The 56211-nt window shown below is 65.8% G+C and carries 49 protein-coding genes and 1 pseudogene (1 of these 50 only partly in view); 27 read left to right on the forward strand and 23 right to left on the reverse strand.

Features of this window, described 5'->3' with window-relative positions; genetic code table 11:
- The first annotated feature begins 231 nt into the window (after positions 1-231).
- Both RIL96_RS10370 and RIL96_RS10375 read left to right on the forward strand, forming a co-directional pair.
- Positions 232-834: a hypothetical protein gene (locus RIL96_RS10370; RefSeq protein ID WP_310548950.1), complete on the forward strand. Its 603-nt coding sequence runs from the start codon at positions 232-234 to the stop codon at positions 832-834.
- Between the two features lie 240 nt (positions 835-1074).
- A complete protein-coding gene (locus RIL96_RS10375) occupies positions 1075-1491 on the forward strand; it encodes a DUF4190 domain-containing protein (RefSeq protein ID WP_310548951.1) in 417 nt (138 codons plus the stop codon).
- A gap of 5 nt (positions 1492-1496) precedes the next feature.
- Here RIL96_RS10375 and RIL96_RS10380 read toward each other — a convergent pair whose 3' ends face one another.
- Together RIL96_RS10380 and RIL96_RS10385 are read right to left on the reverse strand one after the other, a co-directional pair.
- Positions 1497-2288 (reverse strand): maleylpyruvate isomerase family mycothiol-dependent enzyme, encoded by a 792-nt coding sequence (locus RIL96_RS10380; RefSeq protein WP_310548952.1) that lies wholly within the window; start codon positions 2286-2288, stop codon positions 1497-1499.
- Positions 2289-2295: 7 nt separating this feature from the next.
- Positions 2296-3717 carry a galactokinase gene (locus RIL96_RS10385; protein WP_310548953.1) on the reverse strand — a complete coding sequence of 474 codons (1422 nt, stop codon included), beginning with the start codon at positions 3715-3717 and terminating at the stop codon, positions 2296-2298.
- A 151-nt stretch (positions 3718-3868) separates the two neighbouring features.
- Between RIL96_RS10385 and RIL96_RS10390 the strand changes: the two genes are divergently transcribed.
- From RIL96_RS10390 to RIL96_RS10400, 3 genes are all read left to right on the forward strand, one after another.
- On the forward strand, positions 3869-5470 hold the full coding sequence (locus RIL96_RS10390; RefSeq protein WP_310548954.1) for an AbgT family transporter: 1602 nt from the start codon (positions 3869-3871) through the stop codon (positions 5468-5470).
- An 89-nt stretch (positions 5471-5559) separates the two neighbouring features.
- Positions 5560-6984 carry an amidohydrolase gene (locus RIL96_RS10395; protein WP_310548955.1) on the forward strand — a complete coding sequence of 475 codons (1425 nt, stop codon included), beginning with the start codon at positions 5560-5562 and terminating at the stop codon, positions 6982-6984.
- 193 nt (positions 6985-7177) lie between these two features.
- Positions 7178-7597 (forward strand): organic hydroperoxide resistance protein, encoded by a 420-nt coding sequence (locus RIL96_RS10400; RefSeq protein WP_310548956.1) that lies wholly within the window; start codon positions 7178-7180, stop codon positions 7595-7597.
- A gap of 42 nt (positions 7598-7639) precedes the next feature.
- Here the strand turns inward: RIL96_RS10400 and RIL96_RS10405 are convergent, their stop codons facing one another.
- Positions 7640-7882: a hypothetical protein gene (locus RIL96_RS10405; RefSeq protein ID WP_310548957.1), complete on the reverse strand. Its 243-nt coding sequence runs from the start codon at positions 7880-7882 to the stop codon at positions 7640-7642.
- Between the two features lie 167 nt (positions 7883-8049).
- Between RIL96_RS10405 and RIL96_RS10410 the strand changes: the two genes are divergently transcribed.
- The gene (locus RIL96_RS10410) at positions 8050-8589 is read left to right on the forward strand and encodes an NADPH-dependent FMN reductase (protein WP_310548958.1); all 540 of its coding nucleotides are present in this window, start codon (positions 8050-8052) and stop codon (positions 8587-8589) included.
- A 33-nt stretch (positions 8590-8622) separates the two neighbouring features.
- Here the strand turns inward: RIL96_RS10410 and RIL96_RS10415 are convergent, their stop codons facing one another.
- The 6 genes from RIL96_RS10415 to RIL96_RS10440 all read right to left on the reverse strand — a co-directional run bounded on the left by RIL96_RS10415 (position 8623) and on the right by RIL96_RS10440 (position 15055).
- Positions 8623-9456: an SDR family NAD(P)-dependent oxidoreductase gene (locus RIL96_RS10415; RefSeq protein WP_310548959.1), complete on the reverse strand. Its 834-nt coding sequence runs from the start codon at positions 9454-9456 to the stop codon at positions 8623-8625.
- Between the two features lie 48 nt (positions 9457-9504).
- Positions 9505-10656, reverse strand: a complete 1152-nt coding sequence (locus tag RIL96_RS10420) for a glycerate kinase (protein WP_310548960.1) — start codon at positions 10654-10656, stop codon at positions 9505-9507.
- Positions 10657-10748: 92 nt separating this feature from the next.
- The gene (locus RIL96_RS10425) at positions 10749-11876 is read right to left on the reverse strand and encodes an L-talarate/galactarate dehydratase (RefSeq protein WP_310548961.1); all 1128 of its coding nucleotides are present in this window, start codon (positions 11874-11876) and stop codon (positions 10749-10751) included.
- A gap of 85 nt (positions 11877-11961) precedes the next feature.
- Positions 11962-13482 (reverse strand): tripartite tricarboxylate transporter permease, encoded by a 1521-nt coding sequence (locus RIL96_RS10430; RefSeq protein ID WP_310548962.1) that lies wholly within the window; start codon positions 13480-13482, stop codon positions 11962-11964.
- 38 nt (positions 13483-13520) lie between these two features.
- Positions 13521-14048 carry a tripartite tricarboxylate transporter TctB family protein gene (locus RIL96_RS10435; protein ID WP_310548963.1) on the reverse strand — a complete coding sequence of 176 codons (528 nt, stop codon included), beginning with the start codon at positions 14046-14048 and terminating at the stop codon, positions 13521-13523.
- A complete protein-coding gene (locus RIL96_RS10440) occupies positions 14045-15055 on the reverse strand; it encodes a Bug family tripartite tricarboxylate transporter substrate binding protein (RefSeq protein WP_310548964.1) in 1011 nt (336 codons plus the stop codon). Before RIL96_RS10440 ends, RIL96_RS10435 begins: the two co-directional genes overlap by 4 nt.
- A gap of 166 nt (positions 15056-15221) precedes the next feature.
- Here RIL96_RS10440 and RIL96_RS10445 point away from each other — a divergent pair, with 166 nt between their 5' ends.
- From RIL96_RS10445 to RIL96_RS10460, 4 genes are all read left to right on the forward strand, one after another.
- Complete coding sequence (locus RIL96_RS10445; protein ID WP_310548965.1) at positions 15222-16112, forward strand: LysR family transcriptional regulator; 891 nt, start codon at positions 15222-15224, stop codon at positions 16110-16112.
- 123 nt (positions 16113-16235) lie between these two features.
- Positions 16236-17174 (forward strand): 5-dehydro-4-deoxyglucarate dehydratase, encoded by a 939-nt coding sequence (kdgD, locus tag RIL96_RS10450; protein WP_310548966.1) that lies wholly within the window; start codon positions 16236-16238, stop codon positions 17172-17174.
- Between the two features lie 92 nt (positions 17175-17266).
- Positions 17267-18886, forward strand: a complete 1620-nt coding sequence (locus tag RIL96_RS10455) for an aldehyde dehydrogenase (NADP(+)) (protein WP_310548967.1) — start codon at positions 17267-17269, stop codon at positions 18884-18886.
- The gene (locus RIL96_RS10460) at positions 18883-20205 is read left to right on the forward strand and encodes an enolase C-terminal domain-like protein (protein ID WP_310548968.1); all 1323 of its coding nucleotides are present in this window, start codon (positions 18883-18885) and stop codon (positions 20203-20205) included. The genes RIL96_RS10455 and RIL96_RS10460 overlap by 4 nt, the downstream gene beginning before the upstream one ends.
- A gap of 90 nt (positions 20206-20295) precedes the next feature.
- On the opposite strand, the gene RIL96_RS10465 is transcribed toward RIL96_RS10460, so the two are convergent.
- Positions 20296-21261, reverse strand: coding sequence for a C-terminal binding protein (locus RIL96_RS10465; protein WP_310548969.1), 966 nt, complete (start codon positions 21259-21261; stop codon positions 20296-20298).
- 161 nt (positions 21262-21422) lie between these two features.
- Between RIL96_RS10465 and RIL96_RS10470 the strand changes: the two genes are divergently transcribed.
- The 3 genes from RIL96_RS10470 to RIL96_RS10480 are packed head-to-tail and all read left to right on the forward strand — an operon-like array spanning position 21423 to position 24538.
- Complete coding sequence (locus RIL96_RS10470) at positions 21423-23090, forward strand: flavin monoamine oxidase family protein (protein WP_310548970.1); 1668 nt, start codon at positions 21423-21425, stop codon at positions 23088-23090.
- Positions 23091-23102: 12 nt separating this feature from the next.
- A complete protein-coding gene (locus RIL96_RS10475) occupies positions 23103-23975 on the forward strand; it encodes a carbon-nitrogen hydrolase family protein (RefSeq protein ID WP_310548971.1) in 873 nt (290 codons plus the stop codon).
- 17 nt (positions 23976-23992) lie between these two features.
- Positions 23993-24538, forward strand: a complete 546-nt coding sequence (locus tag RIL96_RS10480; RefSeq protein ID WP_310548972.1) for a type 1 glutamine amidotransferase domain-containing protein — start codon at positions 23993-23995, stop codon at positions 24536-24538.
- A gap of 96 nt (positions 24539-24634) precedes the next feature.
- On the opposite strand, the gene RIL96_RS10485 is transcribed toward RIL96_RS10480, so the two are convergent.
- Together RIL96_RS10485 and RIL96_RS10490 are read right to left on the reverse strand one after the other, a co-directional pair.
- Positions 24635-25879 carry a Gfo/Idh/MocA family protein gene (locus RIL96_RS10485; protein ID WP_310548973.1) on the reverse strand — a complete coding sequence of 415 codons (1245 nt, stop codon included), beginning with the start codon at positions 25877-25879 and terminating at the stop codon, positions 24635-24637.
- A gap of 69 nt (positions 25880-25948) precedes the next feature.
- Positions 25949-27388 carry a sugar porter family MFS transporter gene (locus RIL96_RS10490; protein WP_310548974.1) on the reverse strand — a complete coding sequence of 480 codons (1440 nt, stop codon included), beginning with the start codon at positions 27386-27388 and terminating at the stop codon, positions 25949-25951.
- 217 nt (positions 27389-27605) lie between these two features.
- Here RIL96_RS10490 and RIL96_RS10495 point away from each other — a divergent pair, with 217 nt between their 5' ends.
- Positions 27606-28532: an AEC family transporter gene (locus tag RIL96_RS10495; protein WP_310548975.1), complete on the forward strand. Its 927-nt coding sequence runs from the start codon at positions 27606-27608 to the stop codon at positions 28530-28532.
- 155 nt (positions 28533-28687) lie between these two features.
- Entirely contained in the window at positions 28688-29785 is a 1098-nt protein-coding gene (locus RIL96_RS10500) for a hypothetical protein (RefSeq protein ID WP_310548976.1), read from the forward strand.
- Between the two features lie 55 nt (positions 29786-29840).
- Here RIL96_RS10500 and RIL96_RS10505 read toward each other — a convergent pair whose 3' ends face one another.
- From RIL96_RS10505 to RIL96_RS10515, 3 genes are all read right to left on the reverse strand, one after another.
- Positions 29841-30824: an electron transfer flavoprotein subunit alpha/FixB family protein gene (locus RIL96_RS10505; RefSeq protein WP_310548977.1), complete on the reverse strand. Its 984-nt coding sequence runs from the start codon at positions 30822-30824 to the stop codon at positions 29841-29843.
- On the reverse strand, positions 30821-31654 hold the full coding sequence (locus tag RIL96_RS10510) for an electron transfer flavoprotein subunit beta/FixA family protein (protein ID WP_310548978.1): 834 nt from the start codon (positions 31652-31654) through the stop codon (positions 30821-30823). The genes RIL96_RS10505 and RIL96_RS10510 overlap by 4 nt, the downstream gene beginning before the upstream one ends.
- 224 nt (positions 31655-31878) lie before the next feature.
- Entirely contained in the window at positions 31879-32916 is a 1038-nt protein-coding gene (locus RIL96_RS10515; protein WP_310548979.1) for a baeRF2 domain-containing protein, read from the reverse strand.
- Between the two features lie 334 nt (positions 32917-33250).
- On the opposite strand from RIL96_RS10515, the gene RIL96_RS10520 reads away from it, so the two are divergent.
- The 9 genes and pseudogenes from RIL96_RS10520 to RIL96_RS10560 all read left to right on the forward strand — a co-directional run bounded on the left by RIL96_RS10520 (position 33251) and on the right by RIL96_RS10560 (position 44446).
- Complete coding sequence (locus RIL96_RS10520) at positions 33251-34207, forward strand: sugar phosphate isomerase/epimerase family protein (RefSeq protein WP_310549002.1); 957 nt, start codon at positions 33251-33253, stop codon at positions 34205-34207.
- A 10-nt stretch (positions 34208-34217) separates the two neighbouring features.
- Positions 34218-35204: a 5-dehydro-2-deoxygluconokinase gene (gene iolC / locus RIL96_RS10525; RefSeq protein WP_310548980.1), complete on the forward strand. Its 987-nt coding sequence runs from the start codon at positions 34218-34220 to the stop codon at positions 35202-35204.
- The gene (locus RIL96_RS10530; protein ID WP_310548981.1) at positions 35201-36181 is read left to right on the forward strand and encodes a Cgl0159 family (beta/alpha)8-fold protein; all 981 of its coding nucleotides are present in this window, start codon (positions 35201-35203) and stop codon (positions 36179-36181) included. The genes iolC and RIL96_RS10530 overlap by 4 nt, the downstream gene beginning before the upstream one ends.
- The gene (iolD, locus tag RIL96_RS10535) at positions 36178-38184 is read left to right on the forward strand and encodes a 3D-(3,5/4)-trihydroxycyclohexane-1,2-dione acylhydrolase (decyclizing) (RefSeq protein ID WP_310548982.1); all 2007 of its coding nucleotides are present in this window, start codon (positions 36178-36180) and stop codon (positions 38182-38184) included. The genes RIL96_RS10530 and iolD overlap by 4 nt, the downstream gene beginning before the upstream one ends.
- A complete protein-coding gene (locus tag RIL96_RS10540) occupies positions 38184-39686 on the forward strand; it encodes a CoA-acylating methylmalonate-semialdehyde dehydrogenase (RefSeq protein WP_310548983.1) in 1503 nt (500 codons plus the stop codon). Before iolD ends, RIL96_RS10540 begins: the two co-directional genes overlap by 1 nt.
- 157 nt (positions 39687-39843) lie before the next feature.
- Positions 39844-40869, forward strand: coding sequence for a Gfo/Idh/MocA family oxidoreductase (locus RIL96_RS10545; RefSeq protein WP_310548984.1), 1026 nt, complete (start codon positions 39844-39846; stop codon positions 40867-40869).
- Between the two features lie 78 nt (positions 40870-40947).
- Positions 40948-41823, forward strand: a complete 876-nt coding sequence (locus RIL96_RS10550; RefSeq protein ID WP_310548985.1) for a sugar phosphate isomerase/epimerase family protein — start codon at positions 40948-40950, stop codon at positions 41821-41823.
- Positions 41824-41897: 74 nt separating this feature from the next.
- Positions 41898-43379, forward strand: coding sequence for a sugar porter family MFS transporter (locus tag RIL96_RS10555; RefSeq protein WP_310548986.1), 1482 nt, complete (start codon positions 41898-41900; stop codon positions 43377-43379).
- Positions 43380-43470: 91 nt separating this feature from the next.
- Positions 43471-44446: pseudogene (locus tag RIL96_RS10560) on the forward strand (sugar phosphate isomerase/epimerase family protein).
- A gap of 130 nt (positions 44447-44576) precedes the next feature.
- Here RIL96_RS10560 and iolB read toward each other — a convergent pair.
- The 3 genes from iolB to RIL96_RS10575 form a co-directional block, all read right to left on the reverse strand.
- Positions 44577-45500 carry a 5-deoxy-glucuronate isomerase gene (gene iolB, locus RIL96_RS10565; protein WP_310548987.1) on the reverse strand — a complete coding sequence of 308 codons (924 nt, stop codon included), beginning with the start codon at positions 45498-45500 and terminating at the stop codon, positions 44577-44579.
- Positions 45501-45547: 47 nt separating this feature from the next.
- Positions 45548-46282 carry a GntR family transcriptional regulator gene (locus RIL96_RS10570; RefSeq protein WP_310548988.1) on the reverse strand — a complete coding sequence of 245 codons (735 nt, stop codon included), beginning with the start codon at positions 46280-46282 and terminating at the stop codon, positions 45548-45550.
- A 384-nt stretch (positions 46283-46666) separates the two neighbouring features.
- Positions 46667-47665: an Abi family protein gene (locus tag RIL96_RS10575; protein WP_138171089.1), complete on the reverse strand. Its 999-nt coding sequence runs from the start codon at positions 47663-47665 to the stop codon at positions 46667-46669.
- A 526-nt stretch (positions 47666-48191) separates the two neighbouring features.
- Between RIL96_RS10575 and RIL96_RS10580 the strand changes: the two genes are divergently transcribed.
- Positions 48192-48923, forward strand: a complete 732-nt coding sequence (locus tag RIL96_RS10580) for an MFS transporter (RefSeq protein ID WP_374761882.1) — start codon at positions 48192-48194, stop codon at positions 48921-48923.
- On the forward strand, positions 48907-49707 hold the full coding sequence (locus RIL96_RS10585; protein WP_310548990.1) for a TspO-related membrane protein: 801 nt from the start codon (positions 48907-48909) through the stop codon (positions 49705-49707). The genes RIL96_RS10580 and RIL96_RS10585 overlap by 17 nt, the downstream gene beginning before the upstream one ends.
- 119 nt (positions 49708-49826) lie before the next feature.
- On the opposite strand, the gene RIL96_RS10590 is transcribed toward RIL96_RS10585, so the two are convergent.
- Genes RIL96_RS10590 through RIL96_RS10610 form a run of 5 tightly spaced genes read right to left on the reverse strand, consistent with a single transcriptional unit; the run spans position 49827 to position 55250 of the window.
- Positions 49827-51041 carry an MFS transporter gene (locus RIL96_RS10590; protein WP_310548991.1) on the reverse strand — a complete coding sequence of 405 codons (1215 nt, stop codon included), beginning with the start codon at positions 51039-51041 and terminating at the stop codon, positions 49827-49829.
- Positions 51042-51080: 39 nt separating this feature from the next.
- Complete coding sequence (locus RIL96_RS10595; protein WP_310549003.1) at positions 51081-52772, reverse strand: acetolactate synthase large subunit; 1692 nt, start codon at positions 52770-52772, stop codon at positions 51081-51083.
- A 31-nt stretch (positions 52773-52803) separates the two neighbouring features.
- A complete protein-coding gene (locus RIL96_RS10600) occupies positions 52804-53394 on the reverse strand; it encodes a CueP family metal-binding protein (protein WP_310548992.1) in 591 nt (196 codons plus the stop codon).
- A 6-nt stretch (positions 53395-53400) separates the two neighbouring features.
- A complete protein-coding gene (locus RIL96_RS10605) occupies positions 53401-54591 on the reverse strand; it encodes an FAD-dependent oxidoreductase (protein WP_310548993.1) in 1191 nt (396 codons plus the stop codon).
- Complete coding sequence (locus RIL96_RS10610) at positions 54588-55250, reverse strand: TetR/AcrR family transcriptional regulator (RefSeq protein WP_310548994.1); 663 nt, start codon at positions 55248-55250, stop codon at positions 54588-54590. Before RIL96_RS10610 ends, RIL96_RS10605 begins: the two co-directional genes overlap by 4 nt.
- Positions 55251-55422: 172 nt before the next feature.
- Between RIL96_RS10610 and RIL96_RS10615 the strand changes: the two genes are divergently transcribed.
- Positions 55423-56211, forward strand: partial view of an MFS transporter gene (locus RIL96_RS10615; RefSeq protein WP_310548995.1) — the 5' portion only. 768 nt of this gene lie beyond the right edge of the window; only the first 789 of its 1557 coding nucleotides appear in the window; its start codon is at positions 55423-55425; its stop codon lies beyond the right edge, outside the window.

The raw sequence follows: 56211 nt of genomic DNA on the forward strand, positions 1-56211 counted from the left end.
CAGGTTGGTGCCGGGTTCCTCAGGCGGTGGCCGGTGTCCACTTTATCAGTATTGCCCTGGAGCGCCCGATAATTGTGATAGCTGCTGAACGGATCGCATGGGGCATTGGGTGAGGGTGAGTTGTTGTGAGTGCGGTTCAAGGCCGGGCGAAGTCCCTGGGCCTGTGGGGCGTCAGGGACATGGGAAGCAGGACAGACCTCGGGGTAGAGGGCTCGGCCACCGGGGAGGTACTTGGAGACTTCACGCGGCAGTGAAGTGGTTCTGTTCTCTTCCGAATGTCGTGATGCAGTTATGGTGACTTACGCGATGAAGGGTGTTCGAGGCTTCGCTGGTTTTCTGTTGGTCATCATGCTCACCGGGTGTATGGGGACGCCGGAGGGGGAGATCGATGTGGGGGCTTCGGATGATTATGACAGTCAGCTCGCTGAGCTGGATCTTGTCGCCACCACGTTCTCTGAAGCCTTCGGTAAAGAGTTCTTCATGGATAACGGTGAAACGTGGAGCACTGAAGAATATAGGAACGAGTTTGGTCCTCGTCCATGTTATTCGCAGACGATGTTCAATACCGCAGTGCATGTCACCGCATCCCATGAAGGTCTCACTGTGGAGGATTTTGAGCGTACGACCCGAGAATCCGCTGAACAGTTAGGCTTCGATAACGTCGGGGAATTGGGTGAGGTGAGATTCTCTGAGAATTTGGTTTCTCTCAGTGGTTCGCTGGAAGGCGGACGAGGTTTGACGGTGTACCGCAGTGATGACTCCGTCCGGCTGGTATACACCACGCCCTGTTCCGCAGAGGAAACACTTCGTGAGGCATACGAGGCAATGGATTAGACGCCTGATACGTGACGAACCCAACGAGTGGATTGAGAACCGTCCCCGGTTCTTTGCCGCTCCTGCCGCATCATGAGCATCTTCGTCATCGTGGTCGAGCGACGGCCGCTCGGATCAGCGGATCAGTAGGTCATGATGAGCTCGTGAGTCCTGATGGGCGCGTCAATGGGTGCAGGGGCACCGCTCGGGGAGATAGAGTCACACGCGCGTCACCCCTACATACACGTCAGGAGACGAACCATGTCAGAGAGTCCCCACCCCGAACGGCAGCACGGCGGAAACCAGCCGCAGTACGGCCAGCCACAACACGGCTACGACGCCGCACCGCCCGTCTACCCGGGTGATGCGCAGCCACCCCGCAAGTCCCAGGGCCTGGGCGTCGCGGCGATGGTATGCGGGATCGCCGGGATCGTACTGTTCTTCATCCCCTTCATCAGCCTGCTGAGCTTCATCTTGGCGCCTCTGGCGCTCATCCTCGGGATCATCGCGGTCAAGAAGCGTCAGGGCCGCGGTATGGGTATCGCCGGGATCATTACCGGTGCGGTCGGGCTTGTCCTGGTGGCGATCACGGTCATCGGTGTCGCGCTCTTCGGCGACGAGATCATGAATGAGCTCGAGCAGATCGAGCAGGAGTCCGGTGTCGTCGTGATCGACTGACTGGTTTATAGCCAGTGCGGGGCCGGGTGCTCGGCACCCTCGCTCAGCCCCTGACCACCACGACCGGCAGCCCAGGTCACCACGGCCCACAGCGGCCCGCGGATCTCCACGGTCTCCGCGCCCGAGCTGCCGGTCGTGGTGTCCCAATCCGGCTGGCCGTCGACGCTGATCCGATAGCTGAGATCTGCGTCCCGGTCACCCAGCGAACCCAGGACATCGACGGCGAGCCGCTCGAGAACAGGCTCCGGCAGGTCCGCGATGCCGAACCCGGCATCGAGGTCCACGGCATGAACCCAGAGCTCACGACTGCGCATCCACAGCGTGCTGAAGAGCGTGATCACCACCCCCTGCCGGGTCTTGACCTCCGCGGCCCACTTCTCCGCTGGCATCTCATCCCAGTCGGCCTCCAGCGCCTCCGCCGTCTGCCGGTCGAGGCGGCGCAACTGGTCACCATCTAGGCGGGCACCGGCCTCAATCTCCTCATCGCGGGCCCGGTGAGAGGCGTACATAGGATTCTCGACGCCGGTCCGCGCCCAGTCCGCCAGCCTGCTCAGCGCCTGCGCGTTGAACGCCATATGCGCGATCACATGCCGGCGGGTCCACATGGCCGCACGGCTCGGCGCATCGAGAGCTGCCTCGTCTAAGGAATCCACCAGCTCGCGCCAGCGGGCAGTGGCGTCCCGGACCAGGGCGCGGTCCGCCCTGATGCCCTCCGTAGTTACCTCAGTCTTCTGCCCGGTGCCCCGAGGGGTGCCCTGAGTGGTGGTCTGTGATGTGTGTTCTGCGGAGTCTCCCATACGGCCATCATCGGACGGCCACGCTCGGCAGCGCCACCGTTCGCGCCCCCGCCGACGGCGCAACCTCCAGGAACCGGGGCCGTCGATGCCCGGCCTCGGCACAGGCGCGCGCCACCGCCGCCTCCAGCGCGGCCACGTCATCGCGGCGGGAGAGCAGCAGCACGGAGCCGCCGAAGCCCCCGCCGATCAGCCGACCACCAGGTGCCCCGTGACGCACGGCGGCCTCGACGATCGTGTTGGCGGCGGGGAAGGAGACCTCCGCCAGATCCCGCATCGAGGCGTGACCGTCGTACATGATCTGCCCGATCATCCCGGCCACATCCTCGGCGGCGACGTGGGCGTCCGAGGCCTTGTCCGCGAGGATCTCCGCGAGCTCCTCGGAGCGCACCATCTCAGTCAGTGCATGGCGCAGTCGACGCCGCACCGCGGCCCGCGGCCGTCCGGCCACCTGCGGCAAACCGGCGGTCCGTCCATCGAAAAGTGCCAACACTCTCGGCACATCTGCTGCACACGCCTGGGCGGAGAGCGCATACCGCAGCTGTTCCACACCGAGCACGTCGGCGGCGGCCTCCGAATCGGCGCGGCGGTCGTCGAACTGGCCGTCGCCGAGCCAATGCGCCTGCCGCGTATCCACCGCGAGGAACACGAAATCCTCCAACAGCCGCTGAGCAGGCAGCCAGTCCACGGAGAAGTCCCGGCAGTCCAAGGACAGCACATCCCCGGCAAGCCCGCGCAGGCTCACCGTCTGATCCAACCCACCGGTCCCGGCGCCGACGATCTCCACTTCAGCGCGCATACAAGCCGATGCCACCTTCGCCCGCAGCTCATCGGTCAGCGCGGCGTCCAAGGTGGCACCGCCGTGCTGCGCACCCAGCGGTGTACCCAGCGCGATGACGGCCAGAGCGGTGGCGCACTCCAGAGCCGCCGAGGAGGACAGCCCACCGCCGATCGGCAGAGTGGAGACGATCAGCAGATCCGCGCCGAACCCCTCCGCCGGGGCCAGTTCCGGATGCTCCCGCCCGAGTGCTGCCAGCGCCCAGGCGGTGCCGGCGACGTACCGGGTCCAGCTCGGGGCGGCCTCGAGCGTGCAGGATCCGCCGTCTGTGACTCTGTTCGGGGCGCCCTCAGGGGCCACATCGCAGAGCCGGATGGTGTGGACGCCGTCGTCGAGCGCGGGGTCCAGGGTCCGCAGGCGCAGGATGCCGTCGTCGCGGGCTGCCGCGGCGGCATAGGTGCCGTGGCTCAGCGCCATCGGCAGACAGCGCCCGGAGTGGAAATCGATGTGTTCTCCGTTGATGTTCGCCCGCCCGGGCGCGAACCAGACCCCGTCGGCCTCCCGGCCGAAGACCTCAAGGAACCGGGCATACAGATCCGCGGCGATCTGCTGGGGATCGCCGGGGGAGAGCCGGTCGACGTCGGAGAACTGCATAATGTCCCAATTCTGCCCCTTTCGGGGACTACAGCGGAATCCGGAAGTGCCCGTGCTGTGTCGTGGTCAGGTCTACGGACCATCGTCGGCCATGATGGAGCCACGCACCGGCGGCCCGGCACGCGGCCGCAGGCAACTGTAGGGGGCTGCTGTGGCGAAGAAGCGCGCAGACAAAGCAACACCTGGGGCGACGTCCCACGAGACAAGCCAGAAGACAACCCAGAAGACCTCCGAGAAGGCATCCCAGAAGACGCAGACCTCGCGGGTCTTCGACATGATCGAGCGGCTGGGGAACAAGCTCCCAGATCCGTTCGTCCTGTTCGTCGTCCTTGCCCTGATCGTCATCGGGCTCTCCGCGGTGGCAAACGCCCTGGGCGCCAGTGCGGAGCACCCGCAGACCGGCGATGATGAGGCGGTCCGCAGCCTGCTCTCCGGCGAGGGCATCCAGTTCATGCTCACCTCGATGCTGGAGAACTTCACCGGCTTCGCCCCCCTGGGCCTGGTGCTGGGGATCATGCTGGGCATCGGGCTGGTGGAGCAGGTCGGCTACCTGGATTACGCCATCCGCAAGAGCGTCAGCCGGGTGCCCGGATACCTGCTGCCGTATATGGCGGTCTTCGTCGGAATCATGGGCAACATCGCCTCCGATGCCGCCATGGTGCTCATCCCGCCGCTGATGGCGATGGCGTTCTATAAGATCGGCCGCCACCCGATCGCCGGGCTCGTCGCCGGTTTCGCCGGGGCCGGGGCGGGATTCACGGCGAACCTCATGGTGGCCGGCACTGATGCTCTGTTAGCCGGTATCACCACCGAGGCGGCGCGCATCGTCGATGACTCGGTCACGGTCAGCCCAGTGGCGAACTGGTACTTCAACATCGTCTGCGTGTTCGTCCTGACGCTCGTCGGCGGGCTGATCACTACGCGGATCACCGAGCGCCGCCTGGGCACCTACGACGGCGACGCCGTCGAGCTGGAGGATGACCGCGCCCCCACTCGGCGTGAGCACAAAGGGTTCCTGCTGGCCACCGGTGCCGGGCTGCTCTACGTGGCGCTGATCGCCGTGGCGGTGCTGATCCCCGGCAGTCCGCTGCAGGGCGAGGACGGCGCCGTCATCGAGTCACCGTTCATGGACGGCATCGTCCCGCTGATCCTCATCTTCTTCATCGTGATCGGTGTGACATACGGGATCATCGTGGGCAAGATCAAGAACACCGGTGACGTCTCGAAGCATATGGCCGCAGCGATGGCGACGATGGGCACCTATATCGTGATGGTGTTTGCCATCGCCCAGTTCATCGAGTACTTCAACTGGTCCAATCTCGGGCTGTGGGTGGCCGTCTCCGGTGCGGAGTTCTTGGAGCGGGTCGGGTTCACCGGGGTGCTGCTGATCCTCACCTACAGCCTGTTCACGGTGCTGCTGAACCTACTGATCACCTCCGGGTCCGCGCAGTGGGCCCTGCAGGCACCGATCTTCGTCCCGATGCTGATGCAGTTGGGCTACCACCCCGGTTTCATCCAGGCGGCCTACCGGATCGGGGATTCCTCGACGAACATCGTCACTCCGCTGTTCCCGTTCATGCCGGTGATCCTGGCCTATATGCAGAAGTACGACAAGAAGGCCGGCATCGGCACATATATTTCGCTGATGCTGCCCTATGCGGTGGGATTCTTCATCGCGTTCAACATCGTGCTCTATGTGTTCTTCTTCCTCGGCATCCCCTTCGGCCCCGGAGTGCCGGTGTATCTGGAGTAGCGCGACGCGGGCCCGGACTGATGAGCCGGACTGATGAGCCGGAATGATGAGACACGATCACCAGTCAGCGATGAGAACGAAGGATGGATATGAGCACAGTGCGCCGAGACTACGAGAACTTCACCGAACCGTCTGACTTCTACCTCACGCAGCTGGACCGGGACACCCACGCCCGGGCACAGGCGGCCCGGGCGGAGCGGGGAGCGATGGGCCGTGAGGCGGGGCAGCGCTCGGCACAGCACTCACCGCGGCACTCGGCGCAACCCGGGAACCACGCCGACGAGCAGATCCACGGGCGGTTAGAGGACATCGTCGATTCACTGCGCGAGGAGCTCACAGCGCTGCTGCACAGCCTGCATCAGCACCCGGAGATCGCCTTCGAGGAGCACCGTTCCGCGGCCGCCGTCGCCGAGCTGCTGCGCCGGCACGGGATCGACGCCGACGTCGGCGCCTTCGGCCTGGAGACCGCGGTGCACGCGGAGATCACCAGCGCCGATTACGACCCGCAGAGGCATCGGACGATCGCCGTGCTCGCCGAATATGACGCCCTGGTCGACCTGGGCCACGGGTGCGGGCATAACGTCATCGCCGCCACCGGGGCCGGCGCCGCCGTCGCACTGGCGGTGTTGCTGAGCGAAGCCCCGTCCGCCTTCCAGGGCCGTGTGGTGTTCTTGGGCACTCCGGCGGAGGAGGGCCGCACGGGTAAGGAGTACATGGCCCGTGCCGGGGCCTTCGACGGCGCCGATGCCGCCATCATGCTCCACCCTTACGGATATGACCTGGCGGATCAGGTGTGGTTGGGGCGCCGTGTGCTCACCGCGGAGTTCTCCGGACGTTCCGCCCATGCCTCCGCCCAGCCGTTCCAGGGCCGCAATGCACTGGATGCCGCCTCCCTGGCGTATCAGGGCATCGGACTGCTGCGGCAGCAGATGCTCCCGGTGGATCGTATCCACGCGGTGATCACCGAGGGTGGCCAGCGGGCCTCGATCATCCCGGACCACGCCGCGATGGACCTCTACGTGCGCTCGAAGTATCCGGAGAGCCTGCGCGAACTGTCCCAGCGGGTGGAGGACATCCTGCAGGGGGCGTCATTGATGACGGGCACGGATCTGAGCCTGACCTGGGACGAGGACCCGCCCAGCCTGCCGGTGCGCACGAATACCGCGTTGACTGACCGGTGGGTTGCCGCACAGTCCCGCCGCGGGCGGGCGCCGCTGCCGGCCGGTGTGGTGCCGGAGACAGTGGCGGCGTCCACCGATTTCGGCAATGTCAGCTACCGGGTGCCGGGGATCCATCCGCTGCTGAAGATCGCTGATTCCGATGTCGCCCTGCACACTGAGGCCTTCCGAGCGGCGGCGGGCTCCCAGGCAGCCGAGCAGGCCGCCGTCGATGGTGCCTATGGGCTGGCAGCCGCCGCGGTGGACTTCCTCATCGATGACGCGCTGGCCGCGCGGGTGCGGGAGGAGTTCGAGCAGGCTGGGGGAGTAGTGGACGTGCCCGGGTTCTTCGGCTGAGGGGATATTCGCGGGATGAGGTTTCCCGCGGGATGGTGCCGTCATCGAAGGATTCAGCTCAGGGCGTGGCGATCTGCTGCTGACGCCTCTGGCCAAGCCCTCGGTGATGTGTTGAGCTGGTGAGGCTGGGGTATTCCGATCCGTGGATCCCTGGAATCGTCACGGCCCGGAAGCGGGCCCGAAGGAGGACAGTATGGAGACCCTGTACACCGCAGAAGCCATCGCCAGCGGCTCCGGCCGCGACGGCCACGTGCGCACTGACGACGCCCGCATCGACCTCGACCTCGCCGCCCCGCAGTCCATGGGCGGCAGCGGCCAGGGCTCCAACCCGGAGCAGCTCTTCGCCTCCGGCTACGCCGCCTGCTTCCACGGTGCCCTGCAGCTGGTGGCCCGTGAGGACGGCAAGGACGTCGGGGACTCCTCCGTGGGTGCGAAGGTCAGCATCGGCAAGGGTGAGGACGGCCTCGGGCTGGCGGTCACCCTCGAGGTGGTCGTGCCGAACCTACCGCAGGACCAGGCACAGGAGCTGGCGGACAAGGCCCACCAGGTGTGCCCCTACTCGAAGGCCACCCGGGGCAACATCGACGTCGAGGTCGTCGTCACTGACGACTGAGGCCCGGTGAAGCCTCGCATCCTCTAGTGAGGGGTCTCGCCTTCAGGGGTGCTGCGGGGCCGGGTTCGGTGCGGCCGGTCTGCGGGGAGAATCGTTCCCGCCGGGCCGGCCGCCGTCGTCGGATGTCGAGTTCTCTGGCTCCTGGATGGTGTCCTCGGAGCCATCATGCAGGGGCGCGGGTTCTGTGGCGGCCCGGTAGGCCCAGATGCCCAGCACGAGGGCGCCGACCACGAGGGCCAGCACCATCACCACAGCTACTCCACGACGCAGCATAGGGTCCAGCATGTCCTGTGCGGATGAGAATCTGATGAGAGCTTGCTGGTGCTCCACCTCATCTGGTGCGGCCGAGCGGCTAGTCTGGGCGCGGGCACTGGTCAGGTGCTGGGCGGACACAGAGGGGTCCTGAGGCACCTGAAGGCATTGAGGGAAGAGACATTGAGGGAAGGACAGGTATGACGACGATCGGCTACATCGTGGGCAGCTGGGCTGAGGGCTCGGTGAACCAGAAGCTGGCCCGTACCCTGGTGGCGCAGGCACCGGAGGACACACAGATGGTGGATCTGGACATCCGTGAGCTGCCGCTCTACGGCCGTCATCTGGATGAGGACTTCCCGCAGGTTATGCAGGATTTCAAGGATCGTGCCTCGGCGGTGGACGGCCTGCTCATCGTCACCCCGGAGCACAACCAGTCCTTCCCCGCCGCGGTGAAGAACGCCGTCGACATCCTCACCCGCCCCGGCGGCACCTCCGTTCTGGGCGGGATGCCGGTGACGATCGCGGGTACTTCACCGGGCCGGTTCGGCACCATCAGCAGTCAGTCTCAGCTGCGTCAGTTCCTGCCGATGCTCGGTGTGCGGTTCATGGGTTCGCCGAACCTCGCCGTCGGCGGGGCGGGGGATGTCTTCGCCGAGGACGGCACCGCCGATGCGCAGACCACTGAGCGGGCACGGAAGTTCATCGCCGCATTCGTCGACTTCGTCCGCGCGGGCTGAGCCGAGCTCAGCAGCACCCCCTCCGCGAATCCCTCAGACGAGTTCCTTCATCTTCTCAGCGATCACCCGGATGGCCCGCTTCGGGGTGACGGTGCTCAGCGCCCGGAAGGCCTTGGCGTCCTTGCCGATGTGCAGACGGAAGGAACCCTTCTCCACCGCATCGACGATCAGCCGCCCTGCCTCCTGCGGTGACGTGGTCGAGGTCTCCGGACGGTCTGCCCCGGCACCGATGTCAGGAGCCTCCTGGCCCGCGGTGCGGTCGACCCCGGAATTGTCACTGATGTTCGTGGCGATCGCCCCCGGGAAGACGGTGGTCACCCGAACCGGGCTGCCCTGCAGCTCCGCGTAGAGTCCCTCGGTGAAGAGGTTGACCGCCGCCTTCGAAGCGCCGTAGAAGGCCTGCCCCGGCACCGGCAGGATCGAGCCCATCGATGAGACGTTCACCAGCGCGGACACCGGGCGGCGCTTGAGCTCCGGCAGGAACGCCTTGACCGTATTCACCGTGCCCCAGAAGTTCACGGCGAAGACCCGCTCCATGTCGGTGAAGTCCAGATCAGAGACGTGGACGAAGGGCTGGATGATCCCTGCCACATTGATCAGGCCGTCAATACCGCCGTGCTGCTGGCGGATCTGCTCGGGCAGAGCGAGCACTGAGGCGCGGTCGGTGATGTCGATGGGGTGTGCGGTGAACAGCGCCCCGAAATCGGGGTTCTCCGTGCTCGCCAGATGCTGAGTCTCCTCCAGCCCCTCCGAGCGGAGGTCGATGCCGGCGACCCGACCCCCACGGCGGAGGACCTCCAAGGCCGTGTGCTGCCCGATTCCGGCTCCTGCACCGGTGATGACGAATGTGCGTCCTGAGATGTCCATCGGATGCTCCCTCTCGTGCCCCGGCCGCCGTACCCCCGGCGGTGCCCCTCATCGGGCGAGCAGCGCGCAGGCGTGGGCGGCGGCGTCTTCGAACAGCTGTGCGGCGCGCTGGAGGAGTTCCCCCAGCTCAGCCGGACCCGGTGCGAGGGACAGGGCAGCGGTCAGGCCTGCGTCCCGGCACTCGCGCGGGCTCAGTCTCACGGTACCTGCGATCACCACGACGGCGGCACCCTGCGGTGCCTGCTCCTTCACGGCGGCGACGACTTTGCCGTCCAGGGATTGCGAGTCCAGGCTGCCCTCACCGGTGAGGACGATATCGGTGCCGGCCAGAGCCTCACGCAGTCCGACGGCATCAGCCACCATGCGGGCACCGGGCACCACCTCAGCGCCGAGAAGTGTTACCAGAGTGACGGGGATGCCCCCGGCTGCGCCGAAGCCGACGCGGCTGCGGAGTGCGTCCCCGGAATCTTCTGTATGTGCGGCAAGCACCTCGGCCAGATGCCAGAGCCCAGCGTCCAGAGCGGCGACGTCGGCATCGTCGGCACCCTTCTGCGGCCCGAAGACGGCGGCTGCGCCCTGAGGTCCGGTGAGTGGATTCTCCACATCGACGGCCAGCCGCCAGCGCACCTGGTGGGCTGCCGGGAGCAGCCCGGTGAGATCGACCCTGGAGATCGCGGCCAGCCCGGCCCCGCCGGGGGTGACCGGTGCGCCGGCGTCGTCGAGGAAACGGGCCCCCAGAGCGTTCAGGATGCCGGTACCCCCGTCCGTGGTGGCCGAGCCGCCCAGGCACACCAGGATCTCGGCCGGGGGCGTGGGCCTCTCCAGCAGGTGACGGGCGATCAGGCCGACCCCGTAGGTGTCCGCGCGCTGCGGCTGCGGTGCGAGGTCGGAGACCTGGGGCAGCCCGTTGGCCTGCGCGGCCTCGATCACCGCGGTGCGCCCGTCAGGGGAGCGGCCGCACCGTGCGAGGGCGGGCCGTGCCAGCGCATCCACGGTCTCGATAGTTTCGGCCCGTGTGCCCCACACGGCGAGCAGTGCATCGAGGGTGCCCTCGCCGCCGTCGGCGAACGGGAGCTCGAGGACCGCCGCCTGGGGAAGGGCCTGCCGCGCCCCACGAGCCAGCGCGGCCGCGGCCTCCGGCGCAGAGACAGAACCTTTGAACGAGTCCGGACAGCAGACGATGCGCGGTGAGAGGGTCATAGCCGCATCCTAGAGGCGGAGCCCGGTGCCGCGGAACGTTTCAGTGGTATTCGCGTGGCCTATGGGTGCCGGTGGGGCGGCTGAGTGAGTACTCACCGGGTCCCAAGCGTCACCGACTCCGTCGTCCACTGCCGGGCCTGCTCGCTCAGGGTGATGCCCAGCCCCGGGCGTTCGGGGATCAGCATCCGGCCGTCACGGGTCTCCAGGCGCTGTTCGAACAGAGGATTCAGCCAGTCGAAGTGCTCCACCCACGGTTCGCGCGGGTAGCAGGCCGCCAGGTGCAGGTGGATCTCCATGGCGAAGTGCGGAGCCAGGTCCAATCCCTTCTGATCGGCGAAAGTCATCAGCCGCAGGAACTGGGTGATCCCGCCGACGCGCGGCGCATCGGGTTGGATGATGTCACAGGCGTCTCCGGCGATCAGCCGCTCGTGCTCGGCCACAGAGGCCAGCATCTCTCCTGTGGCGATGGGAGTGTCCAGCGTCCGGGTCAGACGGGCATGACCCTCGACGTCGTAGGCGTCCAGCGGTTCCTCGATCCAGGTGAGATCGAACTCCTCAAGACGTCGGCCCATCCGCAGCGCAGTGCTGCGGTCCCACTGCTGGTTCGCGTCCACCATCAGGGGCATATCGTCGCCGATGGTTTCGCGGACTCCCGCCACACGCCGGACGTCCTCGGCGCCGTCGGGCAGCCCCACCTTCACCTTGATCCCGCCGATGCCCTCGGCCACGGACTGTGAGGCCCGCTCCTGGACCTCCTCCAGAGAGGCGTTGAGAAACCCTCCCGAGGTGTTGTAGGTGCGCACCGAATCCCGGTGGGCGCCCAGCAGCTTCGCCAAGGGCAGACCGGCGCGCTTGGCCTTGAGATCGTAGAGTGCGACGTCGATCGCCGCCAGCGCCTGGGTGGCCAGCCCGCTGCGGCCGACGGAGGCACCGGCCCACTGGAGCTTGACCAGGAGCCGAGCAATATCATTCGGGTCCTCTCCGATGAGCCCGTCGGCGACTTCCTGCGCGTGCCGATACTGGGCCGGCCCACCGGCCCGCTTCGAGTAGGTGAAGCCGATTCCCTCGAACCCCTGTTCGGTGGTGATCTCGGCGAAGAGGAAGACCACCTCGGTCATCGGACGCTGCCGACCGGTGAAGACCTTCGCGTCGGAGATGGGCACCTCCAGCGGCAGGGTGATCGAGGACAGCTTCACGGATCGGATGGCATCACGGGACATGGGGCTCCTCAGGTATCGGATGTCAGGTGTGGGGTGAGCGGAGATGATCGGTGTTGCTCAGGGGGAATCGGTCAGTCGAGGCTTGTCAGTTGGGCCCGATGCCGATGAGATCCTCGGTGCGGGTGCCGCGGCGTGCGGCGACGATCTTCAGCACGACGGGGACAATGATCACCAGTACGAAGAGGATCAGGATGCTCAGAGCGATGGGACGCTCAGTCACCATCGAGAGGTCCCCCTGGAACATCATCAGGCTGCGCCGGAAGTTGTCCTCCAGAAGCGAGCCGAGCACGAAGGCGAGCACCAGCGGTGCCGGGTCGAAGCCGAACTTCTTCATCAGGTAGCCGAGGATGCCGAACACGATGACGACCATGACCTCGAAGAAACGGTTGGCAACGGTGAAGGCGCCCATGCAGACGATGAGGATGGTGATCGGGGCGAGGATCGTCGACCGTACGTAGAGGATCCGCACGAAGATGCCGATCAGCGGGATGCTGAGGACCAGGAGCACAACGTTGCCCAGGTACATCGAGTTGATGACGCCCCAGAACAGTTCAGGGCTGTTCACCACCAGCTGGGGTCCGGGTGCGATGCCCTGGATCATCAGGGCACCGAACATGACAGCCATCGTGGCGTTGGCCGGGATGCCGAGGGAGAGCAGGGGGATGAACGATGACGTCGCTGCTGCGTTGTTTGCCGTCTCTGGACCGGCGATGCCCTCGATGGCACCCTTGCCGAACCGGGAGGGATCTTTGGCGACACGCTTCTCTACGCCGTAGGAGACCATGGAGGAGACGGTGGCGCCACCGCCGGGAAGGATTCCGAGGACGAACCCCAGAACTCCGCCCCGAGCCATGGGGGCAGCTGACTGTTTGAGGTCTGAACCCGTTGGGAGGACCTTATCCACCTTGATCGGTTTGGGCTGACCGAGATGACGACGCTCAAGAGCGTAGAGAATCTCAGCGAGGCCGAAGACACCCATCGCGATCGGCACGAACTGCAAGCCGTCGGCAAGATCCATGTTTCCACCGGTGTATCGCAGTTCACCGGTGAAAGCATCCCGGCCGACGACGGCGAACATGAGCCCCAATGTGGCAGCGACCAGGGACTTCAACATGGTGCCGTTGCTGATCGTGGCCACCAGCAGGATACCCAGCAGCGCCAGTGCGGCGTATTCAGGTGGGCCGAAACGCAGCGCCCACTGGCCAACGATCGGGGCGACGAATGTCAGTGCGACGATCGCCAGGGTGCCTCCCAGGAAAGACGCGATGGCGCCGATTCCGATCGCCTTGCCGCCCTCTCCCTTCTGGCCCATCGGGTAGCCCTCGATGACGGTGATCGCTGAGCTCGTCTCACCGGGCAGTTTGAGCAGCACCGCGGTGACGGTGCCTCCATAGATCGCGCCGTAGAAGATACCGGCGAGCATGATGATGGCGGTGACCGGTTCCATGCCGTAGGTCAGCGGCAGCAGGATTGCGATAGTCGCGGCGGGACCAAGACCCGGCAAAACCCCGATAACCATGCCGACGAGAACACCGACGAAGCAGAAGACGAGGTTCTGCGGTTGGAGGACGACCTCAAATCCCTCAATGATTGGTGCGAAATCCATGGTGTCTGCCTTTCAGGAGAGCGACAGGTTGCTGGCGCTCAGAACAGTCGAGGAAGTGGGACGCTCAGCCCAGTGACGAAGATGAGATATGTGGCGAGGACAGCGGCCAGGCCTACAGGGATGGAGATTCTGTATTTCTCGCCCCCGAGGACGCTCATCCAGAAGACCATGAGTAGAAACGCTGGAATCTCGAAGCCGATGAGGGGCATCAACTGTGTCGACACGAGGAGAGCAACCGCTCCGACGGCGACTCCGATCGCTTTGCTGGTGATCTTCTCGGCATCGTGGAAGTGCCTGGCGCGCAGGGCGATCGCCAGTCCCAGTGCCATAAGTAACACTGACAGGACTGCTGGCCAGGTTCCTGACCGTGGTGCACCTAACGATCCAAGGCCTAACCGCCAAGCCTCCACCGCGACGAAGATCCCGCCGACGGTGATGAACACTCCGCAGACCAGATTGGTCACGGCTCCGGCAGCTGGAGGTACATAGTTCGCTGGGTCGGTTGACTCCTCATGGTCACGGTTGGTGCTGGTGTCATCGCCTTCGATGGTTTCCAGCTTGCTCATGAGTCGTTCCCACCGAGATCGATGTCGTTCTCTTCCATCAGCTGCTCATACTGATCCTTCATCGATGTCCACTCTTCGACGACTTCCTCACCGGAAAGTTCCGCGGGCGTGAGGTAGTTGTCTTCATTGAACTGCTGGTAGGCCTCACTGGCCTGGATCTCGTCGACTCCGTCCTCCAGTGTCTGAAGCACATCGTCCGAGGCTCCTGCTGGCATTGCGAGCGCCCGGTACTGAGATACCTGGACGTCGTAGCCCTCTTCGGTCGCGGTCGGGGTGTCCGGAAGGTACTCAATGCGCTCGTCGGCGAAAATGGCGATGGGGCGGACTGTGCCGGACTCGATCTGCGGCATAGCCTCGCCGACCTGAACGGTAGCTACTTCGACCTGGTCACCCATCACCGCGGTGAGGGCCGGGGCGCCGCTGTCGAATGAGACCTCGTTTCCGTCGATCTCTGCTTCATTCATAAGGAGCACCTGCGCGAGCTGGCTTGCTGTTCCCACACCGGCTGTGCCGTAGGTGATTGTGCGGTCTGCCTCGACCATGTCGGCAATCGTCTCGATGTCACTGTCCGCGTTGGCAATGAGGACGTAGTCATCCTGGGAAAGGCCCTTGACCACGTCGAGGTCTTCAAAGTCGACAGCCTCGTCTTCTGAGACGACCAGCGACGTGATGCTCATGAGCGAAGCATTGAGCAGCACGAGGTTGTATCCGTCGGGGTCCTGAGAGGCGACATCCTGAGTGGCGAGTGCGCCGTTCGCGCCGGGCTGGTTCTCGACGGTCATGGAGACACCGAGTGCATCTTGTGATCCATCTGCGACGGCACGAGCGATGAGGTCGGTGCTTCCACCAGCCTCCTGTCCGACTGTCAGCGTGATGTTCTCGTTCGGGAAGTCAGAATCGTCGGCACTGCCATCTGTGACGCCCCCGCAGGCTGACAAGGTCAGTGCCGCAGTGGCGACCATGGCAAGCGGTAATGACTTGCGGTGAGTTGCGTGGGGACGGGGCATGACTCCTCCTTGAGTGCGGAATGACAGCTCGACTGTGAACGGAATCACAGCGTGAGTGGTGGTAGTGAGCCTAGAGAAGTCTTGCGATACCTGTCTAAGCCTCAAAGTGTATGAAGCGATACTCTTGGGGTATGAACCTGCAGTTGGTGTCAACGGAAGGTGCGTAATGTTCACACTGGATCAGGCGCGGGCGTTCGTAGCGGTAGCGGAGGAGCTTCACTTCGGGCGTGCCGCGGAGCGACTGCATATGACGCAACCGCCGCTGAGCCGCCAGGTGCAGAAGCTGGAGAAGGCTCTTGACGTGGGGCTGCTCATCAGAGGCTCGCGAGGCGTGACCTTGACCGCCGCCGGAACTGCATTTCTGGATGAGTGCCGACAGCTGCTCGATCGGGCCGATCGAGCACCGCAGAGAGCACGCCTCATTGACGCAGGCCAAGAAGGGTTGCTGCGGCTCGGGTACACGGCCGCCTCATCGTTCAGCATCCTGGGTGGCCTGCTCTCGGCCCTGAAGGAGCGTGCTCCAGGTGTGAGTATTGAGCTCCGTGAGATGGTGACTGCTCAGCAAATGGAAGCTCTGCGCACCGGAGCAATCGATATGGGCCTGGCACGTCCGCCGTTTCCTGACGATGACGCGGTGTCCTCGCCCCTGCTTCAGGAGGCTCTCGTGGTCGCGCTTCACCACGAGCATCCGTTGGCTCGCCGCGGTCAACCGGTCACTGCAGCTGAGGTGCGTCGTGAGCCATTGATTATGCACTCCACTGAGCATGCCCGGTATTTCCGTGATCTTGTGGTCGGTCTACTGGACGTTCGGGAAGACCAAGTGACTCATACCGTCAGTCAGGTTCTGACAATGATGACTCTCGTGGCAGCTGGGCATGGTTGTGCTCTTGTGCCGGATTCGGCGGCGCGATTGGGCCTTCCGAAGGTGACTTTGTTGCCTCTCGTCGAGTCCCCGTCGGATGTGGTGCAACTTCATGCGATGTGGTCTAGGGGTTCGACCAATCCGGCTCTCAAGGTGGTGTTGCCCATCGTGAAGCTGATGCGACCGAATAGGTGATGCATGAAAGGTATCGATTCATGTGAATAGAGGCTTGGACAGGCATCGTTGACGGTCTATAGCGTCGGTCACATCGTGAACCAGCGCCGCCGGCGCGATGCACTGCGACCCTGAGAGGCCGATATGACGACATACACCCCCAGCGAGCTCGCCGACACTCTGCGCGACGGCCTGCTCTCCTTCCCGGTCACCCCCTTCGACGCCGCTCTCGAGGTTGATGAGTCGGCGCTGCGCACCCACCTGGAATGGCAGTCCAGCCACGACGTCGCGGGGCTCTTCGTCGCCGGCGGCACCGGCGAAGGATTCTCCTTGGCTCCGGAGGAAGCTGCCCGCGTCACCCAGATCGCGGTGGAGACTGTCCGCAAGGGCGTCCCCGTGCTCGGCTCCGCCACAGGAAACACCGCCCAGGCACGGGCCGGTGCGCGTGCCGCCCAGGAGGCCGGCGCCGACGGTCTGCTGCTGATGCCTCCCTACCTGACCGAGACCACTCAGGAGGGCCTCTACGCCCATGTCGCCTCGGTGTTGGAGGCCACTGATCTCAGCGTGATCCTCTACAACCGCGCCAACGCCGTCTACAGTGCAGAGACGGTGGCCTGTCTTGCCGAGCGCTACCCGCACCTGATCGGCTTCAAGGACGGCATCGGCGACTTTGAACACCTGGCCCGGGTCACCAGCCTCAACGGTGATCGGCTGTTCTACCTCGGGGGACTGCCGACGGCCGAGACCTACGCCCTCTCCCTGCTGAAGATGGGCATGAGCACCTACTCATCGGCCATGTTCAACTTCGTGCCAGAGTTCGCCCTCGAGTTCTACCGGGCGGTGCGCGCCGAGGACGAGGCCGCCGTGGCGGAGAAGCTCAGCAGCTTCGTCCTGCCCTACCTGGATATCCGTGACCGCGGCGCCGGCTACGGCGTATCCATCGTCAAGGCTGGCCTGCGTGCCGTCGGGCGCGATGCCGGCCCCGTCCGTCCGCCGCTGAAGGACCTGACCGACGAGGAGCAGGCCCAGCTGAACACTCTGGTCAGCACTGTGGCCCCGGCCAGCAGCCCCGTGGCGGTCTGACCGGCCCAGCCGGCCTGCCCTCGATCCCCTGAACATCCGCTTCACCTGAGACGTCCGAGGCGAGACCCCGATTCCTCAAGGAGGACCCACCGATGACCGCCCTGCATGAGACGACGTACCATTCCCTGATCGCCGGAGAGCCTGTGACGGGCACCGGCGGTGCCGTTCGCGCCATCGACCCCGCCGCCGGAGTGGAGACCGGGCCTGAGTTCACTCTTCTGGGCGAGGGTCAGCTCCAGGAGGCGACCGCTCAGGCCGCCGAGGCCTTCGCCTCCTACCGTGCGCTGACCCCGCAGCAGCGTGCAGAGTTCCTCACCACCGCCGCTGAGCGGATCGAGGCCCGCGGTGCTGAGATCGTCGCCGTGGCCATGACCGAGACCGGCCTGCCGGAGGCACGCTTGCAGGGTGAGCTGGCCCGCACGGTGAATCAGCTGCGTCTCTTCGCGAAGGTCTCCGCCGCAGGCGACCACCACGGGGTGCGCCTTGAGCCGGCGCTGCCGGACCGCACTCCGCTGCCGCGCCCGGACCTGCGTCAGCGGAGGATCCCGTTGGGCCCGGTTGGAGTGTTCGGCGCCTCGAACTTCCCGCTGGCCTTCTCCGTGGCCGGCGGTGACACTGCCTCCGCGCTGGCAGCCGGCTGCCCCGTGGTATTCAAGGCGCATAACGCGCACCCGGGCACCGGGCAGCTGGTGGGCCAGGCGGTGAGCGAGGCCGTGCGCGCGCATGATCTGCACCCGGGAGTGTTCTCCCTGGTCTACGGGCGTGGCCGTGAGGTCGGCCAGCAGCTGGTCGCCGATCCGCACATCCGCGCCGTCGGATTCACCGGGTCGCGCAGCGGCGGCACCTCACTGATGGCCACTGCGGCAGCACGGCCTGAGCCGATCCCGGTGTATGCGGAGATGAGCTCGGTGAACCCGATCTTCGTGCTGGACTCTGCTGTGACTGAGGACCGCATCGAGGCACTCGCCGAGGGTTTCGTGACCTCTCTGAACGGTTCGGCCGGTCAGCTCTGCACCGCTCCGGGGCTGCTCTTCGTTCCCCGCGGTGAAGCGGCAGATGCCTTCGTCGCTCGTGTGGCGGAGAAGGTCCAGGCCGCTGTGGGTGTCACGATGCTGACCCCCAGCATCTGCGCTTCCCGCCATGAGGGGGAGCAGCGTCTGACCGGTCTCACCGCCGTGGAGCCGGTCGGCCGCGGACAGGACGGCGGCACGGAGAACGCTCCGGCCCCGGCGGTCTACACGACAGACGTCACCAGCTATCTGGCTGAGCCGGAGCTCTCCGAGGAGATCTTCGGTGCGGTCTGCCTGGTGGTGCGCTACGACTCTGCGGAGGACCTGAACTCTGTAGTGGAGGGACTTGAAGGTCAGCTCACGGCCACTCTGCACTTCGATGAGTCCGATGCGGCTGACCTCGAGCTGGCTCAGCAGCTGCTCACCGGCCTGGAGCTGCGGGTCGGCCGGATCCTGGTGGGCGGATGGCCCACCGGCGTCGACGTCGGCGATGCCATGGTCCACGGCGGTCCCTTCCCGGCGACCTCGGACGGCCGCTCCACCTCGGTGGGCACCGCCGCCATCGAGCGGTTCCTCCGGCCGATCGTCTACCAGAACCTGCCCGCAGGCCTGCGCCCGGAGCCGGTGCAGGACGAGAACCCGTGGCAGCTGGACCGCCGGGTCGAGGGACGCACGGTACTGGCCGAAGGAGGAAACCGATGAACCGCCCCACCCTCGCCGAGGTCGAGGTCGTCCCCGTCGCCGGTCACGACTCGATGCTGCTGAACCTCTCAGGTGCTCACGGACCGCTGTTCACGCGGAACATCGTCATCCTCACCGACTCTGACGGGCGCACCGGTCTCGGCGAGGTCCCCGGAGGGGAACCGATCGCTCGCACCATCGAGGCCGGTGGGCGGCGTCTGATCGGCCGGCCGATCGCAGATTATCGTTCCATGCTGCGTGAGGTCTCGGCGCAGTTCGCCGATCTCGACGCCGGAGGTCGTGGTCAGCAGACCTTCGACCTGCGCACCACTGTCCACGCCGTCACCGCGTTGGAGTCTGCGCTGCTGGATCTGCACGGACAACACCTCGGCGTGCCCGTCGCCGAACTCCTGGGTGAGGGGCAGCAGCGCGAGACGGTGCCGATGCTGGGCTATCTCTTCTTCGTCGGCGACCCCGATCAGACAGATCTGGCGTATCGTCGCGAACCTGCCGGCGATGCCTGGAAGAAGCGCCGGAACGAGGCGGCTATGGACGCCGAGGGTGTCGTGGAGCTGGCCCGTGCTGCCCAGCAGCGCTACGGGTTCCGCGATTTCAAGCTCAAGGGCGGTGTCCTCGACGGCGACGCCGAAGTCGAGGTGGTCACCGCGCTGCACGAGGCCTTCCCGGAGGCGCGGGTCACCCTTGACCCCAATGCGGGCTGGCTGCTGGAGGACGCGATCCGTCTGGGCCGCCGGCTGCAGGGCATCGTCGCCTACGCTGAGGACCCCTGCGGCGCGGAGGGTCGGTTCTCTGCCCGGGAGACGATGGCGGAGTTCCGGCGCGCCACCGGGCTGCCGACGGCGACGAATATGTGCGCGACCGACTGGCGGGAGATGGCCCACGCCGTCCGCGGTGCCGCCGTCGACATCCCGCTGGCCGACCCGCACTTCTGGACGATGGCCGGCTCGGTCCGGGTTGCTCAGATGTGCCATGATTTCGGTTTGACCTGGGGCTCGCACTCGAACAACCACTTCGACATCTCCCTGGCGATGTTCACCCACGCCGGTGCCGCCGCACCGGGGGAGATCACGGCTCTGGACACCCACTGGATCTGGCAGGATGGCGAGCCCCTGACCCAGGCTCCGCCGCAGATCCGCGACGGCGAAGTGGCTGTGCCTCAGGCCCCCGGATTGGGCGTGGAGCTGGACCGGGACCGGCTGCAGCAAGCCCATGAGCTGTACGTCAGCCATGATCTCGGTGTCCGTGACGACGCCGTGGCGATGCAGTATCTGATCCCCGGCTGGCAGTTCGATCCGAAACGGCCCGCACTGGTGCGCTGAGGCGGGCGTTGGGCCACGGCTGACACGCGGGGTGTCGACCGTGTCAGCAGACGATTGTAAGAGAGCTGAGGCCGACCCCATGGGTCGGCCTCAGCCGTATCTGACCTCGCAGCGTAGCGTCTCTCCGCGCAGTGCACGGCCCATCTCTTCAGCGGCGAGACGCTGGAGGTTCCGGACTGAGCGCTCAGAGTAAAACGCAGCGTGGGGAGTCAGGATCGTACGGGGTGCTTCGCGGAGCGGATGATCGGCCCCTAGGGGTTCCGGGTCGAAGACGTCGAAGGCGAGGGCACCCAGGTGCCCACGTGAGACGAGGTCAGCAGCGGCTACCGTATCGACCAGGCCGCCTCGGGCGGTGTTGACCAGGATGGCGCCTTCCTTGGTCCTGCTCACTGTCTCCTCGTTCAGCAAATGATGGGTATCTGGCGTCAGCGGAGTGTGCAGCGAAATCAGATCGGCCTGTGCGAGCAGTTCAGGCATCTCAGCCAACTCGATGCTGGCCTCGGCCAAGAGGCGAGGGTCGGCATAGGGGTCAGCGGCGATGACACGGCTGTTGAAGGCTTGAAACCTGCGAGCCACCATCGTGCCGATCTGGCCGACGCCGATGAGTCCCACTGTCATCTCGGAGAGTGAGGGGATCGGCTCTGTCTGGCCCGCGTGGACCCATCCACCCTTTGAGGTGCGCACCAGATGGTCGAATTCGACAATGCGACGGATCGAGGCCAGTGCGAGGGTGATGGTGTGGTCTGCGACGGTCTCGGCACCGTAGTCGGGAACGTTGCACACGCGCACCCCGAGCCGGCGTGCGGCGTCTAAGTGCACCGTTTCGACGCCGATACCGTAACGCACCACCGTCGCCTCAGGGGCGAGCCCGGAAAGGACCTGTGCGGTGATGGGGGCCTGACTGACGAGCAGCACGTCAGCCCCCTGCGTGATCTGCAGGAGCTCATCCTCAGTGGTCGCCTGATGGACGGTGAATGAGGCTCCTGCCTGCTCAGCGATCGTCCTTTCCCGCTCGAGGGACGAGAATTTGTGGTCAGTGACGACGACGTGCCTCATATTGTGATCTCCCCGCTGATACTGCCGGTACGGTGTGGATCTTGTGGTATCACCGTTGACTTCACATCATCGATCCTTCTGGGTGCGACCTGCCCGGTCAACGGTTTGCCGATACCGATCGGGCAGAGCCCGATACCCACCCTGCTAGCATCGCGAAGGTGATGAGCGATGGAGCACATGCACGGCCGCTGACTGCCTTCGGCCCGGATTTCCCGTTCCCCTACGACGAGTGGCTGAACCACCCGGCGGGGCTGGGAGCCGTCCCCGAGGGCCGCAGAGGGGAGGAGGTGGCCGTCATCGGTGCCGGGATCGCCGGGATCGTCGCCGCCTATGAACTGATGCGGCTGGGGCTACGTCCGGTGATCTACGAGGCCTCCCGTCTCGGTGGTCGCCTCCGCTCCGAGCCCTTCGGCTATGACACTGACACCATCGCCGAACTCGGTGGGATGCGCTTCCCACGGTCCTCGGCGGCGTTCTTCCACTACGTCGACATGCTCGGCCTGCAGACCGCGCCCTTCCCGAACCCGCTGACCGAGGCCGCAGGCTCCACCGTCATCGAGCTGGGCGGGGAATCCTGGTACGCCCGCAGCATTGAGGACCTGCCTCCGCTGTTCCGTGAGATCGCCGAGGCCTGGGACGGTGCCCTGGAGTCGGTGCTGCACCTGGGCGAGCTGCAGGATGCGATGCGCCGCAGAGACCCGCAGGCTGTCAAGCGGATCTGGGATCACCTGGTGCCCCGCTGGGACGACCACAGCTTCTACGAATTCATCGCCTCCTCACCCGAATTCTCGCGGTTGAGCTTCCGCCACAGAGAGGTCTTCGGGCAGGTCGGTTTCGGCACCGGCGGGTGGGACTCCGATTTCCCCAACTCAATGCTGGAGATTCTGCGGGTCGCCGCCTGCGAGTTCGACGACGACCAGCACCTGATCCGCGGCGGGGTCGAGCAGCTGCCCCGCGGGCTCTGGGAACGTGAGGTCGATGACGCGGTCCACTGGCCCTCCGGGACTTCGCTGGCCTCCCTGCACGGCGGCGCCCCCTACGGCGGGGTGGACCGGGTGAGCCGCGCAGCTGATGGGAAGCTCGCCGTCGTCGACTCCGCGAGCACCACCCGTCACTACCGCACAGTGCTGGCCACCTGTCAGTCGTGGCTGCTCACCACGCAGGTGCAGGTTGAGGAGGAGCTGTTCTCCCAGGATCTGTGGATGGCGCTGGACCGGACCCGGTACATGCAGTCCTCGAAGACTTTCGTGAAAGTGGACCGGCCCTTCTGGCGCGACGTCGATCAGGCCACCGGGCGCGAGACCATGTCCATGACGCTCACCAACAGGCTCACCCGGGGCACCTACTTCTTCGAGGACGGGCCGGATGATCCGGCGGTGATCTGCCTGAGCTACTCGTGGATGTCCGATGCGTTGAAGATGCTGCCGCATACCTCCCGGCGCCGGGCTGATCTCGCGTTGGAGGCGCTGGAGAAGATCTACCCCGACGTCGACGTCCGTTCCCACATCATCGGCGACCCCGTCACGGTCTCCTGGGAGTCCGACCCGTACTTCCTCGGCGCGTTCAAGGGTGCGCTGCCGGGCCACTACCGGTACAACGAGCGCATGTACCGGCACTTCATGCAGGCCGGTCTCCCGGAGGCAGAGAAAGGTATCTTCCTGGCCGGGGATGACGTCTCCTTCACTCCCGCGTGGGCTGAAGGTGCTGTGCAGACGGCGTTGAACGCGGTCTGGGGGATCGTCGATCACCTCGGCGGCGCCTCAGATCCGAAGAATCCCGGGCCCGGAGACCGCTACGCGGAGCTGGGGCCCATCGAGTTATCACCGTGAAAGGGGTGGGTCATGAACCAGGTGTTGCGTGTGGCTGCTGGTCAGTGCGCCAGCGTGGCCGGTGACGTCTCCGCGAATCTTCAGACCGTGGAACGCCTCGCGACCCAGGCTGCAGCCGCCGGCGCGGATCTGCTGGTGCTGCCGGAGATGATCCTGACCGGCTACGGGATCGGTGCTGAGGCTGTGGCGAGGCTTGCCGAGCCACTGGACGGCCCCGCCCTGACCCGGGTCGGTGAGATCGCCCGGGAGCACGGTCTGGCGCTGTGCCTGGGGCACCCGGAGCGTGAGGGGGAGGCCGTCTACAACACGGCATCGTTCATCGATGAGCACGGCCGGCGGCTCACCGGTGGCCGGAAGATGCATATGTTCGGCGACGTCGACGTCGCGCAGTTCACCCGTGGGGACACCGTCCCGGTCCCGGCCAGCTGGCGGGGGACCAGCGTGGCGACGGCGATCTGCTATGACATCGAGTTCCCGGAGACAGCACGTGCGTTGGCCTCTGCCGGGGCTGAGCTGCTGTGTGTGCCCACGGCGAATATGGTCGGCATCGATGTGGTCCAGCAGCTGCTGGTGCCTGCACGCGCCGCGGAGAATCAGGTGTTCGTCGTCTACGCCAACCACACAGGGCAGGACGCGCTGTTCGAATACAACGGGCTCAGTGAGATCGTCGGCCCCGACGGCGCGGTGCTGGGTGCGGCGGGCCGCGGTGCGGAGCTGGTGGTCGTCGACGTCGATCTGGCGGCGATCGGCGCCGTGCGCGCGGAGAACGACTACCTGGCGGATCGGCGGCGTGATCTTTTCGGCTGGGGCAGGAATGATCGGATGGGGCACTCCGTTGACGCAGGTGAGAGAGCCGTCGGCATCGTCCGATGGCTGTGCACATGATCGAGAGGAGCGTTGCTATGGCTGAGCAGAGTCTGACCGGCAAGAAGGTGGCCTTCCTGCTGACTGACGGAGTCGAACAGCCGGAGCTGGCCAGTCCCAAGGCTGCGGTAGAAGCAGCGGGCGGCACGGTGACCATCGTCTCGCCGAAGGCTGAGTCGCTGCAGGCGATGCAGGGCGACTGGGAGCACGCCGACCACTTCGACGTCGACGCCCAGCTCGGTTCTGTCGCCGCTGATCAGTTCGATGCGCTGGTGCTGCCCGGCGGCACGCTCAACGCGGATACCCTCCGGGCCGATGAGCAGGCGCAGGCCTTTGCGAGCGGGTTCTTCGAGGCCGGAAAGCCGGTGGCGGCCATCTGTCACGGGCCCTGGCTGCTCATCGAGATCGATCAGGTGGCCGGGCGCCGTCTCACCTCGGTGGGCAACGTCCGCTCTGACCTGGTCAATGCCGGTGCTGAGTGGGTGGATGAGCCGGTGGTGATCGACGGCCAGCTGATCACCTCCCGCACTCCGGCGGACCTCGAGGCGTTCAACGACGCAGTCGTGCAGGCCGTCGCGGGGTGAGGGAATCTCTCGTCCTACTGGGTTCGGGCATTCTTGACCAGAATGCCCGAACCCAGTTCTTTGCCGGTCGTCAGGTCCGTCTTGCGGAGCCTCGGGTCAGGAGACGGTCACCAGTGAGCCGTTCTGCCGTGCAGATTCGGCGACTGCTTCGATGATCTCCATGTTCCGGAGTCCCTCATCGAAGGAGGCGTTGACCGGCCAGGTTGTATCCTCCGCCTCCTGGGTGACCTCCTCGAGGAAGGCCCGCGCCTGGAAGACGAAGCTGTCATTGTGGCCGAAGCCGATCCCGGGGGCCGCCATCGCGAAACCGTCTGCGACGTAAGGATGCTCAGCGCCGAGTTTGATCGTCCGGAAGCCGTTGCCCCACGATGCTCGCCCGCTAGCATCGTCGTGGTAGATGCGCACTTCGTCGGGCGTCGCCTGATCCCAGACGGCGGCTCCTTTGACGCAGTTGACTTCGAATCGCAGACCATTGGGGTGGCCGTGCGCGATGCGTGAGGTTTCGAAGGTGCCGGAGGCGTCGTCGAACTCTGCGATGAACCCGGCCCAGTCATCATTGGTCACTGTTTCCGTCTCGTCACTCAGGGCGACCTTTCCATGCCCGACGGTAGCCCTGAGCGGCAGATGGCGCTCCGCAATGACGGTGCGGAACCGTCCGCCGGCGACGGCGCGGATAGGTCCGGCCAGGAACTCCGCGGCGTAGAGCATGTGACTGCCGAGGTCCGCCAGCGACCCCGACCCTTGCTCTCCTCGGTACCGCCACGTCATGGGTGCGTCGGGGTCGCAGCTGTAGTCAGCGTAATACCTGCCGTTGATGTGAACGACCTCGCCCAGAGTCCCGTCGGTGATGAGCTGTCGGAGCGTCGCCAGCCCGGGTGCGCGGCGGAAGGTGAAACCGATGCGCACCACCGACTCAGCCGCGCGCGCCGTCTGAGCCATCGCCCGGGCATCCTCCAGGGAATCACTGAGCGGCTTCTCGCACAGCACGTGTTTCCCCGCCTGGACCAGCGCCTCGACGATCTCCCGATGCAGCTTATTCGCCACCACGACTGAGACGATATCGACGTCGTCAGCGTCACACAGCTCCCGCCAGTCCGAGACAGTGCGCTCATAGCCGTAGCGCCCGGCAACACTCTGAGCCAGGGGCTCTGCGATATCAGCGATGGCCACGAGCCTCACGTCACGGCCGAATGGCGCTTTGACGGTGGTGGCCGAACGCCAGGCGGCAGCATGAGCTGCCCCAGCCATTCCCGCGCCGATGACCGCCACGCCGAGCGGTCGTTCAGCCGCGGCGGAGTCGGCAGTGGCAGGGGTGGTGTTCTCAGTGTGTGTCTCAACCATGGGGAGTTCCTTTCTGTGGTGCCCAGGAGATGCTGTGGGGTCCATGCCGTGGGGCGAGGACGGGTGCCGTCATCGCATCCGTTTCGGTGTCGGGATAACCGGCATCCCGGCGGTATTGCGGAAGGTCGCCTTGATCTGCTCAAGCGACTTTCCTTTGGTCTCGGGAAGGGCGCTGATGGTGAAGATGAGGGCGATGAAGCAGACGACGGAGAACCCGGCGAACAACCATCCCACCCCGACTGCTTCCAGCAGCGGAGGGAAGCTGAGTGCGACGACTCCGTTGGCGAACCAGAGCAGAGTCGTTGCCAGGGCCATGGCCGGCCCGCGGATTCCGAGCGGGAATAGTTCGCCGAGGATGACCCATGTCATGCCTCCCCAGCTCATCTGGAAGAGGAAGACGTAGAGAGCGATACAGCTCAGTGTGATGATCCCGACGATTCCGAACCCGTCGGGAACCGGTTGTGTGAGGTTGGTGAGTGCCAGCACGCCGAGGCTCAGGAAGGTGCCTGCGGCTCCTGCCAGCATCAGCGGCTTACGGCCCCAGCGATCTGTGTAGACCAGGGCGATCCAGATAGCCAGAATATTGAGCACACCGATGATGAGGTTCGACGCGATCGCGGCCTGATCGTCGAATCCTACGTTCTGCAGGACGGTCGGAGCGTAGTAGATGATCGTGTTGATCCCCATGAACTGGCACAGCATGGCGATGCCGATGCCGACGATGAGGATGGGGCGGACCCAGGGCTCACGTAGAACCTCCAGGGCAGTCCTGCTGCCTGAGGCCTGTTCGGCTTCGTGAGTGAGTCGGATCTCCGTATATTCACGCTCGGCCTCCTCCTGAGTGCGGTCGTAGAGGAGCACGTCCATGGCCTCGTCATCCCGGCCTTTGAGTACCAGCCAGCGTGGTGTTTCCCAGATGAACAGCAGCCCCACGGTGAACAAGATGCTGGGGAAGACGGAGAATCCGAGCATCCACCGCCATGACTCCAAGGGGGCAAAGACCATGCCGATGAGGAACCCGAGGAACTGTCCGATCACGATGGAGAGAGCGTAGAGGCCGGTGACGCGCCCCCTGATCCGTGCCGGAGCGATCTCGGAAAGATATACAGGAAGGATAACCGCGGTCAGTCCTGCTCCCAGGCCTGCGATGAAGCGGAAGATGAACAGACTGAATTCTTCCGGAGCCCAGGCCATGCCCGGTGGGGAGAGCGTCAGGAGCACGGCAGTGACCAGGAGGACTTTCCAGCGGCCGTATTTGTCGGCCAGGCGGCCGCCGACTGCCGCGCCGATGACAGCGCCGATGATCAGTCCCGTGGTGACCCAGCCTTCGGCCCAACTGGTGAGGTTGAAGTCTTGGCGGAGGTAGATCAGGGCGGCAGAGATGACTCCGGTGTCGTAGCCCCAGTTGAGTCCGCCCAGCGCGCCGAAGATGTAGATGATGAGTGCGCTTCGTCGCCTGCCTGACCTGTGTGAGGCAGGGGAGAGATTGGTCGTTGTTCGCTGTGCCATGGGGACCTCATGCTCGTTCAGTGTCCTGCTTCATGTGATGCGACTCACGCTAGCCATATAATTCTTATATGTCTAGACATTCGTAGTATTCCTCGTTTGATCTCATGAGGTGGGAGGAACAGACCCAGTCCCCCGTTTCCCCTGTGAGAGGTCTACGATGGTGGGCCGAGCGTTCGGAAAGTTCTGGAGGGTGTGGAAGTCTATGGATGGCGTGCTGATGGGGTTCAGCGTCATCGCCGTTCCCGTGGTCATCGGGGTGGTCGCCTGTCTGCTCGCCCCGGAGACGGCGCAGAAGATGCGCACCGGCATCACGCCGCTGGTGTACTTCATCGCGAATCCGCTGCTGATGGTGACCGTCGTCGCTGATACTGACGTCCGCGCGGTGGCCGGTATCTACACGCCTCTGGCGCTGGCCCTGGCGCTGATTTCCGCGGCGGTGTTCACCCTGTACGGGGTGTTGGCGCGGCGCTCGCGGGCGCAGATCGCCGTCGGGGCGATGTCGGCTTCGTACGCGAACGCGGGGAATATGGGTGTGCCGATCGCTCTGTACGTCGTCGGTTCAACGGCGCCGGTGGTGGCCGTGCTGTTGGCGCAGCTGCTGTTCCTTGCGCCGCTCTACATCACGGTGTTCGGGCTGATCCGCGGGGCGGAGTCCGGGGAGACCAGTGCGCGGCGTCGGGCGGGGACTATCGTCCGCTCGGTGTTGAACCCGATCACCCTGGGTGTGGTGGTCGGGGCGGTCCTGTCGTTGGCGCGGTGGCGTCCGCCGGAGATGCTGTGGGAGCCGGTCACGATGATCGGGCAGTCGTCGATCCCGTTGATGCTGCTGGCTTTCGGCATTGCGCTGGCCCAGCAGCGGCCTTTCGCTGAGCGCAGCGCGATCGGTGACGACGTCGTCGGGATCTTCTGCAAACTGGCGGTGATGCCGGTGGCCGCGTGGGTGCTGGGTGGTCCGGTGTTCGGGCTGAGCGGTGCGGAGCTGCTGGGTGTGGTGGCGATGGGTGCGTTGCCGACTGCGCAGAACGTGTTCATCTTCGCCGCGCATCACGGGATGCCGACCACTACTGCCAAGGACATCACGTTCGCGACGTCGGTGCTGTCCCTGCCGGCAGTCATGCTTGCCGCCTGGCTCCTCGGCGCCTAAACCCCTATCGAGAATCCCTGGCTTTGTGAGGAATCCCGTGGAACATGCCGCGGGATTCCTCACAATCCCAGGGATTGTTGCGGCCTCAGGGTGAGTTATCCACAGAAGCCACGGGTGAACCTGCACACCTGACACGAGTCAGCGATGCTCGAGGGATGCACCAGACATCGGACACCACCCTGACCGACGGGCTCATCAGCGTCCGCGGCAACGACGACGGCGGCCGTCGACGTCGGCGACTCAGCGACGCGAACGCCCGCGGAGAACTGCTGCGCCTGGACCGGGGCGTCTACGTCGACCCCAGCCTTTGGCTCAGCGCCGCTCCGTGGACCCGCCACCTCCTGACAACGCGGGCTCACGCGCTCACCCAACCAGGCGCGGTCTTCTGCCGGGAGACGGCCCTGTCACTGCACGGCTTCCCCCTGCTCAGGGCGCCGCAGTACGTCCACGTCCGCACCGGCAGCCGCTCGAACACCGGGCGCCGTCGTGCCCAGCAGATGGTCTCGCCTGCGGTGAGCCGGAATGTGCTGGCCCGGCATGAGGACGGCGGGCCGCAGGGCCGCGGCCTTCAGGAACGTGATCTGGTGCCCCCGGCGGTGAAGAAAGTCCTCGTCGCCGGCGGGGCTGGCCGCCGTCGTCGCCCCTTTCACCGGCCTGCCCTGCACTTGGACGACCAGGGGCTCATGGCGGAATCGCTGATCCATGTCCTCGGTGACACGGTCCCGCGGATGACGGCGGTGGAAAGCGCAGTGGTTCTCGACGCCGCGCGTTCGAGCGCGCGCTGCGGTCCGGCGATCAGCCAGCGGGAGGTCGAGGAGGCGATGCTGCCGTGGGCCAGTGACGCGGTGATGCGGCGGTGGAAGAATGCGTGGCAGCTCGCCGATCCTGGGGCCGAATCGGCGGGGGAGTCGGTGTCCCGCATCCTGATGCTGGAGGCAGGTTTCCAGGTGCCGCAGACCCAGAAGAAGATTCGCATGCCCGATGGGCGGCTCGTGCGGGTGGACTTCTTCTGGCCGGAGGTCGGCCTCATCGGTGAGTTCGACGGGATGGAGAAGTACTCGCGCTCGCGCGACTTCTCCGGGCTGACCCCGGCGCGCGTCGTCGAGGAGGAGAAAGTCCGTGAGGATGAGCTCCGGGCCCTGGGGCATCGCGTCGTGCGTTGGACCTGGGGTCAGATGGTGCATCAGCGGCGGCTGCCGGAGATTCTGCTACGGGCCGGGGTGCCCCGCCCGCATGTTTCCCGCACTTTGTGAGTAATCCCGCTGTACATACGGCGGGATTACTCACAAAGCCAGGGATTCTCGATACTTAGGAGGTGCGGCGGCGGAGTTCTTCCACCATCTGCGGGATCACCTCGAACAGGTCCCCGACGACGCCGAAGTCCGCGATCTCGAACACTGGCGCGTCCTCATCCTTGTTGATCGCCACAATGGTCTGCGCGGTCTGCATCCCTGCGCGCTGCTGCACCGCCCCGGAGATCCCGGCGGAGAGGTAGAGCTGCGGGGAGACGGTCACCCCGGTCTGCCCCACCTGCGCGGCGTGGTCGATCCACCCGGCATCAGTGGCCGCGCGGGAGGCGCCGATCGCCGCACCGAGCACATCGGCGAGCTCCTCCAGCGGGCCGAAGTTCCCGTCCACGCCGCGGCCCCCGGCCACGACGATCCGCGCTTCGGTCAGCGCCGGACGCTCAGAGGCCTCCAGCTCCGTACGCTCCAGAACCTCCACACCACCAGCACCGGTACCAGCGCCAGCGCCGCTACCAGCACCGGACGCCGACACCGGCAGAGCCGTCACCTCCGGCACCGCGCCCTGGGCGAGATCGGCCTCCACCGCGTTCGGCTTCACCGTGGCCACCAGCGGGCCCTGAAGCACCCGCGCTGAGGTGGTGTAGCTGCCGGCCAGCACGGATTTGTGCACGCTCAGCCCCGCCGCCCCGGCCGAGGCGTCGCCCTCGATGCCGACGGCGTCGGTGATCAGCCCGGCATCGAGCCGCACCGCCAGCCGGGCCAACGCATCGGTGGAGTCCGCCGTATCCGCGCCGAGCACGACGGCGGCGCCGGACTGCTGCACCGCGGTCTCCAGCAGGTCCACCAGCGCCGGATCCGGCGCAGCGATCTCCTCAGATCCGGTCCACACCGCCTCGATGCCCTGATAGGCCAGGGCCGCTGCGGGCTCGGCCGTCCCGGTGACCACATGGGTCTCACCCAAGGAAGCGGCCAGGGTCAGCAGCTCCTGCTGACCCGAGCTCAGCGTCTCGGGCACCGCGTCGAAGAACACCAGCACAGCACTCACAGCACACGCTCCTTTGCGAGGAACTCGACGATCTTCTTCCCGGCCTCACCGTCATCGGTGATGATCTCCCCGGCCTCGCGCGGCGGGCGCGGGTCCGCCGTCGCCACCTGCGTCTTCGAGGCGACGTCGGCGGCGGAGAGGCCGAGGTCCGCCAGCGCCCACGTGGTTGTGGGCTTCTTCTTCGCCGCCATGATGGCCTTGAAGTTCGGGTAGCGCGGGTCATTGGCCTGATCGGTCACCGAGAGCACCGCCGGCAGCCCGGCACGCACCTTCTGCTGCTCGGAGGCGGAGATGCGGTCGACGACGACGGCCTCGCCCTCGACGGAGATGCCGGTGGCCTGGGTGACCAGCGAGACGCCCAGCCGCTCAGCCAGCTGCGCGGGCACTGCGGAGGTCTCGCCGTCGTCGGAGGCCATGCCGGTGAGCACCAGCCGTGCGGCCTCGGCGTCAGCCTCGGTGTCCTCATCGCCGGAGGCGAAGGCCTGCTCCACTGCCGCGCGCAGGGCTGTGGAGGTGGCGGCGACGTCGGCGCCTGCCAGGGCGTCATCGTTGAGGTGGAAGGCGTCATCCGCGCCGATCTGCAGGGCCTTCTTCGCCGCAGCGGAGGCGCCGGCGGGCCCAACGGTCAGCGCGGTGACCCGCACGGGACGCTCAGTGGCCTCACGGATCTGCAGGGCGGCCTCGAGCGGGTACTCGTCGAGCTCGCTGAGCACCCCGCCGGAGCGATCGATGCGCTGATCCTCGGCGATCCGCCGCTCCAGCTGGTAGTCAGGGACCCACTTGACCAGGACGATGATGTGCAAAGGCGTCGCAGCCGCCGATTCTGGCATGGTGCTGGACTCGCCTCCCTCCGATGGATGTGCCGTCACTGGACCATCAGGCGTCGTCTACCGGACGCAGCCGATGGCCCCCGCCCGCGCATACCGCCCGGCCGAGCCAGGCTCGGCCGGGCGGTACCGACGGACGGCTGTGCAGCTATGGTGTCACGGATCCAGGTGCCGGTCATCACAGCGCAGCTGCTTCCGGCAGGTTCCCCGGCCTATCCGGCAGGTTCTCAGGTTGACGAGGTCAGCTCATCGGGGGCCTCGAACCGGAGGATCGCCGCGATGCCGTCCTGCAGCTCGGAGCTGACCAGCCCGAGGGAGGAGTCGATCTGTGCGGCTGCGGCGAGCAGCCGGGCCTCATCCTGACCGGGGTGCTCGGTGTGCAGCACCAGAGTGTCGATGGCGCCCATCTGCGCGGCCCGGGCCACGGCCTCGGCGCCCTCGACGGCTTGGTTGTGCGCCTTGGCCTGCTCGAACCGGCCGTGGGTGTCTCCAACAGACTGCTCGGCGTAGGCGGCGGCGATCCGCCCCAGCTCCTGGCTCAGGGCCTCTTCGGCGCCGTCGTCCTCAGCGCCGCCCCGGTCGGTCTCGACCAGGATCTCCTGCAGCTCGGGGGAGAGCCCCTCGCGCAGTGCGCTGCGGCCCTGCACCTCTCCGGCGAGGACGAAGACGTCCGGGCGGCGACGCCGGGCGATGCGGTCCAGGGACTCGGCGATGTCCTTGGCGTTGCGTTTCACGGCCTCATCAGAGCGGTTCTGGATGGTGGAGAACGCGCCTTCAGTGGGTTTCTGCACCGGTGCGTTCGACGAGCCGCTGACCTCGCGTTCCAGTTCGTTCAGCGTCTGCTCCTGGGAGGCGACGACGCGACGCAGCACCGCCCCTTCTTGGTCGGTGATAGCGACGAGCATATCCACGCTGGAGGCGCGCTCGCGCAGGTAGGCGCCGAGCTGCGGGTGATCAGCCCAGTGGGCGGCGTCGCCCGCGCCGAGGGTGGCGTCCCAGGCGGTGTTCATCAGGACCTTCTGCGCGTCGGCGACCAGTACGCGCCCGTCGGCCTGGACCTCAGTGATGTCCTCGACCATGATCGCGGCGTCGAGGGCCTCCAGCGTGGTCTCGTCGGCTCCGGCCTCAGCCAGCTGAGTTCGCAGCTGGTCCCAGCGCAGCCGGATCTGATGCTCGGCGTCCTCGGTGGGGGAGCCGGATTCTAAATAGACGGTGGCGAAGGGGCCGTCGGTGTCGAGAAGGGGTTTCAGTGCGTCCAACGTCATCGTGTGGGCTCCTGGTGCGGATCGGGGAAGATCGATTGATCACTTGGGAAAGGTCAGCGGCGAAGCGGTGACGCCATCTCCAGCGGTGGCTGGTGGGCCGCTGATCTGTGGTCCGTTCTCCTGCGAGGCTATCGGCCCGGAGGGGCCTTTGGCCACCGAGGATGGCATATCGCCCCAGGTCAGGGGCTTGCCGGGTAGCCGGCGACCGTCGACGCTATGCCTGTGCGGCTAATTGTCTGGACAATAGGACAGGCGGGGGAGCAGAGTGGTGTTCGACACATCACAGCATGCCGGGTGCGCCCCGGAAGCAACCGCCCACGAGGAAGAGGACCTCATGCCCGAGACCTCCCCGGCAGCTCCCGCCGTCGCCGAGGACGGCACTGCCTCACCCCTGCTGATCGGCACCGCTCCGGACTCCTGGGGCGTCTGGTTCCCCGATGATCCCAAGCAGACTCCCTGGCAGCGGTTCCTCGATGAGGTGGCCGAAGCCGGTTACCACTACATCGAGCTCGGCCCCTACGGCTATCTGCCCACTGATCCGCAGCGCCTCGCCGATGAGCTCGCCGCCCGTGATCTGAAAGTCTCCGCCGGCACCGTGTTCACCGCCTTCCACAGGGGCCGGGACGAGGCGGCGGCCGCCTGGGAACCAGCCCGGCGTGTCGCCGAGCTCACTGCCGCCGTCGGTGGTCAGCACATCGTCGTCATCCCGGCGATGTACCGCGACGACGTCACCGGTGAGGAGGTGGAGCCGGGCACGCTGACAGCCCAGCAGTGGAACGATCTCTTCGCCGGTCACGACGAGCTCGGCCGGGTGCTGCAGCAGGAGTACGGCCTGCACCAGCAGTTCCACTCGCACGCTGATTCCCACGTCTGCTCCCAGCAGGAGATCCTGCGGTTCCTGGAGGGCACGGACCCTCAGTACGTGAACCTCTGCCTGGATACCGGCCACGCCGAGTACGGCGGAGCCTCCTCAGCCGAGCTGATCCGCAGCCATCCGGAGCGGATCGGCTACCTGCACCTGAAGCAGGTGGATCCCGAGGCCATGAGGAAGGTCCGCGCCGAGGACCTCACCTGGGCACAGGCCAACAGCGCCGGTGTGATGGTGGAACCGCCGCAGGGCAAGCCGGACTTGGCCGAGGTCATCGACGAGCTCGAAGCCCTGGACCGCTCCCTGTACTGCATCGTCGAGCAGGATATGTACCCCGTCGGCTCGTTTGAGATCCCCCTGCCCATCGCCACCCGCACCCGCCGCTATCTCTGCGGCTGCGGATCGCGCACCCGAATCCGCTGAAGGAGCACAGATGAGTCACGAACTGATCACTATGGGCCGCATCAGCGTCGACGTCTATCCCCAGGACATCGGCGTCGGGCTTGAGGACGTCGAGACCTTCGGCAAATACCTGGGCGGTTCTCCCACCAACGTGGCGGTGGCCGCGGCCCGGTACGGGCGCCGCGCAGCGGTGATCACCCGCACCGGTGATGACCCCTTCGGCGAATTCCTGCGCAGCGAACTGCGCCGGTACAACGTCGCTGAGCAGTGGGCGAGCCCGGTCCGCGGCCTACCCACGCCGGTCACATTCTGTGCGATCCGCCCGCCGGAGGACTTCCCGCTGTACTTCTACGGGCGGAGCCCCACGGCCCCGGATTGGGAGATCCGACAGGACGAGGTGGACGTGGCCGCCGTTGCTGAGGCCGGCATCTTCTGGACCACGGTCACCGGCCTGGCCCGGCCGACCTCACGGCAGGCGCAGGTCGCCGCGCATCAGGCCCGGCCCCGGGAGGCGCTCGCCGAGGGCCAGCACACCGTGCTTGACCTGGACTATCGGCCCATGTTCTGGGAGTCCGCGCAGCAGGCGCGTGAGCAGATCGAGCGTATCCTGCCGCAGATCACCGTGGCGGTGGGCAACCGCGAGGAGTGTGCGGTCGCCGTCGGTGACGGCAGCGCCGATGAGCAGGCCGACCGTCTCTTGGAGGCCGGGGTCCGGCTGGCGGTGGTGAAGCTGGGCTCCGAAGGTGTCATGGCCGCGACGCCGGAGCGGCGCGTGATCTCAGCCCCGGTGCCGATGGAGACGGTGAACGGCCTCGGCGCCGGTGATTCATTCGGTGGGGCGCTCTGCCACGGCCTGCTCAGTGGCTGGGACTTGGAGCAGGTGCTCGATTTCGCCAATGCCGCCGGGGCCCATGTGGCCTCCCGGATCGCCTGCTCCGAGGCGATGCCTGCCTCTCAGGAGGTCCAAGCGCTGCTGAGAGCTCACGGGCGTCGGGTTCCTCAGGAGGTCGCATCATGAGTTGGACACCGCCGCAGGTCCCAGCGCCGGGGGATGACGATCCGCGCCGGTATGAGGTGCTGACCCAGATCCGTGTGGAGGACCCTGAGGCCGTGTCTCGGGCCGCCGGTGCGCGCCGGCGTCATCCCGGGCCGGTGTACGGGCGGCAGAGCTTCATCATCGCCGCCGACCACGCCGCCCGCGGTGCACTGGCGGTGCGCGGGGAGGCGTTCGCGATGGCGGACCGCCGCAGCCTGCTGGACCGGCTGCGCCTGGCACTGGCCCATCCCGCCGTCGACGGCGTTCTGGCCTCCCCGGATGTCCTCGATGACCTGCTCCTTCTGGGCGCGCTTGAGGGGAAGATGATCTTCGGCTCGATGAACCGCGCCGGTCTGCCCGGTCTGGTCAATGAGCTCGATGATCGGTTCACCGGTCACACCGCAGAGGCGTTGGCCGCGCTGGGTGCTGACGGGGGCAAGATGCTGCTGCGGATCGGCTTCGAGGATCAGCACACCCCGGCGATGCTCGAATCGACGGCGCAGGCGGTCGATTCTCTGCATGAGCATGACCTGCTGGCCATGGTCGAGCCGTTCCTCTCCCGGACGGAGAGTTCCGGGGTGCGCAATGACCTCAGTCCGGATGCGGTGATCCGTTCGGTGGCCATCGCCCAGGGCCTGGGGGGCTCCTCGGCACGGACCTGGATGAAGCTGCCCGTCGTCGAGGGGATGGAACGGGTGATGGCCTCTACCACGCTGCCCAGGGTGCTGCTCGGCGGGGACCCCACCGGGCGCACGGACGAGGTTTTCGAGACCTGGCGTAGGGCGCTGGCCCTGCCCGGGGTCCAGGGCCTGACAGTGGGGCGCACATTGTTGTATCCGCAGGATGGTGATGTCACTGCGGCGGTGGAGGGTGCGGCCTCGCTGCTGAAGAACACCTCCCCGGACCAGAGTCCGAGCACCGCTGAGGCGGCCCCGGCACATACGGAGGAGATCTCATGAGTACGCGCACGATGTCAGTCGCCCAGGCCGTCGTGGAGTTCCTCGCGAACCAGCACACCGTCGACGTCATCGATGGCGAACGGGTCAGGATGCGGACCATCCCCGGGATGCACGGCATCTTCGGGCACGGCAACGTGGCCGGGGTGGGTCAGGCGCTGAAGCAGGCGCAGGTGCTGGAGCCGGGCCTGATGCCGTACCACCAGGGCCGCAATGAGCAGGGGCTGGTGCATCAGGCGGTGGGGTACGCCCGGCACACCCGGCGTCGGCAGACCTACGCGGTGACCGCGTCCATCGGCCCCGGGTCCACGAATATGGTCACCGGTGCCGCCCTGGCGACGACGAACAGGCTGCCGGCCCTGCTGCTGCCCTCGGATGAGTTCGCTACCCGGCTGCCTGATCCGGTGCTGCAGCAGTTGGAGCGTCCGGATGCCTATGACATCACCTGCGCTGACGTGTTCCGCCCGATCAGTCGGTTCTTCGACCGGGTGAGCCGTCCCGAGCAGCTGTTCTCCTCCCTGCTGAATGCGATGCGCGTGCTCACCGATCCGGCGGAGACCGGCGCGGTGACGGTGTCGCTGCCGCAGGACGTCCAGGCCGAGCGCCTCGAGGTGCCGGAGGCGTTCCTGCAGCCCCGGGATTGGCGGATCCGCCGTCCGGAGCCGGAGGAGGTGGATGTTGCTGATGCCGTGGAGGTGATCCGCTCGGCGAAGCGTCCGCTGATCATCGCTGGCGGCGGTGTCCACTACGCCCTGGCCACGGAGAAGCTGAGCCGCCTGGCGGAGGGGACCGGCATCCCGGTCTCTTATACCCAGGCTGGTGTGGGCACTCTGGACTGGGATCACCCGCTGTGCCTGGGAGCCATCGGTTCCACAGGGTCTACTGCCTCGAACACCTATGCCGCGGAGGCCGACGTCGTCATCGGCATCGGCACCCGGTACGAGGACTTCACCACCGCCTCGATGACGGCCTTCCAGCACCCGGCGGTGCGTTTCGTGAACATCAACGTCGCCGGATTGGACGCCTATAAGGTCGGGGCGGCGGTGCAGATGGTCGCGGATGCGGGGCGGGCGATGCCGCGGGTGGAGCAGGGGCTGGCCGCGGTCGGCTGGCACGCTTGCGAGGACGTCGCCCCGCTGGTGCAGCGGCTCAAGCAGCGCTGGGACAGCACAGTGGATGCGGCGTTCACCGCCCGGAACCAGCCGCTGCCCGCGCAGAACGAGGTCATCGGTGCGGTCAACGCCGCCATGCAGAGCCGCGACGTCGTCGTCTGTGCGGCCGGCTCCCTTCCCGGGGATCTGCACAAGATGTGGCGCGCCAAGGATCCCTATGGCTATCACGTGGAGTATGCCTACTCGTGCATGGGCTATGAGATCGCCGGAGGGCTGGGGCTGAAGCGAGCGACCATCGCTGAAGCCGCGCAGGGGGATTCCGCGCCCCGGGATGTGCCCCGGGATGTGCCTCGGGATGTGGTCGTCATGGTGGGTGACGGCTCCTATCTGATGATGCACACAGAGCTGGTCACCGCGGTGGCCGAAGGCATCAAGCTGATCGTCGTCCTGCTGCAGAACCACGGCTACGCCTCTATCGGAGCGCTGTCTCAGGAGCTGGGCTCGCAGCGGTTCGGGACCAAGTACCGCTATCTGGATGGTGAGAGCTTCTCCTTCGACGGGGGCTCCGCGCTGCCGGTGGACTTGGCCACCAATGCCGAATCCCTGGGTGTGCATGTCACACGTGTCGATGCCGGAGCCGATGTCATCGACCGGCTGGGACACGCCGTGGAGGAGGCCAAAGCCCGGCCTGAAGGCAGCGGCCCGGTGCTGATCCACGTGGAGACCGACCTCTACGAGGACGCCCCGAGCTCGGAGTCCTGGTGGGACGTCCCTGTCACGGGCGTCTCCCGCCTGGAGTCCACCGGGCAGGCCTATGAGACCTACTCGGACCAGAAATCGCGTCAGCGGAGGCATCTGGGTCCTGAGCTGACTACTGATGAGAGGAATCTGTGATGGTTGCTGAGATCGTGCATTGGATTGATGGGGCTCGTGATGAGGGGTCGGGTTCGGCTCGGCAGGAGGTGTTCAACCCGGCGACTGGTGAGGTGACGGGGAGTCTGCATTTAGCTGATGGGGATGACCTGCAGCGGGTGGTGGGTGTGGCTCGTCGCGCGGCGGACAGTTGGGGCGAGGTGTCGTTGTCGAAGCGGATGGGAGTGTTGTTCGCTTTCCGTGAGTTGGTGAAGCGGCATACTGACGAGTTGGCCGCGTTGGTGACGGCGGAGCACGGCAAGGTGCTCTCTGATGCGGCGGGTGAGGTGGCCCGGGGGCTTGAGGTGGTGGAGTTCGCCTGTTCGATGCCGCAGAGCGGGAAGGGTGAGTATTCGGATCAGGTCTCGACCGGTATTGATGTGTTATCCTTCCGGCAGCCGTTGGGGGTGGTGGCGGGTATTACCCCGTTCAATTTCCCGGTGATGGTGCCGTTGTGGATGGCTCCGGTGGCGATCGCGACGGGTAATGCGTTCATCCTCAAGCCCTCGGAGCGTGATCCTTCGGCGTCATTGCTGATCGCGGAGTTGTGGCGCCAGGCTGGGCTGCCTGATGGGGTGTTCCAGGTGCTGCATGGGGGTAAGGAGACGGTTGATGGGCTGTTGACTCATGAGCTGGTCGATGGTGTCTCGTTCGTGGGGTCGACTCCGATCGCGAAGTATGTCCATGCCACGGCTACTGAGCATGGTAAGCGGGTCCAAGCGTTGGGTGGGGCGAAGAATCATGCGGTGATCATGCCTGATGCTGATCTGGATCTGGCGGCGGATCATCTCTCGGCGGCGGCGTTCGGTTCTGCCGGGGAGCGGTGCATGGCGATCTCGGTGGCGGTGGCTGTTGGTGAGGCGGCTGATGCGCTGGTGGAGAAGGTCTCTGCCCGGGCTCGGGATATCCGTGTCGGTGACGGAACACAGGCCTCTTCGGAGATGGGTCCGGTGATCACTGCTGCCGCGCGGCAGCGTGTGCACCGGATTATCGGGGAGGCTGAGCAGGCCGGTGCCGCGGTGGTCGTCGATGGCCGTGATCTGGTGGTCGCTGGCCGACAGGATGGTTTCTTCATCGGCCCGAGTGTCATCGATGGGGTGCGTGAGTCGATGTCGGCTTATGAGGAGGAGATCTTCGGCCCGGTGTTGGCGGTGGTGCGGGTGCAGTCTCTTCAGGAGGCGATCCAGGTGATCAATGCGAATCCCTATGGCAACGGTACGGCGATCTTCACCGGTTCTGGCAGTGCGGCCCGGACGTTCCAGCGTCAGGTCAGTGTGGGGATGGTCGGGATCAATGTGCCGATCCCGGTGCCCGCGGCGCAGCATTCCTTCGGTGGGTGGAAGGACTCGCTGTTCGGTGAGCACCATATCTATGGGCCTGATGGTCTGCGGTTCTATACCCGGGGCAAGGTCATCACTCAACGGTGGCCTCATGAGAACGATGAATCACATGCCTCGATGAATTTCCCCTCCTCAGGAGACTGAGCGCGGTGGTGGAGGGTCCTCTCGGCGGTGTCGGCCGCAGAGAGGACCCTCCGCCTTACTGCTAAAAGCCATGACGTCCATATGTCTAGACAAAAGCTGTGACGCCAGTTACAGTGAGTGCAGTCACACAGACCTGACCCTCATCCAGGAGGCACGAATGACCGCTGGTCACTCCCGCGATATGCGCGTCGGCATCGTCGGTGCCGGCCGAATGGGCGCCGATCACATCCGGCGCATCGGTCATGACATCCTGCGTGCCCGGGTGGGTGCCGTCGTCGACGTCGACCGTGAACGAGCCGAGGCCGCCGCCGCTGACGTCGGGGGCGCTCCCGTCTTCGGATCTGTGACAGAGATGCTCGAGGCCCAGGCCGTCGACGCCGTCATCCTGGCCACTCCCGGCTTCCTCCACGAAGAGGACCTCGGCCGGCTCCTGGCAGCAGGGGTCCCGACGCTGTGCGAGAAGCCGCTGACTCCCGATGCCGAATCCGCCCTGCGGGTTGTGCAGGCGGAGGTCGCGGTCGGGCGCCAGCTCATCCAGGTCGGTTTCATGCGCCGGTTCGACACCGGATACCAGCAGCTGCGTCAGCTCATCACCTCCGGTGAGCATGGCCGACTGCTCATGCTCCACCATCAGCACCGGAATCCGGTGCCTCCTCCCGGCTTTACCGACGAGATGATCATCCAGGACTCTGTGGTCCACGAGTTCGACGCCATCCGCTACTTCACCGGGGAGGAGACCGTCGACGTCGATGTGCGTATGGGGTTGCCGTCCTCGCGAGCCGTCGAGGGTCTGCATGATCCTCAGCTGGTCACCGTGCAGACCAGCAGCGGCATTCTGGCCACTGTGGAGATCTTCGTCTCTGCGCAGCTGGGCTACCAGGTCCATACCCAGGCCTCGTTCGAAGCGGCGTCAGTGCGGATCGGTGAGTCCTCCACGCTGCAGCTCACCGCAGGTGGACGGGCAGGCTCAGCAGTCGATGAGAGCTTCGTCCCGCGTTTCCGGGAGGCATATGACCGTGAGGTGCAGCGGTGGGTCGATGCCGCCCGCCGTGGGGAGATCGATGGTCCCAGCGCCTGGGACGGCTACGCTGCCGCCGCCTGCTGTGAAGCCGGCGTCGAGAGCCAGCGCACCGGTGCACGGGTCACCGTGGAACTGGCCGAGACCCCTGGCCTCTACACCTGAGACGCACCCCCGAAGGTCCATCCGCCTGCGCCGGATGCGCTCACCACACCGACCTACCACGCAGCTGAGGAGCCGTCGATGAAGATCGCACTCGACCCCACCCCCTTCCACCATTCTCACGACCTGCTGGACTTTCCCTACCTCGCCGCTGAGCTGGGTTTCGAGTGGCTTCAGCTCACACCCCATGCGGACCTGATCCCGTTCTTCCGGCATCCCAAGGCCGATGACGCGCTCGTGCGTCAACTGCGTGCCAACCTCGACGACGCCGGCGTCGGGGTCGCCTCGATCCTGCCCGTGCAGCGCTGGTCCTCCCCGGAACCCGCCCAGCGGGAGGCCGCCGTGCGCAACTGGCGGCGGGCCGTGCAGATCGCCGTGGACCTGGGTGTGACGCAGATGAACACCGAGTTCTCAGGCCGGCCCGAACGCGCTGAGGAGTCCGAGGCGGCGTTCTACCGCTCGATGGAGGAGCTGGTCCCACTCTTCGAGTCCGAGGGGATACACGTCGCCGTCGATCCGCATCCTGATGACTTCGTCGAGCGCGGAATCGAGGCCTGGCGTGTGATCCGCGGCGTCAACTCTGCGCAGCTTGGCTTCGTCTACGTGGCACCGCACACCTTCCACATGGAAGACCCCATGGACGCGATCCTCGACGTCGTCGGGAACCGCCTACGGGTGGTCCACGTGGCTGACACCTTCGATCACCGGCGGTCCCACGGGCTGCGCTACATCACCAACCCGCCCGAGTCCCCCGCGCGTGTGCACCAACATCTGCGCGTCGGTGACGGCGACGTCGACTGGGACGCCTTCTTCGGCGAGCTCCAGCGCAACGGCTTCTATGACCGTGCGGACAGCGTCATGGTGACCAGTGTCTTCGCGGAGAACGAGAACGCCCATGAGGTGTCGAGATACCAGCTGGAGCAGATGCGGAGCCGGGTCTCCGCAGCTCGGGCCTGAACAGTGGAGGACCTCTGAGGCATCGCGGCGGCCAGGTCCGGTCGGCGGGGTGCACAGGAGAAGATCGAGGAGCTATGACCACACACGAATCCACGCCGCCCGAGGGCGGGCAGCCCTCCTCAGGCGCCACAGCTTCGGCGCCGAGCACCGCTGAGGCTCGGCCGGTATCGACGCGCAAGAAGAATGCGATGTTCATCTACCTCTTCGGCGCGCTGGGCGGGCTGAACTGGGGTTATGACACCGGAGTCATCTCGGCCGCGCTGGTCTACCTGCGGCGTGACTTCGAACTGAGCAGCTGGGTGGAAGGCTGGGTCGTGACCGGACTGATCGTCGGTGCGGTGCTCGGCGCCGCCGTCGGCGGTCGGCTCTCCGATAGGTACGGCAGATGGAAGGTCCTCTTCGCCACAGCGGTGATCTTCATCATCGCTCCGTTGGGTATGGCCTGGGCGCCGGAGGCGGTGACTCTGTTCATCTTCCGTTTCGTGGCAGGTCTGGGCGCCGGACTCACCGCAGTGATCCTGCCGGTCTATCTCTCAGAGATCGCCCCGGCGAAGATCCGCGGCAAAGTCACCGCGCTGTATACCTTGGCCATCGTCTCCGGTCAGTTCCTCGGGTTCATCATCGGCCTGGCGTTCGCGCCTCTGGAGTCGTGGCGGTGGATGCTGGGGCTCTCGGTGGTGCCGTCGCTGTTGTTCGCCGTCGGGCTGTTCTTCATCTGGGAGACTCCGCGCTGGCTGGTGCTCAAAGGCCGCGATGCCGAGGCACGGCAGGTGCTGCTCTATGATCGGACCCCCGATGAGGCGGAGCGTGAATACGCGGAGATCCGGGCGATCCACGAAGCCGAGAAGGCAGCCGGCGGGACCACGCTGAAGGTGCTGATGGAGCCCTGGGTGCGCCCGATCCTCTTCGTCGGGCTCGGTTTGGCGATCCTGCAGCAGATCATGGGTATCAACACGATCATCTACTACGCCCCGACGGTGCTGCAGAACGTCGGCTTCACCGACCAGGCCGCGATCGCCGCCAACCTGATCATCGGTGTGATGAACGTACTGGCCATCTGCCTGGCGTTGCGTTACGCAGACCGTTGGGGGCGTAAGCCGCTGCTGATGGCCGGAGCCGTCGGGACGTTCCTGAGCCTGGGCATCCTCGCTGCCGTCAACCTGCTGCTGCCGGCTCCGGATGGTTTCGGATTCGTCGGGATCGTCACGCTGACGTGCATGGCGCTCTACATCTTCCTCTTCCAGATGAGCTGGGGATCCATCGTCTGGGTGATGCTGGGCGAGATCTTCCCGTTGGGGATCCGTGCGGCGGCGATGGGCGTGGCGACCACGGCGCTGTGGCTGGCCAACGGTGTGGTGGCGCTGGGCTTCCCGCCGGTGCTCGAGGCGCTGGGGATCGGTGTGCTCTTCGCCGGGTTCTCGGTGATCTGCTTCATCGCGATCCTCTTCACCTGGAAGGCCATCCCGGAGACGAAGGGCCGCAGCCTGGAGGAGATCGAGGAGCGGTTCAAGACCGGGGTCATGCCCACTGTCTCGAAGGTGGCTCGTCGCGGATGAGCTGACGCAGAACCCCATGTAGGGCATCAGAGGACATATGTAGGACCTCTCTAGGACGTCTCTAGGACATCGGAGAACAGGGAGGAATCGTATGCATCTCGGGATCTATACCGCACCATTTCATGACCGTGACCTGCCGGAGACGCTGCGCATCGTCGGATATATGGGGCTCGACGCCGTCGAGCTCAACACCGGCGGATTCCTTCCGCCAGCCCATATTCCGGTGGAGGAGCTGGACCGTGAGCCCAGTGCCGCTCAGCGGTGGTTACGGACTTTCGACGGCACCGGCGTCTCGCTGCAGGGCCTGAACTGCAACGGCAACCCGCTGCACCCTGATCCACGGACTGCGGCGCAGCATCCGGGTGGCCGGTGCCCTGGGGCAGACCCGCGTGGTGACGATGTCAGGACTGCCCGGTGCAGAGCCCGGGGCATCGCAGCCGAGCTGGGTGGTCAACGCCTGGTCATCCCGTGCCCTGGATGTCCTGGAGTACCAGTGGGATGTGCTCACGGAGTTCTGGACGCAGATCGATGCGCTCGCCCGGGAGAACGGGGTGAAGGTCGCCATCGAGCTCCACCCGCAGAACGTCGTGTTCAATCCGCCCAGCTTCCTGGAACTGATCGAGCGGACCGGTGCCACTCACGTCGGTGTGGAGCTGGACGCCAGCCACCTGTTCTGGCAGCAGATGGAGCCCCTCACCGTGGTCGAGCGGCTGGGCAGCCACGTCGTCCACGCCGCGGCGAAGGATGTGCGGATCAACCCAGACGCCGCCTGGCGCGGGGTCTTGGACAACAGCTTCCGCCGGCGGGGCCCGGAGGAGGCGCGTACGCAGATCGGTGCGGAGGAATGGGTCAATGAATGGCCGAGTCCTTCGGCCTGGGATTTCGTGGCACTCGGCCGCGGCCACGACGCCACGTATTGGGGGCGGTTCCTCGAGGCTCTCTCTCGTGTCGATCCCGAGATGGCTGTGCATATCGAGCATGAGGACACCTCGCTCGGGGCCGTAGAGGGAGCCGAAGAGGCCGCCGAGGTGCTGTTGGCCGGTGCACGGCAGGTGGGGATCCGCTGAGTTCCCCCGGACCCGGCTGACACGTGTTGACATGTGTTGGCCGGGATGGTGTCCCTGGTGTTCTGGGGCGCGGTGTCCCTGGTGTGGAGAGGTGCTGGTCGCTGCGTGAGGAGACTGGGCCGAAGCTCGGTCACCCGCCGAAGGGCAGGCGCGGGTCGATCTCCTGGGCGTCCCAGGTCTTGCGGATCCACCCGTGGTGTGGGTCATCGCTGATGAGCCACTGCCGGATGGGGCCGGGGCCGGCCATGACGTTGAGGTAGTACATGTCGTGCCCCGGAGGGGTCATAGCCGGGCCGTGCCAGCCGTAGGGGACCAGGACGACGTCGCCGCTGCGCACCTCGGCGGTGACATCGATCTCGCGGGAGTCCGAGGCGTAGACGCGCTGGTAGCCCATGGGGTCCGCGCCGCCGTCGTCCTCTGCGGGCACCGGCATACCGTCTGCGGTCTGCATCTCGAAGTAGTAGATCTCCTCCAGTGCGGTCTCCCCGTCCTTCTCCTCGTCGTGCTTGTGCGGGGGATAGGAGGACCAGTTCCCGGCAGGGGTGAGCACTTCGCAGACGATGAACCGGTCGGCCTCGAGGGTCGCCGGTGTGCCGAAGTTGTGGACCTCGCGGGAGCAGACCCCGGCACCGCGCAGCTCCACCGGGACCTCGTCGAGGCGGACGTGACGGGTGGGGTAGTGCTGCTGGGCCGCCGCTGAGGCCACGGCGACCCGCCCGCCGGAGGGGGCAGTGAGGGTCAGGGCCTTCTCCACCCCGGTGTAGAGCACGTCGGTCGGCCCGGAGAAGACGGAGCGGCGTCCGGTCAGTTCGAAGCGTTCGCCGTCTGCCTCGACCGTGAATCCCCCGGACAGCGGGATGATGATCCGTTCCTCGGCCTGTGCCTGCAGGTTCAGGCTCGCACCGGCGTCGAGCTGGGCCACACGGATGCCGGTGTGGCGCCACCCCTCGACGGCGGTCTGCGCGTCGGGCGTGCCGAGGTCGAGCTCCCAGCCGTCATGGGCGGTGCTGCCAGCCGGGTGGATCCACGGGGTGGAGGCGGGGTTCGCGGTCATCTCTTGGGTCCTCTCCTGGTCGAATGCTCTGGCAGGCTGGTGCTCGGTCAGTTCATGAGGGTGATGTCGAAGGAGTAGCGGTCGGCGCGGTAGAGGTGGTGGCCGTATTCGGCGGCCGCACCTCGGCTGTCATAGGCGGTGCGTTCCATGGTGACCAGGGGCGCACCGGCTTCGACGTCGAGGATCTCGGCCTGGTCCTTCTCCGCGACGGCGGCGCCGACCGTCTGGTGGGCCATGTGGAAGTCCACGCCGTGGCGGCGGAGCTGATCGTAGAGCCCCTGCGCGGTGAGAGCGTCGACGTCGACGGCTTGGGGGTCGGGCAGCCAGTTCTCCATCAGGGCGAGGGGGCGATCTTCGAGCAGCCGAAGCCGCCTGAGATGCAGCACTTCGGTGCCGGGGCGCAGATCGAGACGTCCGGCGATCTCCTCGTTGGCGGGGATGCGTTCGGCGCTGAGGACTTCCGTGGTGGGTGAGGCGCCCTCGGCCTGGAGGTCATTGAAGAGGCTGGAGAGCTGGAGGCTGCGGTGGACGCGCGGGCCGACGACCTGCGTGCCCACCCCGCGGCGGCGGACGATGAGCCCGTCGCGGACCAGGCGGTCCATGGCCTGGCGCATCGTGGGGCGGGAGAGGTTGTACCGCTTGGCGAGGTCGATCTCGTTCTGCAGTTTGGTCTCCGGCGGCAGCTGGCCCTCCCGGATGGCCTGTTCGAAGGCCGAGGCCACCTGGTGGTACAGGGGCACGGGGGATGAACGATCGAGTGCGATGTCGAGTTCGGCGGGCACAGGTTCCTCCTCAGTGTCTCATGTCAGTTTGTCATGACATTCAAGGAGAGCAAAGGGAGGGCCGGCTGTGTGCGGATGGCTGGGCCGTCGTCGGAGGTTCCGGGGTCAGTCCTGGGGTGGTGAGAATCGCCCTGACGAGGAACGTCACTGGTGGGCCCTGCGGGGCTCGAACCCGCGACCAGCGGATTAAAAGATCCCCTGAGTGGGTTCTGCTGGAATAGGTCGGTGTCGACGAGTGTCCTCTGACCTGGGGTTTTGCAGTTTCTTCTGTCGGTGGGCGTCGCTCGGAATCGGTGGATGTGGAGCAAAATGGCCACCACAATGGCCACCACATTCAGCAGGCCACAGTGTCTCCGAAGACCCCTCCCGCGCCGGGAGTTTGCTTCAACTGGAAGTTATGTTCCAGAACCTCTCATGGTGCCAGTCTGCTGGGAACCCCATCGCTTGCTGAGGGACGGTCGGATAGTCCGAAATCAGGTCATAGAGACGTTGTGACCACGTGAGGTCTGAGGCGGTGGTCAGCAACAGTGATTGGATAGCTGTAAGTCCTGGATATATCCGAATGGGACCGTGCCGAGGGTCGGTGATCTTCCCATGAGATCGCGGCCAAGGAACGGACTTGCTCTTTGGAGCCGTGGGCGCGACACCGAGAACGACATTCCACAAGCGGCCATGGTGGGCACCGATGTTCCGGAACCGCAGAAAAGTCCTCAGCCACGAAGTCAACACTGGTCCGGGGACGCCGAGCTGACGGGCGATGCGGTTCGAGTCTTCACGCTGCTGGAGGTTGTCATAGAGCGACTTCACCTGACCGAAAGTGAGCCCCTCCATCATGATCCAAGAGGGAGGAAACTCCGGTTCGCCATACGTGACCAAGTAATGCTCTAAGGCAGACCGGTAATTGTGCACATCGCCGGGGTCTTCAGGCCGGCCTTCGAGCTGACGTCGGCTACGTTCACTCACCTGATCCAGAAACTCAGAGTGCCGAGCCAAATCTCGGAAATATGACGGCTCGGTGTACCAGAAGGCATCCTGATGCTTCAGTGACATTTCGTCAGTCACTGCGGCCCGCAACCTGACCTCAATGTGCTCCAACGCATCCAGGACGAGGAGCCGGAGCTGGCGGTCAAACGAGTAGAGGCTCATCACATCTTCGAAGGTTGCCCCTGGCTTGAAGTCATGATGATCACGGCCACGCTGGAATGGGACCATGTACGCGGAGAGGCGGTAATAGCCGATGTTGCTGATCTGCTGGGCTGCCTGAGCTTCGTCTGTGATGGCAAGTCCACGGCTTCTGAGCAGATCCACTAACGCAGACGAGCTCAGGGGCGGCTTCTCGAAGCGTCCGCTTCCGCGGGCACGGGGCATTCGTCGCTTCGGCATGTCCTGAGTCTAGTCAGGCGGGAAAGAAAAATCCCCCAAGTTGCGCTTCTCCGAGAGGCGTGGGGGATATGATGACTCCATACTACATGAGATCCAGCTGGCCGCTCGAACCGTGTTGATTTGAGCGGCCAACCTGATGTGGTGGACCTGAGTAGAGAGTTCTCAAACTTCTCTCCATCGGTGAAAACCCTGGCCAGGCGGCTGTCTCGTGGGGTCTACAGACACTGCCGTCGACCGACCGGACCTCGGATTCGGGACTCTCGGGGTCCGCTGGTCCGCTCGATTGGGATGGCTCAAACTTTTCTCGACGCCTCCCAGGTCGATGAGCTGGTGGCGATGTACCTCGGCGGCAAGACGATGCGCGAGGTTGCCGGGCACTTCGATGTGCACCGCACCACGGTGGCGATCCACCTGCGCCGCCGGTCAGTTCCCGTGCGGCGGGGCAAGTTGAGCGCGGCGCAGGTCGCCGAGATCGGCACACTCTACGACCAGGGGTTCACGCTGGCCGAGATCGGCGCGCGCTTCGCTGTCGGTCAGCCCCCTCGGACTTCTGTTCGTCTTGCCTCTATGGCTGCAAACCACCCTGGGGTACACGGCCACCCAGACCGGTCTGCTGCTGGTGCCGATCGCTGTAGGTGCCTTCATTGCCGCTGCCACGACCCCACTTCTGGCAGAGGCATGGGGAACCACCTGGGTGATCCGCTTCGGGCTGCTCACCGAGATCATCGGGCTGGTCTGGCTTGCCGCTGTCGCGACCTCTGAGGTCAGCGGCTGGGCGCTGGTTCCGGCTCTAGCGCTCTACGGATTCGGGGTCGGCACAGCTGACGCGCAACTGCCCAGCCTCGTCTTACGTGACATTCCCGTCGAGCGCAGCGGCCAAGGAGCCGGTGTTCAGACCACCGCCCAGGAACTCGGCTCTGCGATGGGAATAGCGGTGATCGGCACCGTGCTTTTCACCAGCCTTGCTTGGCAACTCGACACCAGCTTGGAAGACCTCGGCATCACCGCAGGGGACCACGAGACGACCACCTCGCTCGTGGTGGACAGCGCGGGTACGGCTATTACCGGTCTCGAAGGAGAGATGCAGGCCATTGCCAACGACGCACTTTCGGCCGCCACCCGCAACGCGGCACTGACCGGCGCGGGCTTCCTCACCCTCGGTCTTATCGCCACGATCTCACTCCGTAACCGCCGCGAGGAGCACACCGAGGACGCACACGCTTCAACGGAAGGGAACCAGCATGACGAGCAACACTGAAGATGAGATGACCCTAGCGACCCGTCCCACCGCAACCGACCGCATCCGCTCGATCTGCATGGGCGCTTCAGCAGCCGCGATGATCCTGGTGCCGACCCTTGGCCCCGTCATCGCGGGCACTGAGGAAGGCGCGGAGGATTTCGACACTGAGATTACGCCACCCGGATATGCGTTCACGATCTGGGCACCGATCTTCGCCGGTGTTGCGGCCAACACCATCCAACATGCTGCACGTCCCGCGACCGAGATCAACCGGCGCACTGGTTGGTGGCTCACCGCCGCTTACAGCGCAAACATCGTGTGGTCGCTCGCGGCACAGTCCGACCGCTTCCGCTACACGCCACTCATTCTTCCCATCGCCGCCGGGTTCGCCCTGATCGGGCATCGCCGTGCACAGAGCGTCGAACTACACGGCACCGACCGCATCGTCTCTCACATCAGCGGATTGCTCTTCGGTTGGACCAGCGTCGCCTCAGTCGTAAACGCATTCGCAATCGGACACAGAGGACGAGGCAGCACAACGAAACGTACGAGCCGAAAACTCGCACGCTACGCACTGGCAGGTGCCGCGGCGGGCATAAGCGCGATCATTGGGACAAGCCGACACGGTCATACGTCAATCGCAGCAGCAAGCGGCTGGGCCATGGCGACCAATGCCGCTAATCCAGAACGCACAAAACATACTCGCGTCATTAACGCCGCATGCGCAGCACTCGTCCTCGGAGCCTGCGGGGTTCGCCGGGTTATTAGCAAAACTAGGAAGAATCGAGGACAATCACCCTGAATGTCATCATGACAAGCCCAGGCGCTCCAGATCAAAATACCTCGAACGAGCGAAAATACACGATCTAGACGCAGCTACCTTGCTGACTCCACAGGGGTTTTGGTCTCCATGTGGACCGGTCAGCGTGATTCTCGGACGGGAGGTCGCCAGGTCAGAACCGCCAGCACGGCTCCGGTTGCGCCGATGGTGGCCAGTACGAGGCCGATCGCGGGTAGTCCGATGGTTGCGCCGAGCACTCCGGCGAGGGGGTAGGTGGCCAGGAAGCAGGCGTGGGAGAGGGAAAATTGGGCGGCGAAGACTGCGGCACGGTTTCGTTCGCTGCTGCCTCGGCGCAGCAGGCGTGGGGAGGGGGTGAGCACGCTCGATGTCGCCGCACCCAGCAGTGCCCAGAGGAATAGCAGCGCGATCCATTGCGACATGCCGTACATCCAGGCGATGACCCCGACTGCGGTGAGGAGCAGCACGGGCAGGGCGATGCCGCCGGTGAGCATGACGGGCCGGTCCGAGACCCGTTCGAGCAGTTTCGGCACGCTCAGGGCGATGATCATCGATCCGGCGCCGTAGGCGGCGAGCATGAGCGCCACGTCGGGTTGGGGGCGGCCGAGGTCTCCTTGGACGAGGACGACGGTGTTGACGATGACCATCGCGGTGGTGGTGGCGACGACGAGGTTGAGTGCCATCAGGCTTCGGAGTTCTCGGTTGGCCCAGAATGCTCGTACTCCTCGGGTGAGCCGGTCGAGGAACCGCGTAGGCGGTGGAGTGTCAATGCGGGGGAAGCGGGCGGCGGCGACGAGGGCGGTGGAGGCGAGGAACCCGATCACGGTGCCGACGAACAGGTTGTGGTAGCTGATAAGCGTCAGAAGCGCGGCGGCGAGCATCGGGCTCACCAGCGATTCCAGGTCGTAGGCGAGCCGGGACAGTGACAGGGCGCGGGTGTAGTCGTTCTCGTCGGGCAGCACCGAGGGGGTCACGGCCTGGAAGGTGGGTGTGAAGGTCGCAGAGGCTGATTGGAGCAGGAAGATCAGCAGGTAGATCTGCCATGCCTCGGTGACGAACGGCAGCGAGACTGCGACGGCGGCGCGGATGAGGTCGGCACCGATGAGCACCGGCTTGCGCGGCAACCGGGCAAGTAGTGCGGTGGTGATCGGGGCGACGGCGACGTAGGCGATCATCTTGATCGACATGGCCACTCCCATGACGACCCCGGCGTCGCCTGCGGCGATGTCGAAGGCGAGCAGGCCGAGGGCGACGGTGAGCAGACCGGTGCCCATCAGTGCGATGATCTGTGCGCTGAACAGTTTCGCGTAGGTCGGGTTGCGCAGTACGGAGATCATGCGCGCACGCTCTGGTCTGTCGGGAGGATCAGGGCGGGGTCACGAACGGAGAGCCTGATGAAGAGCGCCATCGGTCGCCTTGTTGTGAGTCGCGGATCGGTGCTGGAGTTCCTCGATGAGGACGCGGGTGTTCTCGGAGTAGTCCACTGGGACGTGGATGAGCTGCACTCCGCCCTGAGCGAATGCGTCTTCCAGGGCGGGGCCAAGCTGCGCCGCTTCGGTGACGCGGGTGCCGGTGGCGCCGTATGCCCTTGCGTAGGCGACGAAGTCGGGGTTGCGGAAGGTCATGCCATAGTCGGGGAACCCGTCGACGGCTTGTTTCCATCGGATCATGCCGTAGGCGTGGTCATCGAGGATCACCACCACGAGGTCGAGGCCGAGACGGACGGCGGTTTCGAACTCTTGGCTGTTCATCATGAACCCGCCGTCGCCGCAGACGGCCATGACCCGACGACCCGGGTGCAGGAGTGCGGCGGTGATCGCCGAGGGCAGGCCGGCTCCCATAGTGGCCAGGGCGTTGTCGAGCAGGAGCGTGTTCGCTGTGGTGGTGCGGTAGTTGCGGGCGAACCAGATTTTGTACATGCCGTTATCGAGGGCGACGATGCCGTCATCGGGCATGACCTGGCGAACCTGATGCACGATGCGTTGCGGGGTGAGCCGGTCCTCGGTGGCCCGGTCGGCGACCTTTGCGAGGATGCGCTCACGCAGCGGCAGCAGCGCTCCGGCGTGCGGTACGCGGCCGGCGAGTTGTTCGGTGAGGGCGTGCAGGGTGTGGTGGAGATCACCGATGACTTCCAGTTGCGGGGTGTAGACCTCTTCGACGGTGGCAGGCTGGTAGTCGAGATGCACGACCCGCGGCCCGTCGGCTCGCATGGTGAACGGGGGTTTCTCGACCGTGTCATGTCCGATGGTGACGATCACATCGGCCTGCTCGATGGCCTCGTGTAGGTAGTCGCCCTCGGTCAGTGCTGCGGTGCCCAGGTAGAGGTCGGTGCATCCGGAGACGGTGCCCTTGCCCATCTGGGTGGTGAAGAACGGAATCCGCGAGCGAGAGATGAACTCGGTCAGCGCCTGGGTGCATCGCGGTCGTGCGGCGGCAGCGCCGAGCATGATCAACGGACGCTTGGCTCCCGAGATCACCTCGACGGCGGCGTTGATCGCCTCGGTGCTGGCTGTGGGCAGGACCGGGTGAGCGGGCTCGGCCAGGTCCAGGCGGGGCGTGGTGGTGGCGGCGATGTCTTCGGGTAGCTCCAGGTGCACCGGGCCGGGCCGTTCAGCTTGTGCGACGCGGAAGGCTTCACGGACCAGTGTCGGGATGGAGGCGGGCGAGACGATCTGCTGGGTCATCTTGGTCAACGGCTTCATCGCCGCGATCGTGTCCACGATCTGGAAGCGTGCCTGCGCGGCGGGGAGGATGCCTTTCTGTCCGGTGATCATGACCATCGGCATCGCCCCGAGCAGCGCATAGGCCGCGCCGGTGGACAGGTTCAGGGCACCGGGGCCCAGCGTGGTCAGGCACACCCCTGGTCGGCCGGTGAGGCGCCCGTGGGTGGCGGCCATGAAGGCGGCGGCCTGCTCGTGACGGGTCAGGACCAGTTCGATGCTGGAGCGGCGGATCGCGTCGAGCAGATCGAGGTTCTCTTCGCCGGGCAGTCCGAAGATGCGATCAACACCTTCGTTCTCCAGTCCTGCGACCAGCAGATCGGCTGCGGTGAAAGTGGTGGTCGTGATGGCGGTGGCCCTCCGTGTCTCCTCGAATCGATCAGGTCAGCTGCAGCGTGGTGAGGCAGGTCGGGGCGTCCTCGGCGGTGGAGATGGGCACCGTGGCAGAGCGCTCACCCTGGGTGACGGTGAGGGTGGCTTCGATGTCACGGGGCAGCCAGAGCCCGGCGAAGCCGTTGTCGTAGGTGCGCGCGGTCTCATCGATGAGCACCTCATCGGTGTTGTCGGTGATGGTGATCTCGATCTCCTCGTTGCCCAGCTCTCCCAGACAGGTGGTGAGACTGTGGAAGTGGCAGTCGTGAGTCTGCTCGATGAACGGTGCGAAGGAGAGGTAGAACTCGTCCTCTGGCAGCGGGACGGTGGTCTCGTTGCCACTGGTGTCGTAGAGCACGAGCCTCTCAGGTTCGACCGAAGCGATCAGATCCTCGGGGCGCTCTGCGACCGGCATCGCATCGAGGTACTCAGTGATCTCTCGCCCCTCGAGACCATCAAGGTCGTAATCGGCAAGCCAGTTCTCGCTCGCATCCGCGGTGGCCGTGTTCTCTCCGGTGGAGCAGCTGGCGGTGAACAGCGCGATCAGCAGGGCCGCGATGATCGCGGTGGCGGTTCGGGCGGTGGTTCGTTGATACATCGGTCTCTACTCAGGCGGCGTCGTGGTTTCGTGCGGGTGGTGCAACCGCGGTGCCCACTGGTGGACCAGGGGGACGGCGTCGAGGCCGGTTACCGCGACCGGGATCTCGTCGTGTTCATGGACGATTAAGGCGGGATCGGTGGATACTGTCCGTGCCCTGGTCCGAGGTGAGGGGTGCCCTGCTCCGGCGAAGGTGTGTCCGTGGATGCTGGAGGTGAACGTCGAGGCCGGCCGGTAAGCACCGGGGTCCTCACCGAGACCGTGGTCGTGCAGGAGCGTGCGAGCGGCATGGGTGCCCTGGGCTGCGGCGTCGTCCCAGTGGTCGACCCGGTAGCTTCCGAGACCAGGGTGGTCGTGGCTGGCTACTCCGCCTGCGGCGTAGATGCGCTGGCCTGGTGCTTCGCGTAGTCGAAGCCGGTCATCGACCGGCACGCCGTCGGGTCCGTTCCACGGTGACGGGGCTGCTGGGAGGGTGCCGTGGGCGATGATCGCGAGATCACCTTCGACCCGGTGTCCGTTGTCGAGGACGATGGTGATGTGGTCGGGGTGGGTGCGCACTGCCTGGATGGTGCGACCCAGGTAGGTCGCCCCGTGTGCCTGGTGCAGGTCCAGGAGCTCACCGGAGATGTGCTCACCGAAGGCCGAACAGCCTGGCAGGGTGGAACGGCTGATCAGGGCGATGTCGTGTCCGGCGGTGCTCAGCAGGGAGGCGGTCTCTGCTGCGAGCAGGCCACCGCCGAGGATCAGCACCCGCGCCGAACCGGGAAGCTCCCCGAGGCGATCGCGGATTCCCGCAGCATCGGCAGGTGAGTGCAGGGTAGTGAGCCGGCCGGCAGCCAGTGCCTCGTCCCGGCCGAGGACATCTTCTCCCAGCGTGCGGGGCCGGCTGCCGGTGGCGAGGATGATCCCGTCGTAGCCTCGGGTCTCACCGGAGGCTGGCTGAACCTGCCGGGTGCGGGGGTCAACCCCGCGCACCGTGTCGCAGACCAGGGTGGCACCAGGGGCGGGAAGCGTGGCCTGTGCGGGGGTGAGCAGGCCGATCGCGATGCCCTTGTTGACCAGGGTGCGGTTGAACGGCTGCTCCCCGGTGCGGGTGAACAGATCGATCTGCATTTTTGGCGAGGCAGCCTGGAGGATCTTCGCGGCTGCGGTCCCGGCCGCTCCTGCGCCGAGGATGCCGATGCGTGCCGGGCTCATCGCGGCTGCTCCGGGTGGGCGTCATGAGTGAAGGCCGGCAGCAGGATCGCGTCGATGAACCACGGTGCGTCCTCAGGGTCGAGCCGGCCGGCCCGGACTTCTTCTGCAGCGCCGTTCATGACCACGTGGGTGGTGGTCAGCAGCCAACTCACCGGCAGATCTGTCCGGAACGCCCCTTCGGCGTGACCGCGCTCGAGCAGCCCGTGCATGCGAGACTCTGCCTTCTCGTGCATCTCCCGAATCCTGCTCGCGGGAAGCTCCTTCTGCGCTGCGGCCAGCAGAGCACGGGAGCGATCGACCAGCACCCAACTGGAGGACACCAGTCGCTGGAAGGCCTCGACGGGATCACCGTCCAGGGACACCTGGCTCAGCACCTCCTCGCCGCGTTCGATGCTATCGGCCAGTGCCGCGTCGATCAGTTCGGGGCGGGTGCGGAAGTGCCCGTAGAGCGTCTGACGCCCCACACCGGCCTCAGCGGCGATATCCGCTACCGAGGCGTCAGGATTCTTCCGGATCGCCGTGACCGTACCGGCCAGGATCTTTGCCCGGTTGCGCAGGGCATCGGCACGCTGGTTCGCCGCGCCCCGACTCCCAGTACCAGAGCTGCCAGACCCAGTGCTCGGCCGGTCACGTGTGGCAGTGGCCTTCTTGGTCGCCATCACTCCACCTTTCATCTCAGACGGGAATGTATGAGATAGTGTAGCTGTTACAAGTCGTACTCGCATGTAGGAGTTTGCGAGTGGGTGGCCGCCAGGTCACTGCAGACGCCGCTCAGAAAGGAGCAGACGCTATGAGAACGATCGTTGCGGCACGCCCAGGGGGTGGCGTGTCATGAATCAGTCGAATACCCCGGCGGAGAAGGCCGGAGCGAAGCAGTGGTGGGGCCTGGCCGTACTGGTCACCCCCTCGACACTGCTGTTCATGATGTTGACCATCCTGTTCTTGGCTGCGCCGAACATGGCCGCCGATCTGGGTCCCTCGAGCACACAGCTGCTGTGGATTCTGGACATCTACGGCTTCGTCATGGCCGGATTCCTGGTGGCCATGGGTGTCCTGGGTGACCGGGTCGGCAAGCGGCTGCTGATGGTCCTCGGGGCGATCCTCTTCGCGGGCGTCTCGATCGTTGCAGCGTTGACGACGAGCGCGGAGTTGATGATCGCCTGGCGGGCGATTCTGGGTCTTGCTGCGGCCATGATGATCCCGGCCACCCTGGGGCTGATCTTCGTGCTCTTCGCTGATGCCAAGCAGCGCGGTGTGGCCATCGGCGTGTGGGCCGGCGGCATCTCCGCCGGTGTCGCTCTCGGCCCGCTGCTCTCGGGTCTGCTGCTGGAGGGCTTCGGGTGGCAGGCCACCTTCCTGGTGGCGGTGCCGATCATGGCCCTGGTGGTCATCGGCGCCCCACTGCTGCTGCCCGAGCACAAGGACCCGAGCGCGAGGATCGATCTGTTCAGCGCTCTGCTGCTGGTCGCAGGGCTGCTGGCGATCATCTACGGCATCAAGCGTTTCGCCGCCCAGGAGCCGGCTGGTCTTTCCATCGCCCTGCTCGTGGCGGGCGCGCTGGTCGGGCTGTGGTTCGTGATCCGTCAGTTGCGGGCTGAGAAGCCGCTGCTGGATGTGCGG

The organism is Nesterenkonia aerolata (genome assembly GCF_031470965.1).
GTDB lineage: Bacteria > Actinomycetota > Actinomycetes > Actinomycetales > Micrococcaceae > Nesterenkonia > Nesterenkonia aerolata.

What these genes read in the sequence shown, in the direction of transcription:
- RIL96_RS10375 (WP_310548951.1), top strand. Translation starts at nt 1,075, where the DNA reads ATGTCAGAGAGTCCCCACCCCGAACGGCAGCACGGCGGAAACCAGCCG.
- RIL96_RS10380 (WP_310548952.1), bottom strand. Translation starts at nt 2,288, where the DNA reads ATGGGAGACTCCGCAGAACACACATCACAGACCACCACTCAGGGCACC.
- RIL96_RS10385 (WP_310548953.1), bottom strand. Translation starts at nt 3,717, where the DNA reads ATGCAGTTCTCCGACGTCGACCGGCTCTCCCCCGGCGATCCCCAGCAG.
- RIL96_RS10395 (WP_310548955.1), top strand. Translation starts at nt 5,560, where the DNA reads ATGAGCACAGTGCGCCGAGACTACGAGAACTTCACCGAACCGTCTGAC.
- RIL96_RS10400 (WP_310548956.1), top strand. Translation starts at nt 7,178, where the DNA reads ATGGAGACCCTGTACACCGCAGAAGCCATCGCCAGCGGCTCCGGCCGC.
- RIL96_RS10405 (WP_310548957.1), bottom strand. Translation starts at nt 7,882, where the DNA reads ATGCTGGACCCTATGCTGCGTCGTGGAGTAGCTGTGGTGATGGTGCTG.
- RIL96_RS10410 (WP_310548958.1), top strand. Translation starts at nt 8,050, where the DNA reads ATGACGACGATCGGCTACATCGTGGGCAGCTGGGCTGAGGGCTCGGTG.
- RIL96_RS10415 (WP_310548959.1), bottom strand. Translation starts at nt 9,456, where the DNA reads ATGGACATCTCAGGACGCACATTCGTCATCACCGGTGCAGGAGCCGGA.
- RIL96_RS10420 (WP_310548960.1), bottom strand. Translation starts at nt 10,656, where the DNA reads ATGACCCTCTCACCGCGCATCGTCTGCTGTCCGGACTCGTTCAAAGGT.
- RIL96_RS10425 (WP_310548961.1), bottom strand. Translation starts at nt 11,876, where the DNA reads ATGTCCCGTGATGCCATCCGATCCGTGAAGCTGTCCTCGATCACCCTG.
- RIL96_RS10430 (WP_310548962.1), bottom strand. Translation starts at nt 13,482, where the DNA reads ATGGATTTCGCACCAATCATTGAGGGATTTGAGGTCGTCCTCCAACCG.
- RIL96_RS10435 (WP_310548963.1), bottom strand. Translation starts at nt 14,048, where the DNA reads ATGAGCAAGCTGGAAACCATCGAAGGCGATGACACCAGCACCAACCGT.
- RIL96_RS10440 (WP_310548964.1), bottom strand. Translation starts at nt 15,055, where the DNA reads ATGCCCCGTCCCCACGCAACTCACCGCAAGTCATTACCGCTTGCCATG.
- RIL96_RS10445 (WP_310548965.1), top strand. Translation starts at nt 15,222, where the DNA reads ATGTTCACACTGGATCAGGCGCGGGCGTTCGTAGCGGTAGCGGAGGAG.
- kdgD (WP_310548966.1), top strand. Translation starts at nt 16,236, where the DNA reads ATGACGACATACACCCCCAGCGAGCTCGCCGACACTCTGCGCGACGGC.
- RIL96_RS10455 (WP_310548967.1), top strand. Translation starts at nt 17,267, where the DNA reads ATGACCGCCCTGCATGAGACGACGTACCATTCCCTGATCGCCGGAGAG.
- RIL96_RS10460 (WP_310548968.1), top strand. Translation starts at nt 18,883, where the DNA reads ATGAACCGCCCCACCCTCGCCGAGGTCGAGGTCGTCCCCGTCGCCGGT.
- RIL96_RS10465 (WP_310548969.1), bottom strand. Translation starts at nt 21,261, where the DNA reads ATGAGGCACGTCGTCGTCACTGACCACAAATTCTCGTCCCTCGAGCGG.
- RIL96_RS10470 (WP_310548970.1), top strand. Translation starts at nt 21,423, where the DNA reads ATGAGCGATGGAGCACATGCACGGCCGCTGACTGCCTTCGGCCCGGAT.
- RIL96_RS10475 (WP_310548971.1), top strand. Translation starts at nt 23,103, where the DNA reads ATGAACCAGGTGTTGCGTGTGGCTGCTGGTCAGTGCGCCAGCGTGGCC.
- RIL96_RS10480 (WP_310548972.1), top strand. Translation starts at nt 23,993, where the DNA reads ATGGCTGAGCAGAGTCTGACCGGCAAGAAGGTGGCCTTCCTGCTGACT.
- RIL96_RS10485 (WP_310548973.1), bottom strand. Translation starts at nt 25,879, where the DNA reads ATGGTTGAGACACACACTGAGAACACCACCCCTGCCACTGCCGACTCC.
- RIL96_RS10490 (WP_310548974.1), bottom strand. Translation starts at nt 27,388, where the DNA reads ATGGCACAGCGAACAACGACCAATCTCTCCCCTGCCTCACACAGGTCA.
- RIL96_RS10495 (WP_310548975.1), top strand. Translation starts at nt 27,606, where the DNA reads ATGGGGTTCAGCGTCATCGCCGTTCCCGTGGTCATCGGGGTGGTCGCC.
- RIL96_RS10500 (WP_310548976.1), top strand. Translation starts at nt 28,688, where the DNA reads ATGCACCAGACATCGGACACCACCCTGACCGACGGGCTCATCAGCGTC.
- RIL96_RS10510 (WP_310548978.1), bottom strand. Translation starts at nt 31,654, where the DNA reads ATGCCAGAATCGGCGGCTGCGACGCCTTTGCACATCATCGTCCTGGTC.
- RIL96_RS10515 (WP_310548979.1), bottom strand. Translation starts at nt 32,916, where the DNA reads ATGACGTTGGACGCACTGAAACCCCTTCTCGACACCGACGGCCCCTTC.
- RIL96_RS10520 (WP_310549002.1), top strand. Translation starts at nt 33,251, where the DNA reads ATGCCCGAGACCTCCCCGGCAGCTCCCGCCGTCGCCGAGGACGGCACT.
- iolC (WP_310548980.1), top strand. Translation starts at nt 34,218, where the DNA reads ATGAGTCACGAACTGATCACTATGGGCCGCATCAGCGTCGACGTCTAT.
- RIL96_RS10530 (WP_310548981.1), top strand. Translation starts at nt 35,201, where the DNA reads ATGAGTTGGACACCGCCGCAGGTCCCAGCGCCGGGGGATGACGATCCG.
- iolD (WP_310548982.1), top strand. Translation starts at nt 36,178, where the DNA reads ATGAGTACGCGCACGATGTCAGTCGCCCAGGCCGTCGTGGAGTTCCTC.
- RIL96_RS10540 (WP_310548983.1), top strand. Translation starts at nt 38,184, where the DNA reads ATGGTTGCTGAGATCGTGCATTGGATTGATGGGGCTCGTGATGAGGGG.
- RIL96_RS10545 (WP_310548984.1), top strand. Translation starts at nt 39,844, where the DNA reads ATGACCGCTGGTCACTCCCGCGATATGCGCGTCGGCATCGTCGGTGCC.
- RIL96_RS10550 (WP_310548985.1), top strand. Translation starts at nt 40,948, where the DNA reads ATGAAGATCGCACTCGACCCCACCCCCTTCCACCATTCTCACGACCTG.
- RIL96_RS10555 (WP_310548986.1), top strand. Translation starts at nt 41,898, where the DNA reads ATGACCACACACGAATCCACGCCGCCCGAGGGCGGGCAGCCCTCCTCA.
- iolB (WP_310548987.1), bottom strand. Translation starts at nt 45,500, where the DNA reads ATGACCGCGAACCCCGCCTCCACCCCGTGGATCCACCCGGCTGGCAGC.
- RIL96_RS10575 (WP_138171089.1), bottom strand. Translation starts at nt 47,665, where the DNA reads ATGCCGAAGCGACGAATGCCCCGTGCCCGCGGAAGCGGACGCTTCGAG.
- RIL96_RS10585 (WP_310548990.1), top strand. Translation starts at nt 48,907, where the DNA reads ATGACGAGCAACACTGAAGATGAGATGACCCTAGCGACCCGTCCCACC.
- RIL96_RS10590 (WP_310548991.1), bottom strand. Translation starts at nt 51,041, where the DNA reads ATGATCTCCGTACTGCGCAACCCGACCTACGCGAAACTGTTCAGCGCA.
- RIL96_RS10600 (WP_310548992.1), bottom strand. Translation starts at nt 53,394, where the DNA reads ATGTATCAACGAACCACCGCCCGAACCGCCACCGCGATCATCGCGGCC.
- RIL96_RS10605 (WP_310548993.1), bottom strand. Translation starts at nt 54,591, where the DNA reads ATGAGCCCGGCACGCATCGGCATCCTCGGCGCAGGAGCGGCCGGGACC.
- RIL96_RS10610 (WP_310548994.1), bottom strand. Translation starts at nt 55,250, where the DNA reads ATGGCGACCAAGAAGGCCACTGCCACACGTGACCGGCCGAGCACTGGG.